Source organism: Actinomadura opuntiae, assembly GCF_030283205.1.
Lineage (GTDB): Bacteria > Actinomycetota > Actinomycetes > Streptosporangiales > Streptosporangiaceae > Spirillospora.
Genome location: NZ_JASNWF010000023.1, coordinates 1 through 55,294 on the forward strand (window position 1 = coordinate 1; position 55,294 = coordinate 55,294).

Below are 55,294 nucleotides of genomic sequence, written 5' to 3' on the forward strand. Positions count from 1 at the left end.
GCTGTTGTCGCTGGCCCGTCGCCGCGTCAACGTGCTGTGGGCCATGATCCGCAACGGTGAGTGCTACCACCACTCACCGCCCGTCACGGTCGCGGCTTGACAACCTCATTGGGAAGTCTCCTTAGTGTCGTGGGGTGGTCAGGGGGTGCGGCGGCGGGCGACGTCGCCGGCCGCCAGGTAGGCGAGCCCGAAGGCGGGCAGCAGGCCGTTGCCGGGCAGGTAGCCGTCGGCGCCGTGGCCGGAGATCCCGGCCGCCGCGCCGCCCGCCGCGTACAGGCCGGGGATGGGGCGGTCGTCGCGGTCGACGACGGCGGCGTCCTCGTTGACGATCAGCCCGCCCTGGGTGTGGAACAGGGCCGGGACGACCCGGACGGCCGCGTACGGCGCGGCGAGCGGGCGCTCCCAGTTGGTGCGGCCGTGCTCGTCGGCGCGCCCGCCGCGCGCGACGGCGGCGGCGGTCTCCAGCTCGGCGGCGAGGGCGCCGGCGGGCAGGCCGGTGGCCTCGGCGAGGCCGTCGGCGTCGTCGGCCCACACCAGCACGCCCGACTCGACGGTGTCGCGGAAGTCCTTGAACGGCTCGCACTGGTGGAAGATCGTCTCGTCCAGGACTATCCAGCCGGTGGCGCCGGGACGGGCGGCCAGCTCGGCGGCGTACTCGGAGTAGCCGCGGGTCTCGTTGCCGAACCGGCGGCCGTCGAGATCGACCATGATCGCGCCGTGGATGATCGTCGCCCAGCCGACCAGGGTGCCCGCGCCGGCGGCGACGGCGCCGTGGCCCTGGTAGGCGTCGAGGTAGCCGGTGGCGGCGCCGAGGCCGCCGCCGATCCGCAGCGCGTCGCCGAGGGACTGGTCGCTGCCCTGGTAGAGGGCGCCGGCGATCTCCGGGAGGTGGCGGCGGACGAGGCCGCGGTCGGCGCCGAACCCGTTGGTGGCCAGCAGGACGGCCCGGGTCGGGATCTCCTCCTCGGTCCCGTCGGGGTAGCGGACGACGGCCGCGCGGACGGCGCCGTCCCCGCCCGTCGCCACGTCGGTGAGCTTCGCCGGGACGAGCAGGTCGATGTCCGGGTGCGCGCGGGCGCGGCGGGCCAGGTGGTCGATCACGCTGGAGCCGTGCCGTCCGGGGACGGAATGGCAGCGGGTGACCGAGTGGCCCGGGTAGTTGAAGTCGGTGACCAGGTCGAGCGGCAGCTCGACGGAGTCGGCGAGCCACTCCACCAACGGCGCGCTGACCTGCGCGAGCGTGCGGGCGAGCCGGGCGTCGGCCTTGCCCTTGGTCTTGGCCATGATGTCGTCGACGAACCGGTCCGGCGAGTCGTCCACGCCCTGCTCGGCCTGCCACCGCGAGCCCGCGCCGGGGAACATCGCGGTGGACATCGAGGTGTTGTTGCCGCGCCGGAAATGCTCGCTGGCCTCCACGACGACGACGCTCAGGCCCAGTTCGGCGGCGCGCAGCGCCCCGGCGAGGCCGCCGCCGGCACCCGCCACGACGAGATCGATCTCGGTCACGCGCACCTCCTGCGGGGGAACGACCCCCCGGTGAGAACGGCGATCATGCCCTCGCTTCGCTCGGTCATGAGGCCCTCCCGGCGACAAGGACCTCCAGCGCGAGGGCGGTCGGGTCGACGACCTGCGCCTTGAAGCGCCCTTCCTCCACGTCCACGGCGGAGCAGCCGTTGATCACGGCGGCGGCGCCCTGCGCGGCGAGCGCGTCCACGGCCGCGCCGAGCGCGGCGTTCCATGTCTCCCCCTCGGCCACGGCGTCGAACGGCAGTTCCAGCACGGCGATGCCGGCGACGTGGGCTTCCAGCCCGTAGGCCTTGAGGCGGCGGCCGAGCTCCGCGCCGATCGCCTCGTTCCGCACCACGGCACCGAAACGGACATTCTTCGCAGCAAGCGCCATGCTACTCAGCCTCAACAGCCCGTTGACCGGAACGCGCTGGTCAGCGGGCCCGTCCGGGACGGCCGGGTCGAGCACGCAGTCGGGGACCAGGACGTCCCAGCCGTCGCCGGCGGCGGCCAGCGCGGCGGCGACCTCGCGTTCGGAGGCCCGGATCGCGTCCTCGTCGTCCAGCGAGCCGGGCGCACCGGGGCCGACGTCGCGCAGCTCGACCGTCAGGCCGTCCGGGGCGAGCCGGTCGTAGCGGGCCTGCCGCCGGGCGATCTCCTCCGGCGGCAGATGGATCGGGGTCACGGCCAAAGCGCGCATCAACTCAGCTCCTTCTCAACGGTTCCGCCGGCCAGCCCGCGCAGCGCGTCGCCGGCGCGGGCCAGGTCCGGCAGGTCGCGGGCGACCTCGGCGGCGCGGTCCACCAGGGCGCCGCGTCCGGGCAGCCACGCCTTGAGCATCCGGACGACGTCCTGCTCGTCCAGCGGTTCGTGGTCGGCGTCGCCGACCGGGTTCGGCTGCTCGCGGGTCAGGGACGTCCCGTCGTCCAGCTCGACCGTGACGCGGGCGGCGCGCTCGGCGGGCAGCCGCGCGGACAGGTCGTCGGCGGCGACGAGACGGACGCGGCGGGCGAGGGCGCGCAGCACCGGGTCGGCGAGCCGGGCGGCGTCGGAGGCGCGCGGCCCGACCTCGCCGTCCAGCAGCGCGGTCGCGACGACGAACGGCGTGGAGAACATCGCCGACAGCCGATTGTCCCACTCCGGAGACCCGAGCCCGGCGCCGAGCGCGTGGGTCTCGACGAGGATCCCGGTGATGCGGGACGGGTCGATGTCCTCGCGCAGCGGCAGCACCGCGTCGGCGGCCGGGTGCGTGAACGAGCAGGACGCGTGCCGCTTGAAGTAGCCGCGGGTGATGTCCCAGCGCTCGCCGAGGCCGCCGGTCAGCTCACGCGGGTCGAACTCGCCGAGCAGGTCGCCGAGCGAGCCGGCGGCCGTGCCGGTGTCGCGGGCGAGGCCGGCGGCGGCCATCCGCGCCGCGACCAGCCCGGACATATTGGACGCGCCCATCCACGCGTCCCGTACAGGATTCCCGTCCGTGGCGGACGAGAAGTGCCCCGCGATCGGCAGTCCCGCACCGGTGTCGATCGCGGCGGCGGTCGCCTCGGGGCCGAGGCCCAGCAGCCGGGCGCACCCGGCGGCAGCGCCCGCAACGCCCCAGCTTCCGTGCGGGTGGGCGCCCGGCCGCAGCGACGTCGCCCGCCCGAACCGGGACGCGACCTCGTAGGCGGCCAGCAGCGCGGCGGCCGTGTCCGGGCCGGTGGCGTCGAGTTCGGACGCCAGCGCCAGCACGGCCGGGAACCCGTGCGCGGCCGGATGGCCCTTGGCGTACTTGTTGCCCTCGTCCAGCTCCAGCGAGACCAGCGCCATCGCGTTCAGCCAGGCGGCGGCGTCCACAGTGACGGTCCGGCCCGCGCCGATCAGCGGGGCCGGGCCGTCGGGAGCGTTACAAACCGACCGCAGCGCAGCCTGCTCGTCCAGCGCGGCGCCGAGCGCGGTGACGCCGAAGACGTCCAGCAGGACGAGCGAGAGCCGGTCGAGCACGGGGCGCGGCACGTCCGCCGCGTCCAGCCCCGAGACCCACTCCCCCAGCCGCGCCGTCGCTTCCTTCGCTTCCTCGTTCACAGTCCCAGGTAGGCCTTCCTGACCTCGGCGGATCCGGCCAGTTCGGCGCCGGTTCCGTGCAGGACGGTCGAGCCGCTCTCCAGCACGTAGGCGCGGTCGGCGATCCCGAGCGCCTGTTTGGCGTTCTGCTCGACCAGCAGCACCGAGACGCCGGTGTCGCGGATCGCCTTGACGGCGTCGAGCACCGCCCAGGTGAGCTTGGGCGACAGGCCGGTGGACGGCTCGTCCAGCATCAGCAGTTTCGGGCGGGCCATGAGCGCGCGGCCGATCGCGAGCATCTGCTGCTGCCCGCCGCTGAACGTCTGCGCGATCGTGGAGCGGCGCTCGGCGAGGACGGGGAACAGCGCGAACACCTCGCACATGTCCTTGTCGATCTCGGCGGCGGGGCGCGTCCAGGCGCCCATCCGCAGGTTCTCCTCGACGGTGAGCGTGCCGAACAGCGCGCGCTCTTCGGGGACGTGGACGAGGCCGTCGCGGACGAGCTGGTCGGGGCGGCGTCCGGCGGTGGCCGCGCCGCCGAAGGTGATCGTTCCGGACGTCGCGCGCAGCTGCCCGCAGATGGTCCGCAGCGTGGTCGTTTTGCCCGCGCCGTTCGCGCCGACCAGCGCGACGATCTCGCCCTCGCCGACCTCCAGGTCGATCTCGTGCAGGATTTGCATCCGGCCGTAGCCGGCGCAGAGCTTGTCAAGCTTCAACATCGCCGGGCTCCTCTCCGAGATACGCCTCGATGACCCGGGGGTCGGAGGTGACCTGCTCGGCGGAGCCGGTGGCCAGCACCCGGCCCTGGTCCAGGACGAGCACCCGGTCCGACAGCCGCATGACGGCGGCCATGATGTGCTCGATGAACAGCAGCGTCGTGCCGTCCTCCTCGCGCAGCGCGGCGAGCAGGTCGAGGACGGGTTCGCGCTCGGCGGGGACGAGCCCGGCGAGCACCTCGTCCAGCAGCAGCACCTTCGGCCGCATCGCCAGGGCGCGGGCCAGTTCGAGACGCTTGAGCCCGGCGGTCGGCAGCTCGGTCGCGGGACGGTGCGCCCACGAGCCGAGGCCGACGCGCTCCACCACGTCCATCGCCTCACCGCGCAGCTTGCGCAGCGGCTGGCGGCGGTGCTGGGCGGCCAGGCCGACGTTCTCCAGGACGGTCATGCTCCCGAACGGCCGCATCAGCTGGAACGTGCGGACCATGCCGGCGCGGGCGATCCGGTGCGGCGCCGCGCCGGTGACGTCCTTGCGGCCGAACACGACCCGGCCGGTGTCGGGCGCGATGGCGCCGCTGATGACGTTGAACAGGGTGGTCTTCCCGGCGCCGTTCGGGCCGATGATGCCGAGGATCTCCCCCGGCTCCACCTCGAACCCGACCTCCGACAGGGCGCGCAGGCCCCGGAAGTCCTTGCCGACGCCGTCGATGTCCAGCAGTTTCACCGCCGCCACCTCGCTTGGATCGTGCCGACGATGCCCTTCGGCAGCACCCGGACGATCAGGATGAGCAGGACCGCGTAGAGCGCGACGTCCAGCCCGCTTCGGCCCTGCAGGAAGTTCAGGAAGTCGGGCGGCGTGCGCAGCAGCGTCGCCGTCAGGTCCGACAGCGATCCGAGGATGATCGCGCCGACGACCGGCCCCCAGATGGTGCCGATGCCGCCGATCACCACGGTCGCGATCGCCTGGATCGACACCGACGAGCCGAACGCCAGGTCCGGGTTCACGAACAGGTAGTACTGCGTGTAGAAGGCGCCGGCGACCGCGGTGATCGCCGCCGACAGTGCGACGGTGATCAGCTTGTGGCGCATCACCGGGGTGCCGAGCGCGGCGGCCGCGACCTCGTCGTCGCGGATCGCGGTGACGTAGCGGCCCGTCCGCGAGTGCAGGAACAGGATGCTGACCAGCGCGGCGATCCCGGCGAGCGCGAGCGCGACCCAGAAGTAGGCGGGCGAGTCCGCGGCGAACTGGAGCTTCCAGAGCGAGGAGCCCTGGATGAGCGGGACGCTGAACCCGACGGCCTTGTTGGTGAAGTCGGTGGTGGTCGCGATCAGCCGCAGCATCTCGGCGAACGCGAACGTCGCGAGCGCGAAGTAGGCGCCGCGCAGCTTGTAGCGGAACGCGAAGTAGCCGATGACCACGGCCACGACGGCGGCGACCGCCATCCCGGCCAGCATCCCGATCCACGGCGACACGTCGTGCTTCACCAGCAGGTACGCGCTGGTGTAGGCGCCGAGGCCGAAGAACGCGGCGTGCCCGAAGCTGAACATCCCGCCGAACCCGCTCATCACGTTCCAGCCGACGGCCATCAGCAGGAAGATCAGGATGCGGACCGCGACCGCGCCCATCGCGGGCGGCAGCACCACCGGCAGCGGGATCGCGGCGACCAGCAGCACCGCGAGGACGATCAGCTGCCGGTTCTGCGGGCGCAGCGGCGGCGCCTTGACGGGGCCGGCCGCGCCGCCCGCCTCCCGCCCTCCGGCGATGGTGAGATCGGTCATACCTGCTCCTTGCGGGGGGACGACCCCCCGCACCCCCCGGTTCGCTCCGCTCATGACTTCCTCCCGAAGAGGCCCTCGGGCCGCAGGAACAGCACGACCAGGAAGACGACGAACACTCCGAGCAGCGAGCTCTGCCCGCCCATGTAGATGGTGGTGAGCTGCTCGACCAGCCCGATCAGCAGCCCGCCGACCAGCGCGCCCGCGACGTTGCCCATGCCGCCGAGCACCACCACCACGAAAGCGGTGATGTTGAACTGGTCGCCGAGCGTGGGCGTGACGGTGACCAGCGGTGCGGCCAGCACGGCGGCGGCGCCGGCGCAGGCCGTCCCGATCGCGAACGTGAGGGTGTGGACGCGGCGGACGTTCACGCCGACCAGCTCGGCGCCCTGCCCGTTCGCGGCGACCGCGCGGATCGCGGTGCCGAACCGGGTGCGGCGCAGCAGGTAGAACAGCACGGCGCCGATCAGGATCGCGCCGACGAACGCGTACAGCCGGCCGCCGGTCACCACCGCGCCGAACAGGGAGAACTGGAAGTCGCCGGGCAGCGGGACGCTCTTCGGCTCGGCGCCGAAGAACATCAGCAGCCCGTTCTCCAGCAGCAGCGACAGCCCGAGGGTGATCAGCAGCTGGTTCTCCAGCGTCGCGCCGCCGCTGCCGCCGAGCAGGCCGCGGTGCACGACCGCGCCGATCAGGAACAGCGCCGGCACCGCGATGACGAGGGTGAGGTAGGGGTGCAGGCCCGTGCCCTGCACCACCCCGAAGGCGATGAACATCGCGACGGCCAGCAGGGCGCCGTGCGCGAAGTTGACGATGTCCAGCACGCCGAAGATCAGCGTGAGGCCCATCGCGATGAGCCCGTACAGCCCGCCGGTCAGCAGGCCGGTCACCACCGACTGCCAGACGACCAGGCCGCTGCCGGACCGGATCAGCGCGACCGCGATGGCGATCGCGACCAGGCCGCCGGTGAGGGCGGCGCGCTTGAGGACGGGGCCGCTCAGGGCCGCCGCGCGGAGGTTCGCAGTTGTGTCGCTCATGGCCGCCACGTCACCGAGTAGTTGGGCCGGGATTCGGCCTTGTCCTGGGGATGGACCTGCTTGATCTGCCCGTTCTGCACCTGCATGAGGACGGGCAGCGCGTTCTCGTTGTCGCCGTTGGGCGCGAAGGCGATCGGCCCGGTGCCGACGGTCAGCGGCTGCACCTGCGACGAGGCGATCGCGGCGCGGACCTTCTTCGGGTCGGTGCTCGCCGCGCGCTCCACGCCCTGCGCGATCACCTGGACGGCGTCGTAGGCGAGGACGGCGCCGGTCCGCATCGGCGCGCCGTAGCGCTTCTGGTACTCGGCGCGCAGCTTGGCCGTCGCGGGGTTCTTCGCGTCGTAGTGGTAGTTGGTGCTGAAGTAGCGCTCGCCGAGCGCGCCGACGTCGCTGACGAACTTCGGCTGGTCGAACGCGCCGTCCGACACGCCCCACACCGCGTTCAGGTCCGGCTTGACGGAGTTGATCGCCTTGGCGGCGAGCAGGCCGTCGCGGTAGTAGCCGGCGACGGCGAGCACGTCCGCGCCGGACGCCTTGACCTGCGTGATCTGGGCGGTGAGGTCCGAGGCGGTGACCGCGTCGTAACTGATGTTCGGGCCGACCTGGATGCCGAGCCTCTTCGCCGCCTTCGCGAACGCCTCGGCGGCGCCGCTGCCGAAGTCGGTCTGCTCGTGCAGGAAGGCGACCTTCCTGACGGGCTTGCCCGCCTTCTCCGACACCTCCTTGAGGTACCGGGCCGCCGCGCCCGCGATCGCCGCGCTGCCCGGCTGCACCCGGAACGAGTACTTGTAGCCGTGCGCGAAGATCGCGTCCGAGGCGGTCACGTCCATGACGAACGGAACGCGGTTGCGTTCGGCGACCACGGCCACGTTCGTGCTGACCGCGCTCTGGTAGGTGCCGACGAGGCCGACCGCGCCCTCGGAGATGAGGCGCTGCGCCTCGCTCTGGCCGACCTCCGCCTTGCCCTGGGTGTCGCCGGTCTCCAGCTCCACCTTGCGGCCGCCGAGGGACCTGATGCCGCCGGCGGCGTTGAGGGCCTCGACCGCCAGCTGCGCGCCGCGCCGCATCTGCTGGCCGTCGACCGCGTTCGCGCCGCTGACGGGGTGCAGGGCGCCGATCCTGACCGGGCCGGTGTCCCGGCCGGCCGCGGCCCCGGCGGCGCCGGACGGCGCCGAGCCGCCGCAGCCGGCGGTCGCGGCCAGCAGGGCCGCGCACGCGCCGAGCCCGGCGACGAGCTTTCGAGCCGACATTCATCTCTCCTGCCCGCCCGGCGCACGCTCTCGATGATCGTTCCGCTAAGAGGAACACCGGGCCACTGATGCGCCATCGTGGCACCCATCACGTGATCCGGTCAATATCCAGGGGCAACTTGACGGAACTCGACAGCCGGTGCCAACGTGATGAGGGCGGGCGCTCGCGAGGCGCCGCACCACGAACGTCATGACGTTCCGCTTAGCGAAACATTCAGACCCGAAGGCGGTACCGCCCATGCCCGACGCCCTGTCCGGAGTCCGCGTGCTCGACGCGGCCACGCTGTTCGCCGGGCCGCTGGCGGCGACGCTGCTCGCCGACTTCGGGGCCGAGGTGATCAAGATCGAGCACCCGAGGGGCGACCCGGTGCGCAGCCACGGCGCCCGCCGCGACGGCGTCGGGCTGTGGTGGAAGATGCTCGGCCGCAACAAGAAGGCGATCACCCTCTACCTCGGCTCCCCCGAGGGCCAGGAGCTCTTCCGCCGACTCGCCGCCGACGCCGACGTGGTGATCGAGAACTTCCGGCCCGGCACGCTGGAACGCTGGGGCCTCGGCCACGACGAGCTGAAGAAGATCAACCCGCGGCTGGTGCTGGCCCGGGTCACCGGGTTCGGGCAGACCGGCCCGTACGCGCGGCGCCCCGGCTTCGGCACGCTCGCCGAGGCGATGAGCGGATTCGCCGCGATCACCGGCGAGCCGGACGGGCCGCCGACCCTGCCGCCGTTCGGCCTCGCCGACGGGATCGCCGCGCTGACCACCGCGTTCGCGGTGATGACCGCGCTGCGCGCGCGGGAGGCGACCGGCGAGGGCCAGGTCGTCGACCTGGCGATCATCGAGCCGATCCTGACGCTGCTCGGCCCGCAGATCATCACCTACGACCAGCTCGGCGAGCTGCAGGCCCGCACCGGCAACAGGTCGCACAACAACGCGCCGCGCAACACCTACCGGACCCGCGACGGCGGCTGGGTCGCGATCTCCACCAGCGCGCAGTCGATCGCCGAGCGGGTGATGCGGCTGGTCGGCCGGCCCGAGTTCATCGACGAGCCGTGGTTCGCCACCGGCTCCGAACGGGCCGAGCACGCCGACGAGCTGGACGAGGCCGTCGGCTCCTGGATCGCGCAGCGCGACCGCGACGACGTCGTGAAGGCGTTCGAGGACGCCGAGGCCGCCGTAGCCCCGATCTACACCGCCGCCGACGTCATGACCGACCCGCAGTTCGAGGCGCTCGGCACCATCGCCACCGTCCCCGACGACGAGCTCGGCCCGGTGAAGATGCAGAACGTGCTGTTCCGGCTGTCGCAGACCCCCGGGCGCATCGACTCGGCCGGGCCGCCGCTCGGCGCGCACACCGCCGAGATCCTCGGCCGCTACGGGGTAGGCGAAGCGGAACTGGACGAACTGCGCGCCAAGGGGGTGGTCAAGTGACCGGGCCGGAGCACCCGCACCGGACCTGGCTGTACGTCCCCGGCGACCGTCCCGACCGGATCGGCAAGGCGCTCGACTCGGGCGCGGACGCGGTCATCCTCGATCTCGAGGACGCCGTCGCGCCCGACGCCAAGGAGCGGGCCCGCCGCACGGTCACCGGCGTCCTCGCCGAGGGCCGCCCCGCCTACGTCCGGATCAACGCGCCCGGCACCCCGGACGGCGACGCCGACATCGGGCTGCTGGCGTCCGCGCCCGGCGCGCTCGCCGGAGTGCGCATCCCCAAGTGCGAGGACCCGGCCGGGCTGCGCCGCGTCGCCGACGCGCTCGGCGTGCCGGTTCTCCCCGTCCTGGAGTCGGCGCTCGGCGTGGAGAACGCCCTCGCCCTCGCCACCGCGCACCCGCTGGTCACCGGGATCTCGCTCGGCGAGGCGGACCTGTCGGCCGACCTGCGGGTCACCGGCGGCGACGCGCTGGCCTGGCCGCGCTCGCGGGTGGTCGTCGCCGCCCGCGCCGCCGGACTGCCGTCCCCGCCGCAGAGCGTGTGGACCGCCGTCCGCGACCTGGACGGCCTGCGCGCCGACACCGCGGCCGGGCACCGGGCCGGGTTCTTCGGCCGCTCGGTGATCCACCCCGCGCAGATCCCCGTCGTCCACGAGGCGTGCGCGCCCGACCCCGCCGACGTCGCCTGGGCGCGCGACCTCATGGACCAGCTCACCCGCCGCGACGGGACGGCCGCGTGGATCGACTCCGCCGGCCGGTTCGTGGACAAGGCGGTCGTCGAGCGCGCCTCCTGGATCCTCGCCGTCGCCGCGTCCGCCCACCGTCCCGAGAAGGAAGGCTCCCCGTCATGACCACCCAGGATCCGCTGCTCGCGGCGGTCGCCCGCGGCGTCCGGCTGATCGAGCTGGGCCAGCCGTTCTTCACCGGCATGCCCTGCTCCCCCAACCACCCCGGGTTCCGGATGACGCTGATCCGCCGGCACGGCGACATGGAGCGCCCGGACGGCGGGTCGGCCGCCAACGAGATCATCGTGACCGGCGGGCACGTCGGCACCCACATCGACGCGCTCTCGCACGTCAGCCACGACGGCGAGCTGCACGGCGGGATCGACGCCGCCGAGGCGCAGCGCGGCGGGGCGTTCACCAGCCACGGCGCCGAGAACCTGCCGGGCCTGCTGCGCCGCGGCGTGCTGCTGGACGTCGCCGCCGTGCACGACGTCGCCACGCTGCCGCCCGGCTACGGGGTGACCGCCGAGGACCTGGAGCTGGCCGCGAAGCGGGCCGGGGCCGAGCCCGGCGAGGGCGACGTCGCCCTGGTCCGCACCGGGTGGTCGCGCAACTTCGGCGACACCACCGCCTACCTGGGCAAGGAGACGGGCGTGCCGGGCGCGACGCCGGACGCGGCCCGCTGGCTCGCCGACCGGGGGATCGTCGCGACCGGCGCCGACACCACCGCCTACGAGCAGATCCCGGCGGGCGCGGGGCACGCGGTGCTGCCCGTCCACCGGATCCTGCTGGTCGAGTCGGGGATCTTCATCATGGAGCACCTGAACCTGGAGGCGCTCGCCGAGTCCGGGCTGCACGAGTTCGCGTTCCTGCTCGCCCCGCTGCGGATCACGGGCGGCACCGGCTCGCCCGTCCGGCCGCTCGCGGCGGTGTCGGCATGACCGCGCCCACTCCCGTACAGCGGCTCGCCGCGCTCGCCGAATCGGTCCGCGCGGACGGGCTGCCGGCCGACCTGCGCGCGGACGCCGCCCGCCGCGTCCTGGACGCCCTCGGCAACAGCCTCGGCGCGACCGGCGAGGCACCGGCCCGCGCGGTCGGGGACCTGGTCGCCGAATGGGGCGGCGCGGGGCGCGCCACCGCGATCGGCACCGGCACCCGGCTCCCCGAACCCAGCGCCGCCCTGCTCAACGGCACCCTCGCCCACTCGCTGGACTTCGACGACACCCACCTGCCGTCGGTGCTGCACCCGTCGGCGTCGGTCGTGCCCGCCGCGCTCGCCGTCGCCGAAGCGCGCGGTGCGACCGGAGCGGCCCTGCTGGACGCGGTGGGCGTCGGCGTGGAGATCACCGTTCGGCTCGGCATGGCCGGCTACGACAGCGCGCTCGGCAACTCGGTGTTCTTCGAGCGCGGCCAGCACGCCACCGCGATCTGCGGCGCCGTCGGTGCGGCGGCGGCCGCCGCGATGCTGTCCGGCCTGGACGCGGGCGGGATCGCGCACGCGATGGGCATCGCCGCCAGCATGGGCTCCGGCATCCTGGAGGCCAACCGGACCGGCGGCACCGTCAAGCGGATCCACTGCGGCTGGGCCGCGCACGCCGCCGTCACCGCCGCCGGCCTCGCCCGCACCGGCATCACCGGCCCGCCGACCGTGTTCGAGGGACGGTTCGGCTTCCTCCAGGCGTGGTGCGGCGACCAGGTCGACCTCGACGCGCTCACCGACCGGCTCGGCGAGCACTGGGAGCTCCCCGGGATCTTCTTCAAGCCGTACCCGTGCAACCACTTCACGCACGCGGGCATCGACGCCGCGCTGCGGCTCCGCGCGCGCGGGCTCGACCCGTCCGACATCGAAAGCATCGAGCTGGGTGCACCCACGGCCGTCCTGCGGACGATCGGCGAGCCCCGCGAGGACAAGGTCCGGCCCAAGTCGGGGTACCACGCCGCGTTCTCCGGGCCGTACACGGTCGCGGCGGCGCTGCTGGGCGGCGGCGGGCTCGGCGTCTTCCACGAGGACTTCACCGACGAGGCCGCCGCGAATCCGGAACGGCTCGCGCTGGCGGCCAAGGTCCGGTGCGTGCCGGACGCCCGCTGCGACGAGATCTTCCCGCACCAGTTCCCGGCCGTCCTGCGCGTGACGACCCGCGACGGGTCCGTCCTGGAGGAGCGCGTGGACGCCAATCGCGGCGGACCCGGCAACCCCCTGTCGGCGGAGGAGCTGGCGACCAAGTTCCGCCTCAACGCCGCCCGCCGCGTCACCCCGGCCCAGGCCGACCAGATCACCGACCTGACCTACGCCCTCGCCGACGCCGACGACCTGAGTCCCCTCACCGCCCTCCTCGCCTGACCGAACGACGTTCACTTGCGGCGAGTCGTCGTTACGGCGGGCCTCATCACGACGACTCGCCGCAACTCAACGGTCAGGTGTGCTCCATGACGAAGATCGCGGTGGTGCCGGGGGCCAGGGCGCGGAAGACGTGGGGGGCGTCGCCGGGGTAGGCGACGTAGTCGCCCGGGGCCAGTTCGACGGGGTCGTCCTGCGGACCGGCCAGGGCGCGGCCGGTGCTCAGGATCACGTGCTCGGTGGTGCCGGGCATGTGCGGGTCGGACAGGTGCGGCTCGCCGGGCTCGGCCGCGACGCGGTAGACGTCGCGGCGGGCGTTGGGCGGGCAGGACGCGAGCAGCGTCGCGGTGTAGTCCGCCTGCTCCGAACGGGTCGCGGGCCCCTCACCGGCGCGGACGACCCGCACGCCCGCCCGCGGCGGGTCGACCAGCCGGCTGAACGGCACGTCGAGCGCCGCGCCGAGCGACCACAGCGTCTCCACGCTCGGGTTCCCGGTGCCCGCCTCCAGCTGGGACAGCGTCGACTTGGCGAGGCCCGCGCGCCGGGCCAGCTCGGTCTGGGACAGCCCGGCGCGCGCCCGCTCCCGCCGGATCGACGCGGCGATCTGCGCGATCAGGTCGGCGTTGCCCATGTGTTCGCTCCAGACGTCCGGATGTTCTGTTTGACGAACGCGACTGCCCTGGCGTTCACTGTACTGGACGGTCGTTCGCTACACCGGACAGGAGTGAGCATGGAGCATCTCGGCATCCTCGCCCACAGCGCGGAGGGCGCCGCGCTGTGCTTCCGCGCCTTCTGCCAGGAGGGCTTCCGCGAGCTGGGCCCCGACGACCATCCCGACGTCACGCTCGACCTGATCGCGCTGGCCCGCAGCATGCCGGCGTGGGACGCGGGCGACCACGACGCGGTCCGCGCGATCCTCGCCGAGAGCGTCCGGCGGCTCGCCGCCGCCGGGGCGACGTTCTTCGCCTGCCCGGACAACACCGCGCACATGGCGCTGGAGCGTCCCGGCGACGACCTGGCGCTGCCCGGCCTGCACATCGCCCAGGTCGTCGCCGGACGGGCCGCCCGCGACGGACGGCGCCGCGTCGGCGTCCTCGGCACCCGCTACACCATGGACGGCCCCGTCTACCCTCGCGAACTCGCCGCGCGCGGCATCGAGGCGGTGGTCCCGGACGCCGCCGACCGCGCCCGCGTCCACGAGATCATCTTCGCGGAGCTGGTGAACGGCGTCGTCACCGAGGAGTCGCGCCGCGAGTACGTGCGGATCATCGAGCGGCTCGCCGGGCGCGGCTGCGACGCCGTCGCCCTGGTCTGCACGGAGATCCCGCTGCTGGTCACGCCGGAGGTCTCGCCGCTGCCGACGCTGGACTCGACGCGGCTGCTCGCCCGCGCCGCGTTCGAGGCGGCCGCCGGGCGCGCTCCCCTGCCGTCCTGGCGCGGCGGGCCGGCCGTCACCGCCTGAGGCGGCGGGCCAGCGCCGGGAACAGCCGCAGGGCGTTCTCGCGGTTCACGGCGGCGCGCGCCCGCCGGTCCAGGGACGGGTCGCGGTCGAGCAGCGCCGTCGTCCGGTCCACCTCGGGACGGGCGACCTGCGGCCAGTCGGTGCCGAAGAGCAGGCGCCCGGCGCCCGCGGCGGCCAGCAGGGACGGCGTCGCGTACGGCGACATCGGCATGGCGGTGTCGTAGTAGAAGCGCCGCACCGCCCGCCGGAACGCCGCCGGGCTCGGCCCCTCGCCCTGCCGGCCCGCGTGCTCGACGCGTCCGCCCAGGTAGGGCAGGAAACCGCCCGCGTGGGAGAGGATCACCGACAGGTGCCGGTACCGGTCGAGCGTCCCCGCGCCGACGAGGCTGAGGGCGGTGCGGGTCGTGTCGAGCATGAAGTCGGCGATCCACTCCTCGACGCCCGGGACAGGACGCGCGTCCGCGAGCCCGGCGGGATGGACGAACGCGACCGCGCGGCGCCGGTCCAGCTCGGCGAACAGCGGGTCGAACGCGGGCTCGCCCAGGTAGCGACCGCCCGCGTTGGCCATCAGCAGGACCCCGTCGGCGCCCAGCTCGTCCAGCGCGTACGCCGCCTCCGCGATCGCCACGTCGACGTGCAGGAGCGGCAAGTAGGCGAAGAACCCGAACCGGGACGGGTGGTCGCGCACGAGGCCGGTCAGCGACTCGTTGAACACGCGCGTCCCCGAGGCGGCGAGCCTCCGGTCGCGGAAGAGCTCGGGCGGCGCGGGCGCCGACGCGACGCCGGCGGCGATGCCCAGGTCGTCCATGGTGTCGAGGGTCCGGTTCAGGTCCCACCGGCCCCAGTTGGGGCCGCCTTCGCGCGGCAGCAGGCCGTGGTCGACGGCCCACTTCCTCATGTCGGGCGGGAGCGCGTGGTGGTGGGTGTCGATCCGTCCCGTCCGCGGGCCGCCGCCTTCGGGACGGGCCGCGGCCGCGCCCGTCCCCAGCCCGGTGGCGGCGGCCGCCGTCGCCACCGCCGCGGCCGTCATCACCCGCCGCCGGCTCGGGCCGCCGGCCGTTCTCTCGTCGTCCTCGGCGCGCATGCGCGTCTCCTCACTCTCGCCGAAGCCGCCCGAATAGGAGTATATGAGAATGTCTCGACTGAGACTATATCGACAGAGCCTAAAATCGGGGCGTGGAGACCGAACCCGCGAACCCGGCCGTGCTCGGCGACCCCCGGACCGACGACGCCGCGCTGGGCTTCCTGCTCGCCTCGGCGCACCGGGCCGCCCGCTCCGCCCTGGGCGGCGAGCTGCGGCCGCTCGGGATCGAGACCAGGCACCAGGCCGTGCTGGCCGCGCTCGACCGGCTCGGGCCGACCAGCCAGCGGCGCCTCGGCGCGCTGCTCGGCCTGGACAAGTCCGCCGTCGTCCGGATCATGGACGAGCTGGAGCGCCTGGGCCTGGCGGTGCGCAACCGCGACGCCCGCGACCGCCGCGCCTACGCGATCGAGCTGACCGCCGAGGGGCGGCGCCGCGCCCGGGCGTCCGCGGAGACGACCGCGGCCGTGGGCGCCCGCCTCTTCGGCGGGATCGCCCCCGGCGACCGCGCCCGGCTGGTCGGGCTCCTCGCCGGCATCGTCGACCGCGCGGCCGACATTTCGACCGGCGGCGAAACGAACCCCGCCTAGATTCGGGGGCATGGCGAACACAGACCTGACCATCACCCGGCACGCCGAGGCCGGCGCCGTCCTCGCCGACGAGCGCTTCGTCGTCCCCGTGGTGGAAGGCGGGACGCCGCCGGGCTCGCTGGCCTGGCTGCGCGGCGCCGTCTGCCGGTTCAGTGAGGGCGCCGAGCACGAGCGGCGGCTGGGCGTCGTGGCGAAGGCACTGGACGAGCTCGACGCGGCCGACCTGCGGCGGCGCGCCCGCGAGCGCGTGCTGGCCGGAGCGGACCCCGAGTCGGCACCGATCGCGGCCCTGGGCGAGGCGCTCGGCGTCAGCGACCTGGACGCGCTGGTCGACACGGTGCCGCTCGCCTCGTCCGGTTACCTGACCGGCGCCGGCCGGGACGGCGCGGACGCGGCCGTGGCGACCCTGGCCCGGCTGCTCGGGCCCGGGACGGACGAGGAGGTCGCCAACCGGATCGCCGTCTTCACCCAGGCGTGCGACGCGACCGCCGCGCTGATCCGCAACGTGCTGCCGCTGTCACGGCGGCCCGAGGCGCGCGGATGCTCGATCGAGGCCGTCATCGCCGAGACGCTGCGCTACGACCCGCCCATCCCGGCCATGCGCCGCGTCGCCCGCGAGGAGGTCGACTTCCAGGGGCGGCGGATCGCCGAGGGGACGACCGTGACGCTCGACCTGCGGGCGGCCAACCGGGACCCGGCGGTGTTCAGCGAGCCGGACCGTTTCGACCCCGCGCGCAGGGAACCTCCCCATCTGACCTTCGGGGCCGGGCGGCGGCCCTGCCCCGGCGCGGACCACGCCGTGCAGCTGACGTCCGGCGTGGTCGAGGCCCTCAACGAACTGGAGGCGGCCCGATGACCCTTGCGGCGACGTTCCACGAGTTGCACCGCGGCGACCGGCCGCTGCTCCTGCCGAACGCCTGGGACTTCGGGACCGGCGCGGCGCTGGCGAAGGCCGGCTTCCCGGCGGTCGGGACGACCAGCCTCGGCGTCGCGGCCGCCGCCGGGAAGACCGACGCCACCGGCGACGCGCGCGACGAGACGCTCGCGCTGGCGCGCGGCCTGTCGCGGCTGCCCGTCCCGGTCACGGTCGACATCGAGGGCGGCTTCTCCACCAGGGTCGCCGACGTCGCCGAACTCGCCACCGAGCTGGCCTCGTTCGGCATCGCGGGCGTCAACCTGGAGGACGGCCGCGCGGACGGCACGCTCGCGCCGCTCGACCATCAGACGACGACCATCGCGGCGGTGAAGCGGGCCGCGCCGCAGGTGTTCCTGAACGCCCGAACCGACACGTTCTGGCTGGCGGACGGCGAACCCGACCTGAAGGAGACGCTGCGGCGAGTGCGGGTGTTCGCCGACGCGGGCGCGGACGGGGTCTTCGTCCCCGGCATCGCCGCCGACGACGACATCCGGGCCGTCGTCGAGGCCGCAGGCGTGCCGCTGAACGTGCTGTTCATGCCGGGGAAGACCGACGTCGGGCGGCTCGCCGAGCTGGGCGTCCGGCGGGTGAGCACCGGGTCGCTGCTGTTCCGCAAGGCGCTCCAGGCCGCGGTCGCCGCCGCCCTGGACGTCACCGGCGGCGGCGCGGACGTCCCCGCGTTCTCCTACGGCGACATCCAGGACCTCGTCGCGCGCTAGGCGTCAGTGGCCCGTGATCGCGTCGGCGAACCGGGCGAGCGGGGACGTCCGCGCCGACGACGTCGCGGACTCGCGGGCGTCCGCCGCCCGGTAGAGCGCGTACATCGCGTGGACGCCGAGCCAGCGCAGCGGCTCGGGCTCCCAGCGGCGGACGCGCCGGTCCACCCACGGCAGCGCGGTCAGCTCGGTGTCCTCGCGCAGGACGAGGTCGCGCAGCGTGCGGCCCGCAAGGTTCGAGGTGGCGACGCCGTGGCCGGTGTAGCCGCCCGCGTACCCGAGCCCGGCGGCGTGGTCGACCACGACCGTCGAGCACCAGTCGCGGGGCACGCCGAGGACGCCCGACCAGGCGTGCGCGACGCGGCCGTGCTCGGCGGCGGCCGGGAACATCGCGGCCAGCATGGACCACAGCGCGGCGACGGTCGCGGGCTGGGTGCGTCCGCCGTCGTCCACCCGGGACGCGTAGCGGTACGGCCGGCCCCGGCCGCCGAAAGCGATGCGGTCGTCGGCGGTCCGCTGCGCGTACATGTAGTAGTGGGCGAGGTCGCCGAGCAGTTCGCGGCGGTCCCAGCCGATCGCGTCCCACACCGCGGACGGCAGCGGCGTCGTGACGATCATGGAGCTGTTCATCGGCAGCCAGTCGCGGTGGTGGCCGCCGACCCCGGCGGTGAACCCCTCGGTGGCGCGCAGCACGTAGTCGGCGGTGACCGTCCCGTACGGGGTGACGGCGGCGGCCGGGAGGGCGCCGCGCCGCGGGTTGATCCGCACCACCGGCGTCCGCTCGAAGACGTCGACGCCCAGCGCGCGGACGGCCGCCGCCAGGCCCCGGACGAGCTTGGCCGGCTGCACGCGGGCGCAGTGCGGGCTCCACGCGGCGCCGGTCGCGCCCGCGACGCGCAGCCGCCCGTCGCGTTCGGCGGCGGGCAGCGGGACGAGGTCCTCCTCCGTCCAGCCCCACTCGCGCGACCCGGCGACCATCGCGGCGAGCCGGGCGCGCTGGGCGGGGTTGCGCGCGACGTGCAGCACCCCGCTCTTGACCAGGTCGGCGTCGATGCCCTCCTCAGCCGCCACCCGGACGACCTCGTCGACCGCGTCGAACATCGCGTGCTGCAGCGCGACCGCCGCGAACCGGCCGTGCCGGGCGGCGTAGCGCTCCCGCGACCCGGCGATCTCGCCGAGCACCCAGCCGCCGTTGCGGCCGGATGCGCCGAACCCGGCGAACTCGCGCTCCAGCACGACGACGCGCAGGTCGGGGCGGGCGCGCTTGAGGTAGTAGGCCGTCCAGAGGCCGGTGTAGCCGGCGCCGACGACGCAGACGTCGGCGGTGCGCGGGCCGGGCAGCCGGGGGCCCGGCTCGGGGCGGCCCGTCTCGCGGTACCAGTGGGAGACGCCGCCGTTGGCGAAACCGGGCGCCAGCGGCACCCGCCCGGACGAGGAACTCATCCGCCCATACTGCTGTATCCGACAGTCAATCCGATAGTGGGCGACGGATTCTAGGGGACGGCGTCGATTCCACGACGGGATCCGAGCCAACCGGAGCGGTCGGCGGCATAGTAGGACACGCCGTCGGGGCCGTGCGCGCCGCGGTGCCAGGGCCGCATCCCCAGGCTCGCGGCGACCTCGGCGGACACCGCGCTGGCGGGGTCGATCTCGGCGGTGACCCGGCGCAGCCCGACCACCCCGAACGCGTAGTCCAGCACGGCGCGGGACGCCTCGGCGGCCAGCCCCTGCCCCCACCGGTCCGGCTCCAGGCTGTAGAGGATCTCCACGTCCACCCCCCGGTCGAACGGACCCTCGTGGCCGCGCAGCCCGGCCACCCCGATCAGCGGCGCGCCCGGCCGCGGCTCGGCCGCCGGCAGGCCGCGCGGCACCGGCCGCAGCGCCCACAGCCCGTAGCCCTCGGTGGCGAAGTCCCGCTCGCTGGTCTCGATGATCTCGGTGACCTGCACGGGCGAGATGGACGCGCCGTCGAACAGGTGCCGGCGGACGAGCGGGCCCGTCCAGTGCCGCAGCAGCGCGTGGTGGTCGCGCATCCCGATCGGGCGCAGGGCGAGCCGCCTCGTCCGCAGCGTGTCACTCATCGGGGGCCCGTTTCTGCAGGGCCGGCTCGGACGAGCCGGGCGAGGGCAGGGGCGGGCGGGCCGCGCGCGGCCCGGCCCGGCGTTGGTCGTTGACGCGCTCACCGGTCACGGGGTCGATCACTCACCGCACGCTAGGCGGTCGCGTCGGGCGCCTCAAGCCCCGGTCCGGAATGTGAAACCACGCGCTCACGATGACGTAGCGCCCGCGTAACAGCGCTGGGCGAGCCTGGGCGCGTCCGCACCGGGCAGGACCGGACACGGTGCGCAGACGACCGGGCCCCCGAGCCCGGGAAGGGAACGTTCCATGCCGCTGCTCCGCATCCGCACCGAGATCGAGGACCGGCCCGGCCGGCTGGCCCTGCTGACCGCCGCCCTCGCCGGCCGCGGCGCCAACATCCTCGCCCTGTCCGTCCAGATGGACGCCGGCGGCGTGGTCGACGAGTTCCTCGTCGACGTCCCGGGCGGCGGCGCCGGCGCCCGGGAGCTCGCCGAGACGCTCGGCGCGGCGGGCGGCGCCCGGACCGCCGTCCGCCCGGCACGGCCGCGCGAACTGGTGGACGAGCCGACGCGGGCGCTGGTCCTGGCGGCCCGGCTGCGCGCCGAACCGCAGGCGGTGCCGGAGGTGCTCGCCGAACTGCTGCGCGCCGACGAGGCCGCGTGGGCGCCGCCCGCCGAGGACGCCGACGACGACGCGTGCGTGCTGACCGTCCCGATGGGGCACGGCCGCGCCGTCCGGCTGCGGCGGTACGGCCTGCCGTTCACCACGACCGAGGCGGCGCGCGCCGACGCGCTCGTCCGCGCCGCGCTGCCCGCCGGGCCGCCGCGCCCGCCGTCCCGCCGCGTGCCGCTGCGCGACGGCACGCACGTGACCGTCCGGCCCATCGAGCCGCGCGACGCCGACGCGGTCCGCGCCCTGCACGAGCGGTGCTCCCTCGACAGCCGCCGGATGCGCTACTTCAGCCCGAAGCCGTACCCGCCGCCGCGCGCGATCGAGCGGTTCTGGGACCCGGCGCGCGGCCTCACGCTCGTCGCCGAGGGCCCGGACGGGTCGCTGCTCGCGCTCGCGCACCTGATCCACGTGCTCGACCCGGGCGTCGCGGAGCTGGCGTTCCTGGTCGAGGACGCCTGGCAGGGCCGCGGCCTCGGCCGGGCGCTCGCCGAGCTGCTGGTGGCCCTGGCCCGCGAGCGCGGCCTGGTCGAGCTGCGCGCGACCGCGCTGAGCGAGAACGCGCGGATGCGGCGGCTGCTGACCTCGCTCGGCGGCCGGACGCGGCGCACCGACGAGCCGCACATCGTGGAGATCAGGCTGCGCGCGGACGGCCGCCACGATCCGGGGGCGCTGGCAGGATGGCGGGGTGACCGGCATCTATGACGACCCCTGGGCCTACGAGCTGGCCTGCTCGTTCCGCGACGTGGCCGCCGAGACCGGCGTGCTGCTCGACTGGTGCGCCGAGCACCGGCCGGACGCGGCGGGCCCGGCCCGGACGGTGCTGGAGCTGGCCGCCGGGCCCGCCGAGCACGCCCGCGAGCTGGCCCGGCGCGGCCTGGCCGCGACCGCGCTGGACCTGAACCCGGCGATGTGCGCGTACGCGGCGCGCGAGGCCGGGCGCGCCGGTGTGGCGGTCGAGGTCGTCCGGGACGACATGACGACATTCGACCTTGGCCGCCGGTTCGACCTCGTGCTGACCATGCTGGACTCCACGTCCCACCTGATGACGCTGGACGCGTTCGTCGCGCACCTGCGCCGGGTCGCCGCGCACCTGGCGCCCGGCGGCCTGTACATGGTCGAGATGTCGCATCCGCGCGACCGGCTGTCGGACGACCCGACGGTCAGCACCGGCTGGACGGTCGAACGCGAGGGGGTGCGCGCGACCGTCCGGTGGGGCGAGCCCACCGACCTGCTCGACCCCGTCACCCAGATCTCGGACGACCACGTGACGATGACGATCGAGGCGGACGGCGCGACCCGCGTCATCGAGGACGTCGTCCCCTACCGGTTCTGGACCGCGACCGAGCTGGACGCCGCGGTCCGGCTCGCGGGCGGGCTGGAGGTCGCGGCACGGTACGGCGACTTCGGGCCCGGCGCGGACGCGGTGGCCCTCACCGATCCCGAAGCCTGGCGCATGATCACGATCCTGCGGCCGTCCTGATCACGGGGTGGGCGCCCAGCCCGGCATCGGGTAGGCCGCCAGCATCTCCCGGACCTCGGCCGCGACCCGCTCCACGACCGTCTCGTCCTGCCGGGCGGCGGCCTGCACGACCTCGTCGATCCACGCGGCGACCTGCGGCATCCGCGCCTCGTCCAGCCCGCGGGTGGTGATCGCGCCGGTGCCGAGCCGCAGGCCGGACGGGTCGAACGGCTTGCGCGGGTCGAACGGGACCGCGTTGTAGTTCAGCTCGATGCCGGCGCGGTCGAGGGCCTGCGCGGCGGGCTTGCCGGCGACGCCCTTGTTCGTAAGGTCGATCAGGATGAGGTGGTTGTCGGTGCCGCCGGAGATCAGGTCGTAGCCGCGTTCGAGCAGCGCCGCGGCGAGGGCCTTGGCGTTCGCGACGACCTGGTGGGCGTACCGGGAGAAGTCCGGCGCCGCGGCCTCCTTCAGCGCGACGGCGATCGCGGCGGTGGTGTGGTTGTGCGGGCCGCCCTGCAGGCCGGGGAACACGGCCTTGTCGATCGCCTTGGCGTGCTCTGCCGTCGACATGACCATTGCGCCGCGCGGGCCGCGCAGCGTCTTGTGCGTGGTCGTGGTGATCACGTCGGCGTGGCCCACCGGGGACGGGTGCGCGCCGCCCGCGACCAGGCCGGCGATGTGCGCGATGTCGGCGGCGAGGACCGCGCCGGCCTCGCGGGCGATCTCGGCGAACGCCGGGAAGTCGATGGTGCGGGGCACCGCCGTCCCGCCGCACCAGATCAGCTTCGGCCGCTCCTTGAGCGCCAGGTCGCGGACCTGGTCCATGTCGACGCGCCCGGTGTCGGCGCGCACCTCGTAGCGGACGGGCGAGAACCACTTGCCGGTCGCCGACACCGACCAGCCGTGCGTCAGGTGGCCGCCCATCGGCAGCGACAGGCCCATCACCGGGTCGCCGGGGTCCAGGAACGCCATGTAGACGGCGAGGTTGGCGGGCGAGCCGGAGTACGGCTGGACGTTGGCGTGCTCGACGCCGAACACCTCCTTGGCCCGCTCGATGGCCGCCAGCTCGATCGGATCGATGTTCTGCTGGCCCTCGTAGTACCGCTTTCCGGCGTAGCCCTCGGAGTACTTGTTGGTCAGGACGGTGCCGGCGGCCTCCAGCACCGCCGCCGACACGTAGTTCTCCGATGCGATCAGCCGGATCTTCTCGTACTGGCGGCGGGCCTCCGCCTCGACCAGTCCGGCGATCTCGGGGTCCGCGGCCTGCAGATGGGGAACGGCGGGCTCGTGCACGACTACCTCCGCGCTGCTCGCGCCGGAACGCGCTCCGGGCGCCCCGGCAAGGGGACCCGTACACCCAGGCGCGCGGTGTGCGGACTAGTTTCGCTCCCCGGTGGTCGACTCCACCTTGACTGCGCCAGTCGCGTTCGCGCCATCATAGCGAGCCGCACCCGGCGCCCGCCGGATCCGCGGCCGGCGGGCCCGCGCCGGCACCGACACCACCGCCAGCCCGCCGAGCAGCAGCACCGACCCGGCCGCGGCCTCCGCCGACAGCCGTTCCCCGAGCACGGCGATGGCGAGCACCGCCGCCACCAGCGGCTCGGCGAGGCTGAGCGTCCCGGCCGTCGCGGCGCTGACCCGGTTCAGGCCGGTGACGAAGAACATGTACGCGGCGGCGGTCGCCGCGAGCCCGAGCCAGGCCACCAGGGCCGCCGACCGGGGCGCCGCGAGCGCCGGCAGGTCCGCGAGCGTCCAGGGCAGCAGCACCGACCCGCCGACCAGCAAGGTCACCGACACCGCCGCGGCCATCCCGACATCGAGTCCGGTCAGCACCTTCGCCGACACCGTGTAGACGCCGAAGCACGTCCCTGCGACCAGGCTGAGCGCCACGCCGAGCGGGTCGACGTGCACGTCCTGGCCCGGCGCCATCAGCAGCGCGACGCCGCCGATCGCGCAGGCGGTGCCGCACCACCACCGCCGGCTCAGCCGCGCCCGGAGCACCAGCCGATCGCACAGCCCGGTCGAGACGGGCGCGAGCCCGAACACGACGGCGGTCGCGACCGCGGCGCCCGTCCGGTCGACCGCGCTGAAGAACGACGCCTGGAAGACCCCGGTGGCGACGGACGCGGCGGCCAGCGGCGGCCAGCTACGCCGCGACAGCGCGCGGAACGCCTTCCGATCCGTGAGGAGCACCAGCACGGCGAGGACGAGCCCGCCGGAGAAGATCCGTGCGCCGCCGATCGCCACCGGGCTCGCCGCGGAACCGGCCAGCACCTGCGCCGGCCCCACCGTCCCCCACAGGACGCCGGCGGCCAGCACCAGCAGCGCGCCGGACGGAATGTTTCGTCGGTCCATGGAGCCGAAGCTAGGCAGGAATGCGGGAGTTCGCTTTGTCAGCCGTCATTCGTTCGGCTCGGTGGCGCACGCCCGGCAATCGTTCGGTTCCAGCCTCACAGACTCCGGTTCAGGCGTACGGCGTTCGCCCGTCGCGCCGCTCGGCCGACGGAAGTTCGCCCTGCTCCCTCGGCTGGACGTAGTCGTACACCACCGTCGTGCGGACGTCCACGTACTCCTTGCGGCGGGCCAGCCGATCGAGCACGAAGTCCCGCAGGTACGTGGTGCTGGGCACTGCCACATGGACGAGGAGATCCTCGTTGCCCGTCACGACGAAGACCGCCACGGCCTCGGGCATCGCGGCCATGCTGTCGCGCGCCGACTCGATCGCCTCCCGCGACTGCGGCCGGATCCGGATCGAGATCAGGGCCTGCACGCCGCGGCCGAGCCGCTCGAAGTCGACCGCCGCGTGGAAGCCGGTGACGATCCCGCGCGAGCGCAGCGCCCGCGTCCGCTCCAGGGCCGTGGACGGGGCGATCCCTACCGCCTCGGCCAGCTCCCGGTTGGTCTGCCGCCCGTCCCGCTGCAACCGCCGCAGGATCGCCTGGTCGACCGCGTCCATGGTGCCCTCCCGACTTCGCCGCCGCGCCCCGAACTCCCGCACCCGAAGATGCGCCAGAAGGCGTCGCTCTCCGAAGATTATTCGGCCTCGTGGCGAGAAGCCAAAGTGAGTCTGCGGAGGCTGGTGATTTCACCGATGCCCGGGAGGCGGGCGAGCGCCGACAATTGGCGGCCCACGCGAGCCGGCGGCACGGGGCCGCCGAACGGGGATGAGGGGTCAACGTGAGCGGGGCGCATCGGGAGACGGGACGCCGCGCGCGGCGGCGGACACGGCGCGCGCAGCGAATGACACGGCGCGCGCGCCGGACCGTGGCGGTCGTCTGCATGGCGATCGCGGCGGTGTTCGGCACGTCGGTGTACGCCCTGTCGGCGATCACGTCGTGCTCCGGCGGTGAGACGACGCTCGACGCCGCCGTCGCCCCCGAACTGGCGCCCGCCCTGTCGGCGGTAGCCGGCGACTTCAACGGCGCCGACCACCGCGCGGGCGGCAAATGCGTGCGGGTCACCGTGCGCGCGGCCGGTCCGGCGGGGGTCACGGCGCTGCTGTCCGGGCAGATCCCCCGGGACTCGGGCGTCCGGCGCCCGGACGTGTGGGTGCCGGACTCCTCGCTGTGGCTGCGGCTGCTGACCACGCCGCCGCGCGTGACGGGCGGGCCGCTGGCCCGCACGCCCCTCGTCGCCGCGGTCCCGGCGGCACAGGCGGCGCGGACGCCCGCCTCCTGGAAGGACCTGCTGGACGCGGCGGAACCCGGCGAGCGGCGCTCGCAGGCGGTGCGGCCCGTCCTGGCCGATCCGGCCCGGACCGGCGCCGGGCTCGCCGCGCTGCTGATCGCGCGGGAACGCGAGGGCGACGCGGCGTTCGCGGCGTTCGCGCGGTCGGTGCGGGAGAGCACGGCACCGGACGCGGCGCACGCGTTCGCCGCGCTGACCGGGGCTTCCGAGCGACCTGAGCCCGTCCTGGTCCTCCCGGAGCAGGCCGTGTGGGAGCACGAGCGGCGCAAGCCGTCCGTTCCCGTGCAGGCCGTCTACCCGCGCGACGGGACCCTGTCGCTGGACTATCCGGTCGCGGTCCTGGACGACCGTCCCGGCGCGCGGCTGTTCGAGCGCGCGCTGCACAGCGGACCGGCCCGCGAGCGCCTCCGCTCGGCCGGCTTCCGCGACCCCGGCGGACGGGCACCGGCCGGTCTCCCCGCCGCCAGGCCCGCCGTCCTCGCCGACCCCGATCCCGCCCTGGTCCGGCGGACGGCGCAGGAGTGGGCGCGGCTGACCCTCGGCTCCCGGATGCTGTCGGTGATCGACGTGTCGGGCTCGATGGCGCAGCCGGTGCCCGGTTCCCGGCTGACCCGCATGCAGGCGATCGCGCAAGCGTCCCAGCAGGGCCTGGCGCTGCAGCCCGACGACACCGAACTCGGCCAGTGGATCTTCTCCACCCGGCTGGACGGCGACCGGGACTGGCGGCAGACCGTCCCCATGGGCCCGCTCGGCGGCCGGATCGGGTCAGTCACCCGGCGGCAGCGCATCCTCAGCACGCTGGCGGCGCTGCACCCGAAGCCCGACGGCGCGACCGGCCTGTACGACACCGTGCTCGCCGCCGTCCGGTACATGCGCCGCACCTACCGGCCGGAGATGGTCAACACGGTGCTGCTGTTCACCGACGGCCGCAACGACGACCCCGGCGGCCCCTCCCTGGACCGCACGGTCGCCGCGCTGCGCGCCGAGCGGCGGGCGACCCGCCCCGTGCAGATCATCGTCATCGGGTTCGGCCCGGACGTCGACACCGCCGAACTGCGCCGGCTCGCCGGCGCCACCGGCGGCAGCGTCTACACCGCCCGCGCCCCGCAGGACATCCTGCGGATCTTCGGCGAGGCCACCGCCCGCCGCCTCTGCGCCCCGTCCTGCTGACCTCTCCCGGAGACGGCGACGGCCCGGCCCCCGTGCGGGGACCGGGCCAGGACGCCGGTGCGCGGACGTCGCCGCGCGGTCGGAGGGTCAGCTCCGGCCGGCGGCCTCCAGGGCCTTCTTGACGGCGGCGCGCTTCTCGCGCAGCTTGGCGAGCGCCTCCTCGAGGATGGCCTCGCCGTCCTCGTCGCTGCGCCGCTCCTTCACGTACGCCAGATGCGTCTTGTAGGGCTCGGTCTTCGGCGGCGCCGGCGGGTTCTCCGCGTCCTGGCCGGCCGGGAACCCGCAGCGCGGGCAGTCCCACGTCTCGGGGACCGCGACGTCGGTCGCGAAGCTGGGGCGGGTCTCGTGCCGGTTGGCGCAGTAGAAGGTCACCCAGACGCGGGGGGCGGCGTCGCCGCGCTCCGCCTCCCCCATCGGACCGGCACCGACGCGGCTGCCCCGAATCGCGTTGCCACTACCCACGGACTACTCCTCGCTTTGTGCGCCGCCGCCGCCAGGGACCTCCGAGGACGGCGCGGCATTCGAACGTGTTGGACGGGCGGTTCAGCCGACGCCCTTGTGCTTGAACAGCAGCCCCAGGACGATGATCGAGGCGAACCAGACCACCCCGACGCCGATCGTCAGCCGGTCCAGGTTGCGCTCCACCACCGAGGAGCCGCCGAGCGACGACGAGATGCCGCCGCCGAACATGTCGGACAGTCCCCCGCCCTTGCCCTTGTGCATCAGGACGAGGACCACCATCAGCAGGCTCGTGACGATGAGCACGATGGACGATGCGATGATCACAGTTCTTCAGCGCCTTCTCTGGCCGGCCCCGCGGGAGCGGGGCCTCGTCGGTCGGACAGGGGATCGGGCCGGGCGGTTTACCCCCGCAGTACGAAGGGTACGACGAACTACCGCCTGGTTCGGCAAGAACCCCCATGTCACGCGGAATTGATCAGTTTTGATCAGGCCGGCAGATCCCGGTACCGGCAGATCTTGACGAATTCGCCCGGGTCGAGGCTGGCACCACCGACCAACGCGCCGTCCACGTCGTCCTGCGCCATCAGCCTGGCGACGTTGTCGCCCTTCACCGAGCCGCCGTACAGGATGCGCACCTGGTCGGCGAGGCCGCCGTCGTACAGCTCGGCGAGCCGGGTGCGGATCGCCGCGCAGACCTCCTGCGCGTCCTGCGGGGTGGCGACCTCGCCGGTGCCGATCGCCCAGACCGGCTCGTAGGCGATCACGGTCCGCCGCATCTGGTCGGCGGGGATCTTCTCCAGCGAGCCGTCGAGCTGCGCCAGGCAGTGCGCGACGTGCCCGCCGGACCTGCGCACCTCCAGGCCCTCGCCGATGCAGACGATCGGACTCATCTCGGCGGCCAGGACCGCCTTGGCCTTGGCGTTGACGAGCGCGTCGTCCTCGCCGTGGTACTCGCGCCGCTCCGAGTGCCCGACGATCACGTAGGAGCAGCCCAGCTTGGCCAGCATGGACGCGGCGATCTCACCGGTGTAGGCGCCGGAGGCGTGCTGCGAGACGTCCTGCGCGCCGTACTGGATGGCGTACCGGTCGGCCTCGATCACCGTCTGCACCGAGCGCAGGTCGGTGAACGGCGGGCACACCACGACGTCGACGGCCTCGAAGTCGGGCTCCTTCAGCGCGAACGCCATCTTCTGGACGAGCAGGATCGCGTCCAGGTGGTTCTTGTTCATCTTCCAGTTGCCGGCCATCAGCGGCTTGCGGCCGCTCTGCCGTCCGGAAGGGGTCGCGGGGGCCATCGGTCAGTCCTCCAGTGCCTGCAGGCCGGGCAGCGTCTTGCCCTCGAGGTACTCGAGGCTCGCGCCGCCGCCGGTCGAGATGTGCGAGAAGGCGCCCTCGTCGAAGCCGAGCTGCCGGACGGCCGCGGCCGAGTCGCCGCCGCCGACCACGGTGAACGCGCCGGAGTCGATCAGGCCCTGCGCGACGGCGCGGGTGCCGTGCGAGTACGGCTCCATCTCGAACACGCCCATCGGGCCGTTCCAGAACACCGTCCTCGCGCCGGCCAGGCGCGCGGCGAACAGCTTGCCGGACTCGGGGCCGATGTCCAGGCCGAGCCGGTCGGCGGGGATCGCGTCGGCCGCGACGACCTCGTGGTCGGCGTCCGCGGCGAACGCGGTCGCGGCGACGACGTCCACCGGCAGCACGAACTCCACGCCGCTCTCCTCGGCCCGCCGCAGGTACTCGCGGACGGTGCCGAGCTGGTCCTCCTCCAGCAGGCTCCTGCCGACCTCGTGGCCCTGGGCCTTGAGGAAGGTGAACACCATGCCGCCGCCGATCAGGATGCGGTCGGCCTTGCCGAGCAGGTTGTCGATCACGCCGAGCTTGTCGGAGACCTTCGAGCCGCCGAGGACGACCGCGTAGGGCCGCTCGACCTGCTCGGTGAGCTTCTCCAGCACCGACACCTCGGTGGCGATCAGGTCGCCGGCCGCGTGCGGGAGCCGCTGCGGCACGTCGTAGACGGAGGCGTGCTTGCGGTGCACGGCGCCGAACCCGTCGCCGACGTACACCTCGGCGAGGGCGGCGAGCCGGTCGGCGAACGCGCCGCGCTCGGCGTCGTCCTTGCTGGTCTCGCCCGGCTCGAAGCGCAGGTTCTCCAGCAGCGCGACGTCGCCGTCGCCGAGCCCGGAGACGGCCGCGTGGGCGGACGCGCCGGCGACGTCGTCGGCGAACACCACCCGGACGCCCAGCAGCTCGCCGAGCCGGATCGCCACCGGGCCGAGCGAGAACTCGGGCTTGACCTCGCCCTTCGGGCGGCCGAGATGGGCGCAGACGACGACCTTGGCGCCCTTGGCGCGCAGCGTCTCGATCGTGGGCAGGCTGGCCCGGATCCGGCCGTCGTCGGTGATGCGGCCGTCCTGCAGCGGGACGTTCAGGTCCGCGCGGACCAGCACCTTCCGCCCGGCGACGTCCAGATCGTCAATGGTGCGCATCGGAATGCGGATTCCTTCCGGATACGGCCCCGCCGTGGCCGCGCGCTGGGCGCGGCCACGGCGGGGACGGGCTTGTCGGATCGCGGGGCGGTATCACCCGAGGGGGGACGACCCCCCACACCCCCCGAGCCGACTTCGTCGGGGCTCAGAGCTGCGAGCCGACCAGCTTGACGAGGTCGACGAGGCGGTTGGAGTAGCCCCACTCGTTGTCGTACCAGCCGACGACCTTGACCTGGTCGCCGATGACCTTGGTGAGCCCGGAGTCGAAGATGCACGACGACGGGTCGGTGACGATGTCGCTGGAGACGATCGGGTCGTCGGTGTAGGTGAGGTAGCCCTTGAGCGGGCCCTCCTCGGCGGCCTTCTTGAACGCGGCGTTGACCTCGTCCACGCCGACCTCGCGCGACAGGGTCGCGGTCAGGTCGGTGGCCGAGCCCGTCGGCACCGGGACGCGCAGCGCGTAGCCGTCCAGCTTGCCGTTCAGGTCCGGCAGCACCAGGCCGATGGCCTTGGCGGCGCCGGTGGAGGTCGGCACGACGTTCAGCGCGGCGGCGCGGGCGCGGCGCAGGTCCTTGTGCGGGGCGTCCTGGAGGTTCTGGTCCTGGGTGTAGGCGTGGATCGTCGTCATCAGGCCCTTCTCGATGACGAAGTTGTCGTGCAGCACCTTCGCCAAGGGGGCCAGGCAGTTGGTGGTGCAGGACGCGTTGGAGATCACCGTGTGCTGCGCCGGGTCGTACTTGTCCTCGTTGACGCCCAGCACGACGGTGAGGTCCTCGTTCTTGGCCGGGGCCGAGATGATGACCTTCTTGGCGCCGTTGTCGGCGTGCACCTTGGCCTTGGTGGCGTCGGTGAAGAAGCCGGTGGACTCGACGACGATGTCGGCGCCGACGTCGCTCCACTTGAGGTTCGCGGGGTCGCGCTCCTCGAACGCCTTGATCGACGTGCCGCCGACGACGATCTCGTCGGCGGTGGCGCGCACGTCCTCGGGGAAGCGGCCGAGGATGCTGTCGTACTTGAGCAGCTGGGCGAGCGTGGCGTTGTCGGTCAGGTCGTTGACCGCCACGATCTCGATGTCGGCCCCGCTGGCCTTCACGGCGCGGTAGAAGTTACGGCCGATCCGGCCGAACCCGTTGATGCCTACTCGGATGGTCACGGAACGGCTCTCCTCGTACGTCGTGTCGCCCGGTGTCACCAGGCCGTCAACTGCGGTCTACCGGGGTCTCCCCCGCTGCCGACCCTATCCAATGACCCGCGGGTAGCCCGACACCGGCGGCGGTGGATTCGCGGGTGACGCGCCCTCCCCCGTCCGGGTGAGCCGCCGCCCGGCCGCCGCCGGCCGCCCCGACTTGACGATCATCACTAGACTCCCGCCATGCGGCGCGGGTGGTTCGTCCTAGTCATCGGGGGTTTGCTCGCCTGCTGCGCGGCCGTCCCGGCGTCCGCCGCGCCCGTCCGGCCGGTGAAGCCGCCGGCGGTGCAGACGCGGATCGGCTACATCACTTCCCAGCTGAAGCGCGACCCCGTGTACGTCACCGACCAGGTGCCCCGGGTGCTGCCGCCCGGCACCGCCGGGAAGATCAAGGCGCTGGTCGGCCGGCTCGGGGTGCCCGTGTACGTCGTGGTGACGCTGCCCTCTCGTCTCCGCAATGACGACACCGAGGCCCCGTCCGACCTGGAGTCTCTGGTGCCCGTGCTCCACGACCGGCTCGGCAAGGACGGCGTCTACCTCGTCGTCGATCCCAGCGGTGCCCTCGGCGAGGTGCAGCAGTTCGGCGGGACGCGGCGGATCGACGTCGAGGACGCCTACCAGGCCGCGACGGCGGAACTGCCCTACGAGGCCGGCCTGCTGAGCGTCCTCGGCCGGTTCGTGGAGATCGCCCTGTCCGGCCACGCCAAGGAGCGCGCCCGCCACCCGTCGCCCCGGCCCGAGTCCGCGACCCGGCGGGAGCTGGACGCCTACGACCGCGGCAACCACCGGGCCGCCGTCAGGAACAACACCGCGTTCGGCGTCGGCGCCGGGCTCGGCGGGCTGATCGTCCTGGGCCTGCTGGTGGGGCGCCGGATCCGTCGCGGCAGGCGGCGGCCCGCACCCGCCGGGACAGCGGTCCGCAGCAAGCGGAAGCGGCCCGCCGGGCAGGGAGGGAAGCGATGAGGCGCGTCGTGCGCGGCGTCCTCGGCGTCGCGGCGGCGGCCATCGCGATGTGGCCGGCCACCGCCTCGGCGGCGCCCGACCCGCGCTACGCCGGCCACCGCCTCGACCGCGTCGCCGCCGCGCTCGCCAAGGACCCGCTCTTCGTCGACCCGGACGTGGACGTCGCGCTCGGCGCCGCCGACCGCGTCCGCGTCGACACCGCGATCCGGGCCGCCGCCAAGCGGGTCACGGTCCCGATCCTGGTCGTGGTGGCCCCCAACCCGACCGACTCGGAGTCACAGGGCAAGGACGAGGCCTTCCTGTCCGCCCTGCACGGCGTCACCCGTCGCGACGGGCTCTACCTGATGGTCGACGACGGCGGCTACATGCTCGGCCAGGGATGGAACGTCCCACGCGACATCGACCTCGACCTGGTGGCGCAGGACGACCTCCCCGACTACGAGCCGCCCGACATCCACCGCCCGTTCAGCGGCCTCGCCGACCGGCTGATCAAGCGGGTGGACTCCTGGGCCGCGGCGCCCGCCGGGCCGCCCACCTCGTCCTCCCCGCTCCTCAGCCCGCCGGTCCCGTTCGGGCAGGAGGACGATCATCCGCTGAAGCCCGACGAGCCCGCGGTCAAGAGCCACTTCCTTCGCGGGTTCCTTCTCGTCGGCCCGCTGTCGGCGATCGCGCTGTACTGGGCCGGGATCGGTTCGGCCGCCGCCGGGCGCCGATGGTTCCGCCGCGGCGGGGCCGGGGGCGCCGTCGCGGGCCTGGCGGCGCAGGCCGAGGCGCACCCCGGCGCGCCGTCCAAGCCCTCGGACCGGTGGCTGCGGCGCACCGCGTCCGCCGAGCTGGACCGGCTGCGCGACCGGCTGCCCGACGCGTCCGGCAACCGCGGCCGCGCCTTCGCCGTCACCGCTTACGACGCCGCCCAGATCCTCTACGACGACGTGCACGATGACCCCGGCCACGCGCTGGACCTCGTCGGCGTGATCGTCCTGGCCCGGCAGGGACGGCGCGCCCTCGCCGGGCAGATGACCGCCCCTCCGCCGCCGTGCTTCGTGAACCCGCTGCACGGCGACTCCACGCGCCGCAAGGCCGTCTCGCTGCCCGGCGACGACGACCGCGGCAAGCCCCGCAGGCAACCGGTGTGCGCGGCCTGCTTCGGCGCGTCCGGCAAGGAGATCGCGGATCGCGTCCTGCGCGTCCAGGGCCCGGACGGCCTCGCGCCGCACTACGCGGTCCCAGGCGTGTGGCGGGACGCGGCGTGGGGGTCCCGCGGAAACGACCTCGTCAAACGCGTGATGGAGTACCTCGGTGTCGAGTAAGCCCTCCCCCGGCGCGCGGATCGCCGCCGCGCTGCGCCGCTCCCCGATCTACGTCGACCCGTCGTACGCGTCGGCGCTGCCCGCCGCGGACCGGCGGCGGCTGGCCGCCCGGCTGAAGAGGATGCCGGTGCCGACCTTCGTCGTGCTGGTGCCGCTGGTCCAGGGCGGCACCTGGAACGACGACAAGCAGCTCGCGACCGTCGTGCACAGCCGCCTCGGCCGGGACGGGATCTACGTCACCTTCCACGAGTCCACCGACGAGCTGATGGGACACGAGTGGGGCGGCGACCACGCCGCCGACGACGCCGCGTGGGCCGTGAACTGGGACGACTCGCTGGACGGCGCGTCCCTCGCGGCGCGGCTCACCCGCTTCACCGACCTGGTCGTCTCGGGCACCGCGACGAAGGTCTACAAGCAGGAGTCCGCGGAGATCGACCGCAAGTACCAGGCGCACCTGAAGTCGTCCGCCCCCAAGCCGAAGAAGAGCGACGGCGGTACCGACCTCGCGCTGCCACTCGCCGCGGGCGGCGCCGGCGTCGCGGTCGCCGCCGTCGCCGGCGTCCTGCTGTGGCGGCGCCGCCGCATGGCCGCCGTCAGCCGCGAGGCCGGCGACGGCCTGCTCCTGCCGCGCACCGTGTTCGCCACCGCCGGCAAGGCGAGCGAGGACCAGCTGCGCGAGCAGGCGTCCCGCGAGGTCATCGCCTTCGGCGAACTGCTGGACGGCTCGTCGGCCCCCGGCGGCGAGCGCGCCGGGGCCCTCATGACCCGGGCCCTGGACGCCTACCAGGCCGCGGCGAAGACCCTCGACGGCGCGAAGGGCGTCCCCGACCTGGCAGGCGTGCTCGTCCTGCTCGACCAGGGCCGCGACGCCCTGGCCTCGGCCCGCGCCCTCGCCGAGGGGAAGCCGGAGGTGCCGCCGAGCCCGCTGTGCTTCTTCAACCCGCTGCACGGCGACGGCCCCGCCGAGATCGACTGGCGGCCGCTCGGCTCCCGCCGCCGCCTGCACGTCCACGCCTGCCGCGCCTGCGCGCGCGCCGCCCGCGCCCGCGAGACCCCCGACATGCTGATGGACCGCCGCGAGGGCCGGGACGTCCCCTACTTCGAGGCCGACCCGGCCCGCAGTGTCTGGGCCGAGACCGGCTACGGCCAGCTCCGCGACGACCTGATCCACCGCGTCCTCAGAGGCGACCTGCGCAGGAGCTGAACGCCGGCGCCCATGTCAGGTGCCGTACAGCCGCCCCCTCAGCACCCGGCCGTCGGGGACTGGGGCCGTCGCAGCCGCGGGACGGCTCTGCGTCCATTTCCTGCGGATCCCGTTACCGGGCACGGCGGTGCAGTCCGCGCGGATCGTCCGGGGCTCCCTGAACCCGCCGCAGGGCTGGCGACGATCTCCCGCCGCACCCTCGTCTTCGAGGCGGCCCCCGACGGCGCGCTCCGCCGCCTGCGCTGACCGCCGCCGGCTACGGCGCCAGCATGTCGGCCGTGAGGTTCGCCTCGGTGCCGGGGACACCCTGATCGCTGGCGCGCTTGTCGGCCATGGCGAGCAGACGCCTTATACGGCCGGCGATGGCGTCCTTGGTGAGGGGCGGGTCGGCGAGTTGGCCGAGCTCCTCCAGGGAAGCCTGCTTGTGCTCCAGGCGAAGGCGGCCGGCGTTCACCAGGTGCTCGGGGGCGTCGTCGCCGAGGATCTCCAGCGCGCGGGCGACGCGGGCGCCGGCGGCGACGGCGGCGCGGGCCGAGCGGCGCAGGTTGGCGTCGTCGAAGTTGGCGAGGCGGTTGGCGGTGGCGCGGACCTCGCGGCGCATCCGGCGCTCCTCCCAGGCCATCACGGCACCGTGCGCGCCGAGCCGGGTGAGCAGCGCGCTGATCGCGTCGCCGTCGCGGACGACGACGCGGTCGACGCCGCGGACCTCGCGGGCCTTGGCGTGGATCTTCAGCCGGCGGGCGGCGCCGACCAGGGCGAGCGCGGCCTCGGGGCCGGGGCAGGTCACCTCCAGCGACATCGACCGGCCGGGCTCGGTGAGCGAGCCGTGCGCGAGGAACGCGCCGCGCCAGGCGGACTCGGCGTCGCAGGCGGCGCCGGCGACGACGTGCCGGGGCAGCCCGCGGACGGGACGGCCGTTGTTGTCGATGAGGCCGGTCTGCCGGGCCAGCGACTCGCCGTCCCGGAACACGCGCACGACGTAGCGGTTGCCCTTGCGCAGCCCGCTGGGCGCGAGCACGACGACCTCCGAGGTGTGCCCGAACACCTCCGAGATGTCCTTGATGAGGCGCCGCGCCGCCACGTTGGTGTCGATCTCCGCCTCGATCACGATCCGCCCGCCGACCAGGTGCAGCCCCCCCGCGAAGCGCAGCAGCGTCGAGACCTCCGCCTTGCGGCAGCACGGCTTCATGACCGTGAGCCTGCTCAGCTCGTCCTTGACCAGACCGGTCATCGCCATAGATGAACCCTCCCCCTATCGGACTTCCAGCAGTCTGGCCGATCGCGGCCCGCCGGGACGTCAGTCACTGAATATCTGTACGAAGGCTTGGGCCAGGCGGGCGGGTTCATGACGCGCCGAGCCGTCGTCCGCGGCGACCCGGGCGAGGACGAGGCGCCCGCCGAGCCGCTGGACGGCCTTGTCGAGCGCGTCCGGGTCGTCGACCACGCCGGCGTCGGCGAGGACCACGTCGACGCGCAGGTCGGGGGCGTGCGCCTGGAGGACCTCCAGGTGCGTCTGGGGGGAGAAGTCGTCGGTCTCGCCGGGCTGCGGCGCGAGGTTCAGCGCGACGGCGCGGCGGGCGCGGGTGGAGGTGAGCGCGCGGGCGAGCGCGGGCACCTTCAGGTGCGGCAGGACGCTGGTGAACCAGGACCCGGGGCCGAACACGACCCAGTCGGCGTCCTCGACGGCGGCGAGCGCCTCGGGGCAGGCGGGCGGGTCGGCGGGGACGAGCGAGACGCCGAGCACGGACCCGGGCGTGCTGGCGCACGCCACCTGCCCCTTGACGTGCGTGATCTCGTCGGGCCGGGTCGGGTCGGCGCCGCGCACCTCGGCCACGATGTCCATCGGGACGGCGGCCATCGGCAGCACCCGGCCGTGCGCGCCGAGCAGCCGGCCGACCCAGTCGAGCCCGGCGACGGTGGAGCCGGGGCCGGCCCCGCCGGGCGCACCGTCGGGGGGGCCGCCGGACGCACCGCCGGGGGCGGAGTCGCCGCCGAACAGCTCCCACAGCGCGACGATCAGCAGGTTGCCGACCGCGTGCCCCTGCAGGTCGCCCTCGCTGCGGAACCGGTGCTGGACGACGTCGCGCCAGGTCTGGCCCCACTCGTCGTCGCCGCACAGCGCGGCGAGCGCCATCCGCAGGTCGCCGGGCGGCAGGACGCCGAGCTCGCGGCGCAGCCGGCCGCTGGAGCCGCCGTCGTCGGCGACGGTGACGACGGCGGTGAGCCGGTCGGTGACGCGCCGCAGCGCCGACAGCGAGGCGTACAGGCCGTGGCCGCCGCCGAGCGCGACGACCTTCGGGCCGAGAGGCTTCAACGCGTTCGTTTCTCTCTGCGTCCGGGACCCGGCAGCGCCGCGGGTCTCACTCGCGGCCGAGGTCACGATGGGCGACCTGCACCTCGATGCCCTCGTCCCGCAGCCGGGCGGCGATCTGTTCCGCCATGGCCACACTACGGTGTTTGCCGCCGGTACATCCCACGGCCAGCGTGACGTAGTGCTTGCCCTCCCGCTCGTAGCCCTCGGCGAGCAGGCGCAGCACCTCGGCGTAGGCGTCGAGGAACTCCTTGGCGCCGCGCTGGCCGAGCACGTAGTCGCGGACGGCGGCGTCGCGGCCGGTCTTCGGGCGCAGCTCGGGCACCCAGTGCGGGTTCGGCAGGAAGCGGCAGTCGACGACGAGGTCGGCGTCGACGGGCAGGCCGTACTTGTAGCCGAACGACACGACGGTGGCGCGCAGGCTGGACTCGCCGGTGTCGTTGCCGAAGAACCCGATGATCTTGTTGCGCAGCTCGTGCACGTTCAGCCCGCTGGTGTCGATCACCAGGTCGGCCTCGGCGCGCACCTCGCGGACCAGGTCCCGCTCGCGGGCGATGCCGTCGACGAGGCGGCCGTCGCCCTGCAGCGGGTGCGGGCGGCGGACGCTCTCGAACCGGCGCACCAGGTCGGCGTCGCCGGCCTCCAGGAACACCACCCGCGGGTGGACGCCGCGCGCCTCCAGCTCGGCGATCGAGGAGTGCAGGTCGTCGGTGAACGCGCGGCTGCGCACGTCGACCACGACGGCGATGCGCGGCACCGCGTCCTTCACCCGGCCGCCGAGGTCGGCCATGGTGGCCAGCAGCCCGGGCGGCAGGTTGTCGACCACGTACCAGTCGAGGTCCTCCAGGGACTTGGCCGCGGTGCTGCGGCCCGCCCCCGACATCCCGGTGACGATGACGATGTCCGGAATCTTCGACTCGTTGGTCATGTCCGCTTCCCCCTGTGCTCCCCGCCGACCGTGTGCTCCCCGTCGGCCCCGTCTTCCCCGCCGGTTCCGTTCCCGCCGGACCCGTTCCTGCCGGTTCCGTTCCCGCCGGTTCCGCTCCCGTGGGCCGCGCTCTCGCCGTGCTCCCCGGCAGCGGCGTCCCCCGCGCCGCGCGCCGGGACGGGCCCGCCCCGCAGCGCCGCGACGATGCCCTCCGCGCTGCGCCGCCCGATGCCCGGGACCTCGGCGACCTGCTCGGGCGTCGCCTCCTTCAGCCGCTTCACCGAGCCGAAGTGCTTCAGCAGCGCCGCCCGCCGCGCCGGGCCCAGACCCGGAACACTATCGAGTTCGCTCACCGTCATGGCCTTGGAACGCCGCTGCCGGTGGAAGGTGATGGCGAAGCGGTGCGCCTCGTCGCGGACCCGCTGGACCAGGAACATGCCCTCGCTGTTGCGCGGCAGGATCACCGGGTCGTCCTCGCCCGGCAGCCACAGCTCCTCCAGCCGCTTGGCGATGCCGCAGACGGCGATGTCGTCGACGCCCAGCTCGTCCAGCGCCCGCTGCGCCGCCGCGACCTGCGGCGGGCCGCCGTCGACGATCACCAGCTGCGGCGGGTAGGCGAACTTGCGCGGCCGGCCGGTCTCCGGGTCGATCGGCTGGTGAGCACCCTCTTCCTCAGGGTCTCCGAGGGTGTCCAGCTCGCCCAGCTTCTCGCTCTCGGCCAGGTAGCGCCGGAACCGGCGGGCGATCACCTCGTGGATGGAGCGGACGTCGTCCTGCCCCTCGACGGCCTTGATCGTGAAGCGGCGGTACTCGCTCTTGCGGGCGAGCCCGTCCTCGAACACGACCATGGACGCCACCACGTTGGTGCCCTGCAGGTTCGACACGTCGTAGCACTCGATCCGCAGCGGCGCCTCGTCCAGCTCCAGCGCCTCCTGGATCTCCTGCAGCGCGCGGCTGCGGGTGGTGAGGTCGGACGCGCGGCGCGTCTTGTGCTGCTTGAGCGCCTCGTGGGCGTTGCGGGCGACGGTCTCCAGCAGCGCCTTCTTGTCGCCGCGCTGCGGGACGCGCAGGTGGACGGGCCCGCCGCGCTGCTCGGCGAGCAGCTCGGTCATCGCGTCGGCGTCGGGCGGCAGCGCCGGGACGAGGACCTCGCGGGGCACCGACTCGCTCTCGCCGTAGATCTGGATCAGGAAGTTCTCCACCAGGTCGGCGGTGGTGACCTCCTCGACCTTGTCGACCACCCAGCCGCGCTGCCCGCGGATCCGGCCGCCGCGCACGTAGAACACCTGGACGGCGGCCTCCAGCTCGTCCTCGGCGAAGGCGATCATGTCGCAGTCGGTGGTGTCGGCGAGCACGACCGCCTGCTTCTCCAGCGCCCGCTCCAGCGCGCGGATGTCGTCGCGGAGCCGCGCGGCGCGCTCGTACTCCTGGGACGCGGCGGCCTCGCGCATGTCGCGTTCGAGGCGCTTGATGAACCGGCCGGTGGTGCCGGCCATGAAGTCGCAGAAGTCCTCGGCGAGCAGCCGGTGCTCGTCCGGCGAGACGCGCCCGACGCACGGCGCCGAGCACTTGCCGATGTAGCCGAGCAGGCAGGGCCGGTCGAGCTGGTGCTGGCGTCTGAACACGCCGGCGCTGCAGGTGCGGACGGGGAACACGCGCAGCAGCTGGTCGACCGTCTCCCGGATCGCCCACGCGTGGGAGTACGGCCCGAAGTAGCGCACGCCCTTGCGCTTCGCGCCCCGCATCACCATCACCCTCGGGAACTCCTCGTTGAGGGTGACCGCCAGGTAGGGATAGGACTTGTCGTCGCGGTAACGGACGTTGAACCGGGGGTCGAACTCCTTGATCCAGGAGTACTCGAGCTGGAGGGCCTCGACCTCGGTGCCGACGACCGTCCAGTCGACGCGGGCCGCCGTCTGCACCATCGTCTGGGTGCGCGGGTGCAGCGCGGAGAAGTCGGCGAAGTAGGAGTTCAGCCTCGACCGCAGGCTCTTGGCCTTGCCCACGTAGATGACCCGGCCGTGCTCGTCGCGGAATCGGTAGACCCCGGGGGATTCCGGAATGGAGCCCGGTGCGGGTCGGTAGGTCGCCGGATCTGCCACGCCACGAAGCCTAGTGGGCGCCACCGACACCCGGCGCGGCCGAGCCCGCCGACCTGGGGTGATGGAGATCTCCCTGTTTTGGGTGGATGTTCGTAATGCGAGTGGAAAGGGAGGTTCGGGTCAGTTTTCGCACGCTCGGAGGGGGTCGTACCGCAGGTGTCCGCGCTGTGGGCCTGGATCACGTTCGCCGTCGTCGTCGGGGTGGCCGTCGTCATCGTGGAAGGGGGCCGGCGGCTGCTCGCCGGCCGGCTGGCGCGGCACTGGCCCAGCGTCGGGCGGGTCGCCCGGCGGTGCGCCGCGCCGGCGTTCGCGTTCGCCGCGGTGGTGAGCGCGAGCGCCGCCGTGCCGTACCCGCACATGAGCGACCACGCCGAGGGCATCGTCCGGCACCTCATGCGCATCGCGGTGATCGGCGTCACGACCTGGCTGGTGCTGCGCATCACCTACGCGCTCACCGACCCGCCGCTCGCCCGGCTGATGCGGATCGAGGGCGAGCGCAACCGGCGGGCCAGGCGCGCCCGCACCCAGATGATGCTGCTGCGCCGCATCGCCGCCATGGTGGTCGTCATCCTCGCGGTCGGTGCCGCGCTGTTCACCTTCCCGGCCGTCCGGGCGGTCGGCGCGGGCGTGCTGGCCTCCGCCGGGGTCGCCGGGCTGGTCGTCGGGATCGCGGCCCGGCCGACGCTGGGCAACCTGCTCGCCGGCCTGCAGATCGCCTTCAGCGACGCGCTGCGGCTGGACGACGTGGTGGTCGTGCAGGGCCAGTGGGGGCGCGTCGAGGAGCTGACGCTGTCCTACGTGGTCGTCCGGCTCTGGGACGACCGGCGGCTCATCCTGCCCGTCTCCTACTTCACCGAGCAGCCGTTCGAGAACTGGACCCGGCACTCCAGCCGGGTGGTCGGCTCGGTGGAACTGCACGTCGACTGGACCGTTCCGATCGAGGAGCTGCGCACCGAGCTGTACGCGATGCTGCAGGACAACCCGCTGTGGGACCGGCGCGAATGGGTGCTGCAGGCCGTGGACGTCCAGCCGAACGGCCTGGTCACGATGCGCGCGCTGATGAGCGCCGCCGACTCGGCGAGCGCCTGGGACCTGCGCTGCGACGTGCGCGAGCACCTCATCTCCTACATCCGCGAGCACCATCCCGAGGCGCTCCCCCGCTTCCGCACCGATCCCGACGTTCCGGAGGACGACCCGACGGGCACCGGCTCCGGCGCCGGCCCGGACGACGGCGCCGCCGACATCACCGCGACCGACCCGCGCGCGCGGCAGCGCGAGATGCGGGGCGGCGAGGTGGACGACCACGTCCGGGCCGCCGCCGAGAACGGCGGCGGCCCGGGGCGGACCAGGTCCGGCGCCGTGTCGCTCAGACGAGGCTGATCTTCCCGCCCTGCACGCTGATCTTCTTCTCCGCCAGCGGCTTGTCGGCGGGCGGCTTCGCCACCGACCCGTCCGAGATCTTGAACTTGCTGCCGTGGCAGGGGCAGTTGATCGTCCCGCCGGACACCGACCCGACGGTGCAGCCGCGATGGGTGCAGGTCGCCGAGAACGCCTTGAACTCGCCCTGCGCCGGCTGGGTCACCACGACCTTCTCCGACTCGAAGACCTTGCCGCCGCCGACCGGGATGTCGCCGGCGGAGGCGAGCACCGCGCCGGCGCCCCCTCCCCCGCCGCCGTCTCCACCGCTGCCGCCGCCGTCGTCGCCGCTGTCGTCGGACGACCCGCCGCACGCCGCCGCCAGCCCGGCGACGCCCGCGAGCCCGGCCCCGATGAGCAGGCCGCGGCGGGTCCCGCCCGTCCCGCCGGCCCCGTTCCGGGGCGCCGCGCCGCCACCGGGCGCGCCGGCCGGCGGCTCCCCGGCCGGGTGCTCGGTCGCGTCCGCCCGCGTCTCGGACTCCTGTGGCATCGTCTCCGCCCTCCGCTGAACTCGGTTCCCGATCTCCCTGCGTCACCGGGGAGTACGGAGCGGAGGCGGCATCGGTTCAAATCAGAACCAATCCGGCCGGCAGCGGTCAGCTGATCACGATCCCGCCGTTCTTCACCTGCGCCGGGTACTCCTTGAGCGGCCTGGACGCCGGCCCGTGCGCGACCGAGCCGTCGGTGATCTTGAATTCGCTGCCGTGGCAGGGGCACTTGACGACCCCGTTGGACACCTTGTTCACCAGGCAGCCCTGGTGCGTGCAGATCGCGGTGAACACCTTGAACGCGCCCTGCCGCGGCTGCGTCACGACCACCTTGGCGTCGGCGAAGGTCTTGCCGCCGCCCACCGGGATGTCCGCGGCCTTCGCGACCTCCTTGCCACCGAGGTCCTTCGGCTCCTTGTTCTGGTTCGTCGCGCACCCCGCCGCGAGCAGCGCCGCGCCCGCCGCGCCCGCGCCGCACAGCACCGTCCGGCGGGCGAGCGGCCCCCCTGCCCCGGCGGACCCCGCGTCGTCGCGCGGGGCTCCGGGCGTCACTTCGTTGGTCATGCCCCCCATGATCCTGGACGGGCCCCCGCGCCCCGCACCGACCCGCCCGGGCCGTGTTACGTTCCGGGCGCAGGCGTGTCCGCAGTCCGGAACGGCCCCCCGGGAGACGGTATGACCGCGTCCATCGGCGACGAGCAATGGCAGGCTCTCCGCCGCTCGCTGGAAGAGATCACCGAACGCTTCACCGACCTGGCGACCTCGGCCCGCTCCCCCGGAGCGACGGCCGTCGGGCGCTGGTCGGCCGCCGACGTCCTCGCGCACGCCGCCGGGATCGCGTGGATGGACGCGGCGCTGCTCGGCGCGGACGCGCCCCCGCTCCCGGTGCCCGATCTGCTCGACCGGGTGCGGGCGGCCAACGTGGACGGCATCAACGACCTCAACGACCTCGTCCTCGCCGCCGTCCCGGAGCGCGATCCGAAGGCGCTCGCGGGGATGCTGCGCGAGCACGTCGCGGCGATGACGGCCGCCACCGCGCACAGCGCCGCGGAGGACCTCGTGACGTGGGTGGGCGGTTCGCGGCTGCCCGTCGCCGGGCTGTTCGCTCACATGCAGAACGAGCTGCTGCTCCACGGCCACGACCTGAGCGCGGCCACGGGGCGGCAATGGCGGGCGGACGCGGCGGAGGCGGCGCCGTTCTTCGGGATGTTCATCTTCGGGCTGGCCCGGCACGGGACGGGGCGGCTGCTGGACGGCGGCGGACGGCCGCGCGCGCGGCGGATCGCCGTGGAGTTCCGTCCCGAGCACACGGCGCCGGCGACGCTGGTGCTGCGGGAGGGGCGGGTCGGCCTCGAACCGGCGGGCGGCGTTCCCGACGTCCGGCTGACCTTCGATCCGCTGGCCATGTCGATGATGATGTTCGGCCGCGTGGGGCGGCTGCGGACGGTGGCGAGCGGGCGGCTGAAGGTGGGCGGACGCCGGCCCTGGCTGCTGCCGGTCTTCCTGCGGACGTTCCGTGTGCCCGGCTGAGCACACCGGAAGAAGACACCGCGGGACGGGCTCTTCGAGGATCGGTCGCATGAACCGAACCCCCGCAGCACGGCCGGCCGCCCGCTTCGAGGCGCCATGAGGGAGCCGTTCGTCCTGGTCCTCGCTCCCCCGCTGCGCCGCGGCGACATCCCCCGCCTGTGCGCCTCGCTCGCCGCCGCGCTGGACCCGCGCGAGCCGCGTCCCGCCTACTGCGACGTCGGCACGGTCGCGGAGCCGGACATGGTGACGGTCGACGCGCTGCTCCGGCTGCATCTGACGGCGCGGCGCAAGGGGCACCGGCTCCGGTTCCGCAACGCGGGCCCGGCGCTGCGGGCGCTGCTGTCCCTGACCGGCTTCAGCACCATGCTGGCCGTGGACGGCGCGGACGACGGCTGAGCGTCCCCCGCTCACACGCGAACGGCGGCCGGGAAGAATCCCGGCCGCCGTCGCACGTGATCCGCGCCCTAGGGGTTGCAACCCTCAAGGGACGGGTCGGTGGAGGTGGCGCCGGACCCGAAGAACAGGGTTGCGCACTGAATGAGGAACGCGGGGTTCTCTTCGGGGATCCAGTGGCCGGAATCGGGCGCGACCACCTGCCGGACGTCGGTCGCGACGGCGCCGAACGACTGGGCGACCGCCGGGCCGAAGGTGTACTGCGCGCCCATCGCCAGGACGGGGAGCGTCACCTTGACCGAGGACAGCGCCTTGTTGTCGGCGGCGTTGGTGGGGAACGCGCGGTAGTAGTTGAAGCCCGCGCTGCGGTGCGAGGCGTCGCTGTAGGCGCGGATGAAGGCGGACTGGGCGATGGCGTCCGGGTGGCGGGCCGAGCTGAACAGCCACCCGAGGTAGGTCTTCACGTGCGCGGCGTCGTTGATGAGGTTCTCGGGCACCGGCGCGGCCGTCTGGTTGAACAGCAGATGCCAGCTCAGGCCGTAGGCGTTCTCCAGCCCGAACCCGTTCAGCGGGGTCTCCAGCACGGCCATGCGCGCGACGTCGTCCGGGAAGTCGCGGGCGTAGGGGTAGGCGACGAGCGCGCCGAGGTCGTGGGCGAGGAGCGAGACCCGGTCGTAGCCGAGCTTCGCGACGCCCTGGTGGATCCTGGCGGCGGTGTGGACGGCGTCGAAGCCGCCGTCCGGGACGCCGGAGGAGCCGAGGCCGGGCAGGTCGAAGGCGACGACGGTGTGCGTGCGGGCCAGGTCCGGCATGACCTTGCGCCACTCGTACCACGTCTCCGGCCAGCCGTGCAGCAGGACCAGGGCGGGCCCGGACCCGCCCTTGACGTAGTGCAGGGACCCGCCGTCGACGCTGACGGTGCCCTCGCGGAACCGCGTCAGGCCGCCGGGCGAGGAGGCGGTGTCCGCGCCGGCCTGGGCGGCGGCCCCGGTCCCCAGCGCCATCACCAGCGCGGTCGCGGCGGCGCCGAGGCACCTGCGCCACCAGCGGGTCCGCCGTGCGCTCTGCTGTCCGAGGTACGGCATGCGTTCCCCTTCGCATTCGTGCGGATCGCGATTCCGGCGGGGGCCGGCATTCGCGGGATGGACCGATGCCGTTGCCATTTTCCGATCACCGGCATCTCGCGTGATCGTACGTTCCGGCCGTCCCTCCAGAAAGACCTGAAAGAGGGCCGAGCAAGCTGGAAGAAGGACGCCCGGGTTTTTCCGTCAATTGACCGGCGAATACGGCGGAGCCCGGCCGATTGCGGCCGGGCTCCGCGCTGTGGTCGGTCGGACGGGTCCTCAGGTCGCCGCCGGCGCGGGTTCGCCGGCGGGCGCGGCGGCCGCCTGCCGCTCCCGGCGCCTGCGCAGCAGGTGCGCGCCCCACCAGCCGAGCCCGCGCAGCGCGCACAGGATCGTGGTGGCGTAGAACAGCGTGTAGACGACGTTGGCGAGCATCAGCACCGCGTAGATGACCGCCAGGGATGCGCCGAAGATGAACTGCGCGCGGCCTCTTGACGGCGTGGTCCCCGGGTCGCTGATCATGTAGTTGGTGAACAGGATGAACGCCACACCGGTCATGACGCCGAGGGCGCTGTAGAGCGGGGCGTCCCAGATCCAGTGCCGGACCAGCGCCTGGATCGCGAAGCCGCCCATCCAGCCCATGATGAGCATGACCCGCTTGGTGAGCACCGCGTTGATGACGGTGCCCGCCGTCGCGATGATCACCGGGATCATCACCCGGAACACGCTGTTGGCGTACTCGGTGAACTGGTAGGGCGGGGCGATGCTGACCCAGCTGCCGAACAGCAGCAGAGTCACCGTGATGCCGGTGTTCGAGGGGTTCAGGAAATGCCGCATGCGGCCGTACACGGGCGCCTTGAACACGTGCTTCTGCGCGACCGCGAGGACCACGGCGAACATGATCGGCCACCACTGGTCGTTGGCGAACAGCAGCATGTTGCAGGCGATGCTGGTGATGTGCGCGGGCAGCAGGAACTCGTACAGGCCGCGCGCGCCGCGGCCGAGGAAGCGCGGCGGGCGCCGCTCCGCCCACGCGCTGATCACCTCGAAGACCAGCTCGGTGGTGTAACCCGTGACGATGGCCAGCGGGAACCAGGCCCACGGCTGCTCGAAGCCGAGCACGGTGTAGCCGAGGATGTTGAAGACGCTGATCGAGATGGCGAAGTTGCGCAGCGCGAGGTAGCGCGGGTCGGGTTGCGGGCGCGCGGCGGCCGCGACGGCCGCGGGACGGGCGGCGGCGGGGGTGCCGTCGGCCGGCTGGGTGATGGCGGTCATGAGCTCGCAGCCTCCTCAACCTTGTCGCCGAGCAGGAGGGTGTGGTCGCCGGGGGTGAGCCGGACGGTCTGGTCGTGCAGGGTGCCCGCCTGGTCCGCCCAGCGGATGCGGGCGTTGACGGGCCCGGAGTGGGCGCCCAGGCCGAACCGCACCTCGAAGCTGCGGCGGCCGCTGTGCCCGCCGCCGCCGTCGAGCTGGGAGATCTGCGCGCCGGCCGGGGTCTGGACCTGCACCGTCGCGCCGTAGGCCGGGGTGCCGGGGCCCTGCAGGCCCTGGCCCGCCTTGGCGCCCTTGACGGGCCGGTAGAGGTGCAGGCCGAGGTGGCCGCCGAGGTTCGGGGAGTTGTTGGCGTAGAAGGCGGGCGGCCCCCACTGCCGGGCCACGGCGAAGTCCAGGGCGCCGTTCGCGCGGGTGTCGGCGGTGGCGATGCCGCGGGTGGGCGTCGGCACGTCCAGGCCGAGCCGCTCGCCGACGTCGACGAAGTCCCCGCCGGGCTTCTGGGCGAAGAAGGCGAGGGTGTCGGAGCCGGCGATGTCGTCGCCGGGCTGCACGTCCGGCCACATCGAGGGGTTGGTGTACTGCTGGTCGTTGTTCATGGCCATCTCCTGCAGCCACGGCCACCGGTTGATCTTTCCCTTGACGAACCCGTCGGCCTGGACGATGTCCAGCCGCCCGCTGTTGAGGAAGTCGCCGGTCTTGACGTCCCAGCCCCAGCCGGTCCACGCCAGCCCGCGGTTCTGCGCGCGCTGCTCGAACGGCGCGTCCCCGCGGGCGAGGTCGCGCCGCATCGCGGCCTCGGACCCGGCGCGGTTGACGAAGGCGAGGTTGCTCTCCTCCAGGCCCCACGCCGCGGTGATGTTGCTGACCATGATGTCGAACCGGCCGCGGTGCCCGAGGTCGCCGAAGTCGACGCCCATGCCCTTGAACGAGTCGTGGCCGAGCACGAAGGACTTCGCGGCGCCGGGCGTCCGGTCGCCGGTCGCCTCGGTGAAGGCGACGCGGCCGCGGGCGGAGGCGTTGTAGAGCAGGTGGTCCTTGCCGAAGTCGTTGGCGACGTAGACCTCGGGCCTGCCGTCGCCGGTGAGGTCGGCGCTGGAGATGGCGAGCGTCCAGCCGGTCGAGGCGCCGAAGGGCACGGCGCCCGGCTGCTCGGCGTAGACGGCGGTGGGGTCCTTGCCCGCGGTGGCGCCCGTCCAGCGCAGGACGTGGGTGCCGCCGCCGTTCTTGGCGTTGGACATCGAGGAGTTCATGACGACGTTGGCCTGGCCGTGCGGGTCCAGGACGTCGGAGTCGGGGAAGTAGTTGGCGAGGTAGATGTCGGGCCGCCCGTCGCCCTCCAGGTCGGTGACGTTGACGGCGTTGGTGTTCCAGCGCGGGCCGTGGTAGCGGCCGTCGGGCGAGGCGGCGGGCACCAGCTCCACCGGACGGTAGGACGCGGCGGAAAGCCCCCCGGCATCGGACCTGGCGAGGAACAGGACCGGCGTCCGGCCCCAGTAGTAGACCATCAGGTCCATCCGGCCGTCCTGGTTGTAGTCGCCGGGCGTGCAGCCCATCGGCGCCATGGCGGCGTCCGTGGGCAGCGGCGCCGGGTTCAGGGCGAACGGGGTGAACCGGTCGGCGGCCGGCGCGGTCGGCGCGTAGGTCACCACGGCCTGGTCGGTGCGCGGGTCGACCAGGCACAGGCCGTCGTCGCGGCCGTGCCCGGTGAGGTCGTTCAGGGCGATCGCGGCGCCGACCGAGGAGATCCACGAGCGGATGTGCCGGTACTGGGGGTTCACGTTGCGGACCGTCCGGACCGGGCGGTAGCCCGGCGGCATCGCGATCGGCATCGCGGTGAACCGGTACCTCCCGGCGGCCGAGTCCTCGCCGCCGGCGGCGGCGCCCGGCGTCCGGGCGACGAGGTAGAGCACCAGGAACAGCACGAGGGCCGCGGCGGCGGGAACGGATCTTCGCATGCGCACGCTCGAAAAGAACATCGCTTCCTTTCTCGGGTTCTTTCCCGGCACGGTCCCCGTGCGGGGCCGCGGAGCTGGCGTTCTGCGGGGCTCGGCGGTTCGGCGTTTCCCGTGCACCGGCCGGCCATGACCCATCCAGCGTCACTTTCCCGAAGAAGGCCCGCATCTTCCTAATTGCGGTCAGACCACCATAAAACCGGCGTCTTTTCGGGGCGCCGGCGCCGATTACCCGGGCGCCGGAAAGGGCTGCGCACGGCGGAAGATGCGGCCCGCCCGCCGGTCCGCCGACGCTCGTTGCCATGACCGAGCTTCTGCACAGCGCCGAGTTCCTGCTGGCCGGCGCGGCACGGCGGCACGCCGGGTACGCGCTGCTGCGCGGGCGCGGCGCGGTGAGCCCGATCACGCTGCGCTCCGGCGAGACCGGCTACCTGGTGGTCGGCTTCGAGGCCGCCCGCCGAGCGCTCACCGACCCGCGGCTGCACGGCCGGACCGCGACGCTCGGCAACCGCCGCGGCATGTCCGCCGACCTGCGCCGCGCCATGAACAGCCACATGCTCAACGCCGGGCCGGACGACCACGCCCGGCTCCGCCGGCTGGTGTCGGCCGCGTTCACCCGCCGGCGCATGGAGGGGATGCGCCCGCGCGTGCAGGCCATCACCGACGGCCTGCTGGACGCGGTCGCCGCCGGCGGCTCCGGCCGCGCCGACCTGATCGCCGCGCTCGCGCTGCCGCTGCCCGTCCGGGTGCTGATCGACATGTTCGGCATCCCCGAGGAGGACGCCGGCGACTTCCACCGCTGGACCGACGCCCTCACCACCAGCGCGCTCCCCCTCGACCGGCTGGACGCCACCGCGGCCGAGATGCTCGGCTACATCCGCGGGCTGCTGGACCGCAAGCGCCGCGCCCCGCGCCCGGACCTGCTGTCGGCGCTGGTCGCGGTGCGCGACGGCGGGGACCGGCTCAGCGAGGACGAGCTGACCTCGATGGTGTTCCTGCTGCTCACCGCGGGCCACGAGACCACCGTCAACCTGATCGGCAACGGGCTGCTGGCGCTGCTGTCGCACCCCGGCCGGTTGCAGGCCGTCCGCGCCGACCCGGGGCTGCTGCCCGCCGCCGTGGAGGAGACGCTGCGGTTCGAGAGCCCCGTCCAGGTCGCGCTGCGGTACTGCGTGGAGCCGATGGACCTCGACGGGACGCCGATCCCGGCCGGGGCCACGGTGCTGGTCTCGCTGCTCGGCGCCAACCGCGACCCCGCCCGCTTCCCCGATCCCGACACCCTGGACCCGGAACGCGCCGACAACCCGCAGCTCGCCTTCGGGTACGGCGTGCACCACTGCATCGGCGCGCCGCTCGCGCGCATCGAGGGCGTGGTGGCGATCGGGTCCGTCCTCGCCCGCTTCCCCGAGCTGCGGCTGGCCGAGCCCGCCGACGGCCTGGAGTGGCGGCCCAGCGTCATCATGCACGGGCTCACCGCCCTGCCGGTCGTGCTCGGCCCCGCACGGGACGCCGCGGCCGACCGTCCCGCCGGAACCGCGACGAAAGCAGGGCAGCGCCGATGACCTCAGCCCCGATGTCCGTCGACGAGGGCTTCGTTCCCTGGCCCGCCGACGTCGCGGCCCGCTACACCGAGGCGGGGCTGTGGCACGGCGTCCCGCTCGGCACCCGGCTGCGGGCCGCCGCGGACGCGCAGCCCGAGGAGACCGCGCTCGTCGAGGGCGCCGTCCGGCTCACCTACGGCGACCTGTGGGAGCGCGCCGACGGCGCCGCCCGCCGGCTCGACGGCCTCGGCCTGCGCCGCGGCGACAAGATCCTCGTGCAGCTGCCGAACCGGTGGGAGTTCGTCGTGCTCACCCTGGCCTGCCTGCGGCTCGGCGTCGTCCCGGTGATGGCGCTGCCCTCGCACCGCCGGCACGAGCTGGGCCAGATCGCCGAGCAGGCCGAGGCGGCCGCGATCGCCGTCCCCCGCACCCTCAGGGGCTTCGACCACGAGGGCATGGCGCACGAGATCGCCGCGGCCTGCGGGACCGTCCGGCACGTCCTGGTCGCGGGCGGCCCGACCCGCCCGGGCAGCGCCGACCTCGGCGACCTGTGCGCGCCCGCCTCCGCCCCGGACGCGGCGCGCGCCGCCCTGGACGCCGACCCGCCCGACCCCCGCGCACCGGCGCTGTTCCTGCTGTCGGGCGGGACGACCGGGACGCCGAAGCTGATCCCGCGCACGCACGACGACTACGGCTGCGGGATGGACCACGCGATCGCGGCCTGCCGGTTCGGTCCCGGCACCGTGTTCCTGGCCGCGATGCCGGTGGCGCACAACTTCACCCTCGGCGGGCCGGGCGTGCTCGGCGCGCTGCTGGCCGGGGGCCGCGCGGTGCTCGCGGCCTCCCCCGACCCGGCCGTAGTGTTCCCGGTCATCGAGCGGGAGCGTGTCACCGACACCGGTGTCGTCCCTGCAGTCGCGCTTCGCTGGGTCGAGCATCGAGAGGCCGGGGATCGGCGCGACCTGTCCAGCCTGCGCGCGCTGCAGATCGGCGGGGCGCGGCCGCCCGGCGACCTCGTCCGGCGGATCCGCCCGGTCCTCGGCTGCACCCCGCAGCAGGGATACGGGATGGCGGAGGGGCTGATCTGCTTCACCCGCCAGGGCGACCCCGACGAGGTGGTGTCCGGCACGCAGGGCCGCCCCATCTGCCCCGCCGACGAGCTGCTGGTCGTCGGCGAGGACGGCCGGCCGGTGCCGCCCGGCGAGCCGGGGATCCTGCTGACCCGCGGCCCCAGCACGCCGCGCGGCTACTACCGCGCGCCCGAGCACAACGCGCGCGCCTTCACCCCGGACGGCTGGTACATCACCGGCGACATCGTCCGGCTGCGCCCCGACGGCTACCTCGTGGTGGCGGGCCGCGACAAGGACATGATCAACCGGGGCGGGGAGAAGGTGTCCGCCGAGGAGGTCGAGGACCTCGCGCACCGCGTCGCAGGCGTCGCGCAGGCGGCCGCCGTCGCGATGCCCGACGCGGTGCTGGGCGAGCGGGTCTGCCTGTACGCGGTGCCCCGCCCCGGCGCCCGTGTGCGGCTCGAGGACGTCGTGGCGGAGATGGAGCGCGCCGGGGCGGCCCGGTACAAGCTGCCCGAGCGGCTCGTCCTGGTCGACGCGCTGCCCCTCACCCCCGTCGGGAAGATCGACAAGAAGGCGCTGCGCGACGACGTCCGCCGCAGGGTCAGCCTGGACGGGACGTCTCGGCCAGCCGGCGCGTGAGGTAGCGGCGCTCGGTGTCCGTCCGGGCCAGCGCGAGCGCCTCCCGGTAGGCGTCGGCCGCCGCGCCGCCGTCCCCCAGCCGGCGCAGCAGGTCGGCGCGGGTCGCGGGCAGCAGGTGGTACCCGGCCAGGTCGCCGCCGTCCTCCAGCCGCCGGACGAGCGCGAGCCCGGCCGCCGGCCCCTCGGCCATCCCCACCGCCACCGCGCGGTTCAGCTGCACCACCGACGAGGGCACCAGCTCGGCGAGCCGGTCGTACAGCGCGGCGATACGGGCCCAGTCGGTGTCGGCGGCGTCGCGGGCGGTGGCGTGGCAGGCGGCGATCCGCGCCTGCAGCAGGTACGGGCCAGTGCCGCCCGCGCGCGCCGCCGCGTCCAGCACGGCCACCCCCTCGGCGATCTCGTCGCGGTCCCAGCGGCTGCGGTCCTGCTCCTCCAGCGTCACCAGATCGCCGGCGTCGTCCACCCGGGTGCCGCGGCGCGCGTCGTGCAGCAGCATCAGCGCCAGCAGCCCGCCCGCCTCCGGCTCCTCCGGCATCAGCCGGGCCAGCACGCGGGCCAGCCGGATCGCCTCGGCGCACAGCTCCCGCCGGACCAGCTCCGACCCCTCGGTGGCCGCGTAGCCCTCGGTGAACAGCAGGTAGAGCACCCCGAGCACGGCCGTGGTCCGCTCGGGAAGCTCGGCCGCCTCCGGCACCCGGTACGGGATGCCCGCGTCGCGGATGCGCCGCTTGGCGCGCTGCAGCCGCTTGGCCATCGTCGCCTCCGGGACGAGGAAGGCCCGGGCGATCTCCGGGACGGTCAGCCCGGCCAGCGTGCGCAGGGTCAGCGCGACCCGCGCCTCCAGGGGCAGCGCCGGATGGCAGCAGGTGAACATCAGCCGGAGCCGGTCGTCGCGGACCCCGCTGACCAGCGCCCCCTCGTCGGGGCCGGCGCCGTCCTCCGCACGCTCGGCCAGCACGGCGAGCTGGCGCAGCTTGGCGGCGCCCGTCGCCTCGCGGCGCAGCCGGTCGGTCGCGCGGTTGCGGGCGGCGGTGGTGAGCCACGCCCCGGGGCGCCGCGGCACGCCGTCGCGCGGCCAGCTCTCCAGGGCCCGGGCGAACGCGTCCTGGGCGCACTCCTCCGCCAGGTCCCAGTCGCCGGTCAGCCCGATGAGGTAGGCCACGATCTGGCCCCACTCGTCGCGGAAGGCGCCGTCGAGGGCCGACTCCACCCCCGGCGTCATGCGGCCTCGAACGGGTGTCTCACGAGCCCTCCCTGCACGGTCCGTGCGGCACGCCCATCGTAGCCGCCGCCGGCTCCCGCGGCGGCGGGGCGTCGCGGGCCGTCACTCCCCGTCACCGGCGCCCCGGCCGGCGTCGGCCACCGCACGATCGAATATTCGCACGGCCGCCGGCTTGGCTAGTCTCAGGACAGATGATCAAGAGGTGACGGCCGCGGGGCCGGCCACGGGGTGTGACAGGGGGCCGCGAACGTGAAACCGCCCAGTCCGACCGGCGCGGGCGCGGCGCCCGCGCGGGCGCGCCGATGAGCCCCCGCCGGCACGACCCGCGGATGCGGCCGGCGCTCGTCGACATCGCGGCGCGGCTGCTGCGCGAGGAGGGGCCGCAGGCGCTCACGGCCCGCCGGCTCGCCGCCGAGGCGGGCTGCTCCACGATGGTCGTCTACACCTACTTCGGCGCGATGAGCGGGCTGATCCGGGAGGTCGTCCACGAGGGCTTCGCCCGGCTGCAGTCGCACTTCAACCGGGTCGCGATCACCGAGGACCCGGTCGCCGACATGGCGCTGCTCGGCCGCGCGTACCGGCTGAACGCGCACGCCAACCCGCACCTGTACGCGGTGATGTTCGGCGCGGCGTCCCTCGGCGGGTTCTCGCTGTCGGAGGCCGACCGGCAGCACGGCCGCTACACCCTCGTCGACGTGGTGCACTGCGCGCACCGCTGCGTGCGCGCGGGACGGTTCGCCGCGGGCGACGCCGAGCTCGTCGCGCACCAGATGTGGAGCGCCATCCACGGGCTCGTCACGCTGGAGCTCGGCGAGTACCTGGTCGCCCCCTACGACGCCGACGTGTGCTTCGAGGCGCAGCTCGTCGCGCTGATGGTGAGCGTCGGCGACACCCGCGAGGCCGCGGCCCGGTCGGTCGCCACGTCGCTGGAGCGGCTGCGCGCCGAGCTGCGGCCGGCGGTCGGCCAGACCGTCCGCTGAGCCGTCCCTCCCCGCCCCGGACGCCTGCGGACGGGGGCCCGCGGCGGCCCGCCTTGGATAGCATGCGGGCGTGAAGTACATGCTCATCTTCTGCAGCGACGCGTCGACCGGCATGAGCGCCGACGAGGTCGGGAATGCCGCCGCCGCGATGGAGGGCTGCGAGGAGTGGACGCGGGACATGGAGAGCCGCGGCTTCCTGCGCGGCGGTGCGGGCCTGCGGCCGAGCGACGAGGCGCGCACGCTGCGGGTCCGCGACGAGCAGGTGCTGCTGTCGGACGGCCCGTTCGCCGAGACCCGCGACCAGATCGGCGGGTTCAGCCTGCTGGAGTGCCCGGGGCCCGACGAGGCGCTGGAGGCGGCGGCCGGGCACCCGTGGGCCCGGGTCGGCCAGATCGAGGTCCGGCCGGTCTGGGAGCCCTGAGCCTCGGGGAACCCTGAGCTTCGGGGAACCCTGAGACGGGGAACCCTGAGACGGGGAGCCCTGAGACGGGGGCCCGGCCGCCGCGCGCCCTCGGGTGCGCGCCCGCCCTCAGCCGCTCGCGGGACGTCCGGACGCGGCCGCCGCGAACTGCCCGGGGGCGCGTCCCGGCCCGGCGGGCCCGCGGTAGGCCTGCGCGATGTCCAGCCAGCGGTCGGCCTCGGGACCGTCCGCGGTGACGGCGACGTCCGCGCGGTGCCGGCGCCGCGTCACCAGCAGGCAGAAGTCCTCCGCCGGGCCGCTGACCCGGTCCGGTGCGTCCTCCGGGCCGAACGTCCACTGCGCGCCGGACGGGGCGGTGATCTCGAAGCGGAACTCGTGCGCGGGCGGGGTGAGCCCGCGCGTCTGATAGCCGAAGTCGCGGGTGAGGATCGCGAACCCGACCAGGTGCAGCAGCCGGTCGGTGCGCTCCAGGCGCACGCCGAGCGCGTCGGCGATGTCCTGGCCGTGCGCGAACGTCTCCATGATGCCCGCGCAGGCCAGGATCGCCGGGGGCAGCGGGTTGACCAGCCACGGCACCGTCCGGTCCTCGGGGAAGGCGGCGAGCGCCGCGATGCCCTCCGCGCGCTCGCGCTCCCAGACGGCGAGCAGGTCCTGCGGTGATCCGGTGGGGTACTCGCGCAGCGCGGCGTTCACCGCGCCGTTGAAGTCGCCCTTGGCGCGCTCGGTGAGCGCCTGGAACGCCGCGGCGTCGGAGGCCGCGGTGCCGGCCAGCCGGAAGATGAACGCCAGGTGCGCCACCTGGTCGGCGACCGTCCAGCCGGGGGCGGGGGTGGGCCGCGCCCACCCCGCGCCGTCCAGGCCGTCGACCATCCGGCCGATCTGCGCGCTCTCGGCGTCCAGGTCGGCGATCACGGTTGTCAGGTCCGTCACGAGCCGGTCCTTTCCCGATGCGGAAGCCCGCGGGCAGCGGGCGGATCCAGCGTCCCCCCGCCGCCCCGCGGGCGTCTCGTTCGATCGTGCGGACCTGGACCCGCCGGTCAGTCCGCGACCGGTGCGGGCTGCTCCGCGCGCCCCGGTTCGCCGGTCCGCTCGCCGCGCCGGAAGATCTCGCCGGGCCACCACATCCACCGGCCGAGGTCGAGCGCGGCGGCCGACACCAGCACGGACCGGACGACGAACGTGTCCAGCAGCACGCCGAGCGCCACCGCGATGCCGATCTCGGCCATGAACGACAGCGGCAGCACGCCGAGGGCGCCGAACGTGCCGGCGACCACGACGCCCGCCGAGGTGATGACGCCGCCGGTCGCGGCGAGCGAGCGCAGCACGCCCTCCCGCGGCCCGCGGCGCAGCGCCTCCTCCCGCATCCGCGTGGCGAGGAAGATGTTGTAGTCGACGCCGAGCGCCACCATGAACACGAACGCCCAGAGCGGGAAGGACGGGTCGGCGGCGGGCAGGTCGGCGACGTGGTCGAACACCAGCGCGCTCAGCCCCAGCGCGGCGCCGAACGCGAGCAGCACCGTGGCGACCAGCACCAGCGGCGCGACGACCGCCCGCAGCACGAGCAGCAGCAGGACGAGCACGCCGAGCAGCACCAGCGGGATCACCACGGCCCGGTCGTGCCGGGACGCGCGCAGCACGTCCCGGCTGACCGCGTCGCCGCCGCCCACCTTGGCCTCCGCGCCGGGCACCGAGCGCACCG

The 55,294-nt window shown here is 74.2% G+C and carries 53 protein-coding genes, 1 pseudogene and 1 riboswitch (1 of these 55 cut by a window edge); of the genes and pseudogenes, 21 read left to right on the plus strand and 33 right to left on the minus strand.

Annotation, left to right across the window (positions count from 1 at the left end; all coding sequences use genetic code 11):
* Positions 1-138: 138 nt before the first annotated feature.
* The 8 genes from QP089_RS38540 to QP089_RS38575 form a co-directional block, all read right to left on the minus strand.
* Positions 139-1,506 carry an FAD-dependent oxidoreductase gene (locus tag QP089_RS38540; RefSeq protein ID WP_285918827.1) on the minus strand — a complete coding sequence of 456 codons (1,368 nt, stop codon included), beginning with the start codon at positions 1,504-1,506 and terminating at the stop codon, positions 139-141.
* A gap of 64 nt (positions 1,507-1,570) precedes the next feature.
* A complete protein-coding gene (locus tag QP089_RS38545; RefSeq protein WP_285918829.1) occupies positions 1,571-2,206 on the minus strand; it encodes an aspartate/glutamate racemase family protein in 636 nt (211 codons plus the stop codon).
* Positions 2,206-3,567 carry an MmgE/PrpD family protein gene (locus tag QP089_RS38550; protein ID WP_285918831.1) on the minus strand — a complete coding sequence of 454 codons (1,362 nt, stop codon included), beginning with the start codon at positions 3,565-3,567 and terminating at the stop codon, positions 2,206-2,208. The genes QP089_RS38545 and QP089_RS38550 overlap by 1 nt, the downstream gene beginning before the upstream one ends.
* Entirely contained in the window at positions 3,564-4,265 is a 702-nt protein-coding gene (locus QP089_RS38555; protein ID WP_285918833.1) for an ABC transporter ATP-binding protein, read from the minus strand. Before QP089_RS38555 ends, QP089_RS38550 begins: the two co-directional genes overlap by 4 nt.
* A complete protein-coding gene (locus QP089_RS38560) occupies positions 4,252-4,986 on the minus strand; it encodes an ABC transporter ATP-binding protein (RefSeq protein WP_285918835.1) in 735 nt (244 codons plus the stop codon). The genes QP089_RS38555 and QP089_RS38560 overlap by 14 nt, the downstream gene beginning before the upstream one ends.
* The gene (locus QP089_RS38565; protein ID WP_285918836.1) at positions 4,983-6,041 is read right to left on the minus strand and encodes a branched-chain amino acid ABC transporter permease; all 1,059 of its coding nucleotides are present in this window, start codon (positions 6,039-6,041) and stop codon (positions 4,983-4,985) included. Before QP089_RS38565 ends, QP089_RS38560 begins: the two co-directional genes overlap by 4 nt.
* A gap of 50 nt (positions 6,042-6,091) precedes the next feature.
* Positions 6,092-7,075 carry a branched-chain amino acid ABC transporter permease gene (locus QP089_RS38570; RefSeq protein ID WP_285918838.1) on the minus strand — a complete coding sequence of 328 codons (984 nt, stop codon included), beginning with the start codon at positions 7,073-7,075 and terminating at the stop codon, positions 6,092-6,094.
* Positions 7,072-8,325, minus strand: coding sequence for an ABC transporter substrate-binding protein (locus tag QP089_RS38575; protein WP_285918840.1), 1,254 nt, complete (start codon positions 8,323-8,325; stop codon positions 7,072-7,074). Before QP089_RS38575 ends, QP089_RS38570 begins: the two co-directional genes overlap by 4 nt.
* A gap of 238 nt (positions 8,326-8,563) precedes the next feature.
* Between QP089_RS38575 and QP089_RS38580 the strand changes: the two genes are divergently transcribed.
* From QP089_RS38580 to QP089_RS38595, 4 genes are read left to right on the plus strand one after another with little or no spacing between them, the layout of a single operon-like run.
* A complete protein-coding gene (locus QP089_RS38580) occupies positions 8,564-9,751 on the plus strand; it encodes a CaiB/BaiF CoA transferase family protein (RefSeq protein ID WP_285918842.1) in 1,188 nt (395 codons plus the stop codon).
* The gene (locus tag QP089_RS38585; protein WP_285918843.1) at positions 9,748-10,602 is read left to right on the plus strand and encodes an HpcH/HpaI aldolase/citrate lyase family protein; all 855 of its coding nucleotides are present in this window, start codon (positions 9,748-9,750) and stop codon (positions 10,600-10,602) included. The genes QP089_RS38580 and QP089_RS38585 overlap by 4 nt, the downstream gene beginning before the upstream one ends.
* A complete protein-coding gene (locus tag QP089_RS38590) occupies positions 10,599-11,417 on the plus strand; it encodes a cyclase family protein (protein ID WP_285918844.1) in 819 nt (272 codons plus the stop codon). Before QP089_RS38585 ends, QP089_RS38590 begins: the two co-directional genes overlap by 4 nt.
* Entirely contained in the window at positions 11,414-12,817 is a 1,404-nt protein-coding gene (locus QP089_RS38595; RefSeq protein ID WP_285918845.1) for an MmgE/PrpD family protein, read from the plus strand. Before QP089_RS38590 ends, QP089_RS38595 begins: the two co-directional genes overlap by 4 nt.
* 73 nt (positions 12,818-12,890) lie before the next feature.
* On the opposite strand, the gene QP089_RS38600 is transcribed toward QP089_RS38595, so the two are convergent.
* Complete coding sequence (locus QP089_RS38600) at positions 12,891-13,445, minus strand: helix-turn-helix domain-containing protein (RefSeq protein ID WP_285918847.1); 555 nt, start codon at positions 13,443-13,445, stop codon at positions 12,891-12,893.
* Positions 13,446-13,544: 99 nt separating this feature from the next.
* On the opposite strand from QP089_RS38600, the gene QP089_RS38605 reads away from it, so the two are divergent.
* Positions 13,545-14,276, plus strand: a complete 732-nt coding sequence (locus QP089_RS38605; protein WP_285918848.1) for an aspartate/glutamate racemase family protein — start codon at positions 13,545-13,547, stop codon at positions 14,274-14,276.
* Here QP089_RS38605 and QP089_RS38610 read toward each other — a convergent pair.
* Positions 14,266-15,360: an amidohydrolase family protein gene (locus QP089_RS38610; RefSeq protein WP_285918850.1), complete on the minus strand. Its 1,095-nt coding sequence runs from the start codon at positions 15,358-15,360 to the stop codon at positions 14,266-14,268. The two genes, QP089_RS38605 and QP089_RS38610, sit on opposite strands and share 11 nt — an antisense overlap.
* Positions 15,361-15,452: 92 nt before the next feature.
* On the opposite strand from QP089_RS38610, the gene QP089_RS38615 reads away from it, so the two are divergent.
* From QP089_RS38615 to QP089_RS38625, 3 genes are read left to right on the plus strand one after another with little or no spacing between them, the layout of a single operon-like run.
* A complete protein-coding gene (locus tag QP089_RS38615) occupies positions 15,453-15,947 on the plus strand; it encodes a MarR family winged helix-turn-helix transcriptional regulator (protein WP_285918852.1) in 495 nt (164 codons plus the stop codon).
* A 10-nt stretch (positions 15,948-15,957) separates the two neighbouring features.
* Complete coding sequence (locus QP089_RS38620; protein ID WP_285918854.1) at positions 15,958-16,803, plus strand: cytochrome P450; 846 nt, start codon at positions 15,958-15,960, stop codon at positions 16,801-16,803.
* Positions 16,800-17,582, plus strand: coding sequence for an isocitrate lyase/PEP mutase family protein (locus tag QP089_RS38625; RefSeq protein WP_285918855.1), 783 nt, complete (start codon positions 16,800-16,802; stop codon positions 17,580-17,582). Before QP089_RS38620 ends, QP089_RS38625 begins: the two co-directional genes overlap by 4 nt.
* 3 nt (positions 17,583-17,585) lie before the next feature.
* Here QP089_RS38625 and QP089_RS38630 read toward each other — a convergent pair whose 3' ends face one another.
* From QP089_RS38630 to QP089_RS38640, 3 genes are read right to left on the minus strand one after another with little or no spacing between them, the layout of a single operon-like run.
* On the minus strand, positions 17,586-19,022 hold the full coding sequence (locus QP089_RS38630; protein ID WP_285918857.1) for an NAD(P)/FAD-dependent oxidoreductase: 1,437 nt from the start codon (positions 19,020-19,022) through the stop codon (positions 17,586-17,588).
* Positions 19,023-19,072: 50 nt separating this feature from the next.
* Positions 19,073-19,660, minus strand: a complete 588-nt coding sequence (locus QP089_RS38635; protein WP_285918859.1) for a GNAT family N-acetyltransferase — start codon at positions 19,658-19,660, stop codon at positions 19,073-19,075.
* On the minus strand, positions 19,653-19,781 hold the full coding sequence (locus QP089_RS38640; protein WP_285918861.1) for a hypothetical protein: 129 nt from the start codon (positions 19,779-19,781) through the stop codon (positions 19,653-19,655). The genes QP089_RS38635 and QP089_RS38640 overlap by 8 nt, the downstream gene beginning before the upstream one ends.
* Before the next feature lie 183 nt (positions 19,782-19,964).
* Here QP089_RS38640 and QP089_RS38645 point away from each other — a divergent pair, with 183 nt between their 5' ends.
* Both QP089_RS38645 and QP089_RS38650 read left to right on the plus strand, forming a co-directional pair.
* Entirely contained in the window at positions 19,965-21,032 is a 1,068-nt protein-coding gene (locus QP089_RS38645) for a GNAT family N-acetyltransferase (RefSeq protein WP_285918863.1), read from the plus strand.
* The gene (locus QP089_RS38650) at positions 21,016-21,810 is read left to right on the plus strand and encodes a class I SAM-dependent methyltransferase (RefSeq protein WP_285918865.1); all 795 of its coding nucleotides are present in this window, start codon (positions 21,016-21,018) and stop codon (positions 21,808-21,810) included. Before QP089_RS38645 ends, QP089_RS38650 begins: the two co-directional genes overlap by 17 nt.
* Here the strand turns inward: QP089_RS38650 and glyA are convergent, their stop codons facing one another.
* The 3 genes and pseudogenes from glyA to QP089_RS38665 all read right to left on the minus strand — a co-directional run bounded on the left by glyA (position 21,811) and on the right by QP089_RS38665 (position 24,745).
* Entirely contained in the window at positions 21,811-23,082 is a 1,272-nt protein-coding gene (glyA, locus tag QP089_RS38655; RefSeq protein ID WP_285918867.1) for a serine hydroxymethyltransferase, read from the minus strand.
* A 55-nt stretch (positions 23,083-23,137) separates the two neighbouring features.
* A riboswitch (ZMP/ZTP riboswitch) is annotated at positions 23,138-23,224 on the minus strand.
* A gap of 119 nt (positions 23,225-23,343) precedes the next feature.
* A pseudogene (locus QP089_RS48940) lies at positions 23,344-24,144 on the minus strand (DMT family transporter); the annotation flags it as partial.
* 109 nt (positions 24,145-24,253) lie between these two features.
* Positions 24,254-24,745, minus strand: coding sequence for an Lrp/AsnC family transcriptional regulator (locus QP089_RS38665; RefSeq protein WP_285918871.1), 492 nt, complete (start codon positions 24,743-24,745; stop codon positions 24,254-24,256).
* A gap of 284 nt (positions 24,746-25,029) precedes the next feature.
* Here QP089_RS38665 and QP089_RS38670 point away from each other — a divergent pair, with 284 nt between their 5' ends.
* Positions 25,030-26,646, plus strand: a complete 1,617-nt coding sequence (locus tag QP089_RS38670) for a substrate-binding and VWA domain-containing protein (RefSeq protein ID WP_285918873.1) — start codon at positions 25,030-25,032, stop codon at positions 26,644-26,646.
* 87 nt (positions 26,647-26,733) lie between these two features.
* Here QP089_RS38670 and QP089_RS38675 read toward each other — a convergent pair whose 3' ends face one another.
* The 5 genes from QP089_RS38675 to gap form a co-directional block, all read right to left on the minus strand.
* Entirely contained in the window at positions 26,734-27,108 is a 375-nt protein-coding gene (locus QP089_RS38675; RefSeq protein WP_151542680.1) for an RNA polymerase-binding protein RbpA, read from the minus strand.
* Positions 27,109-27,189: 81 nt separating this feature from the next.
* Positions 27,190-27,432, minus strand: coding sequence for a preprotein translocase subunit SecG (gene secG / locus QP089_RS38680; protein WP_151542679.1), 243 nt, complete (start codon positions 27,430-27,432; stop codon positions 27,190-27,192).
* Positions 27,433-27,593: 161 nt separating this feature from the next.
* Positions 27,594-28,403 carry a triose-phosphate isomerase gene (tpiA, locus tag QP089_RS38685; protein WP_285918876.1) on the minus strand — a complete coding sequence of 270 codons (810 nt, stop codon included), beginning with the start codon at positions 28,401-28,403 and terminating at the stop codon, positions 27,594-27,596.
* A 3-nt stretch (positions 28,404-28,406) separates the two neighbouring features.
* The gene (locus QP089_RS38690) at positions 28,407-29,594 is read right to left on the minus strand and encodes a phosphoglycerate kinase (protein WP_285918878.1); all 1,188 of its coding nucleotides are present in this window, start codon (positions 29,592-29,594) and stop codon (positions 28,407-28,409) included.
* A 145-nt stretch (positions 29,595-29,739) separates the two neighbouring features.
* Complete coding sequence (gene gap / locus QP089_RS38695) at positions 29,740-30,747, minus strand: type I glyceraldehyde-3-phosphate dehydrogenase (protein WP_285918879.1); 1,008 nt, start codon at positions 30,745-30,747, stop codon at positions 29,740-29,742.
* Between the two features lie 219 nt (positions 30,748-30,966).
* On the opposite strand from gap, the gene QP089_RS38700 reads away from it, so the two are divergent.
* From QP089_RS38700 to QP089_RS38710, 3 genes are read left to right on the plus strand one after another with little or no spacing between them, the layout of a single operon-like run.
* Positions 30,967-31,746, plus strand: a complete 780-nt coding sequence (locus tag QP089_RS38700; protein ID WP_285918880.1) for a hypothetical protein — start codon at positions 30,967-30,969, stop codon at positions 31,744-31,746.
* Positions 31,743-33,056, plus strand: a complete 1,314-nt coding sequence (locus tag QP089_RS38705) for a hypothetical protein (protein ID WP_285918882.1) — start codon at positions 31,743-31,745, stop codon at positions 33,054-33,056. The genes QP089_RS38700 and QP089_RS38705 overlap by 4 nt, the downstream gene beginning before the upstream one ends.
* Complete coding sequence (locus QP089_RS38710; protein ID WP_285918884.1) at positions 33,046-34,260, plus strand: hypothetical protein; 1,215 nt, start codon at positions 33,046-33,048, stop codon at positions 34,258-34,260. The genes QP089_RS38705 and QP089_RS38710 overlap by 11 nt, the downstream gene beginning before the upstream one ends.
* Positions 34,261-34,516: 256 nt before the next feature.
* Here QP089_RS38710 and whiA read toward each other — a convergent pair whose 3' ends face one another.
* Genes whiA through uvrC form a run of 4 tightly spaced genes read right to left on the minus strand, consistent with a single transcriptional unit; the run spans position 34,517 to position 39,601 of the window.
* Positions 34,517-35,497, minus strand: coding sequence for a DNA-binding protein WhiA (whiA, locus tag QP089_RS38715; protein ID WP_285918886.1), 981 nt, complete (start codon positions 35,495-35,497; stop codon positions 34,517-34,519).
* A 60-nt stretch (positions 35,498-35,557) separates the two neighbouring features.
* Positions 35,558-36,574: a gluconeogenesis factor YvcK family protein gene (locus tag QP089_RS38720; RefSeq protein WP_285918888.1), complete on the minus strand. Its 1,017-nt coding sequence runs from the start codon at positions 36,572-36,574 to the stop codon at positions 35,558-35,560.
* A gap of 46 nt (positions 36,575-36,620) precedes the next feature.
* The gene (rapZ, locus tag QP089_RS38725; RefSeq protein WP_285918889.1) at positions 36,621-37,499 is read right to left on the minus strand and encodes an RNase adapter RapZ; all 879 of its coding nucleotides are present in this window, start codon (positions 37,497-37,499) and stop codon (positions 36,621-36,623) included.
* Complete coding sequence (gene uvrC / locus QP089_RS38730; RefSeq protein ID WP_285918890.1) at positions 37,496-39,601, minus strand: excinuclease ABC subunit UvrC; 2,106 nt, start codon at positions 39,599-39,601, stop codon at positions 37,496-37,498. The genes rapZ and uvrC overlap by 4 nt, the downstream gene beginning before the upstream one ends.
* A gap of 156 nt (positions 39,602-39,757) precedes the next feature.
* Between uvrC and QP089_RS38735 the strand changes: the two genes are divergently transcribed.
* A complete protein-coding gene (locus QP089_RS38735; RefSeq protein ID WP_285918892.1) occupies positions 39,758-40,981 on the plus strand; it encodes a mechanosensitive ion channel family protein in 1,224 nt (407 codons plus the stop codon).
* Here the strand turns inward: QP089_RS38735 and QP089_RS38740 are convergent.
* On the minus strand, positions 40,968-41,507 hold the full coding sequence (locus tag QP089_RS38740) for a Rieske (2Fe-2S) protein (protein ID WP_285918894.1): 540 nt from the start codon (positions 41,505-41,507) through the stop codon (positions 40,968-40,970). The two genes, QP089_RS38735 and QP089_RS38740, sit on opposite strands and share 14 nt — an antisense overlap.
* A gap of 106 nt (positions 41,508-41,613) precedes the next feature.
* Complete coding sequence (locus QP089_RS38745) at positions 41,614-42,069, minus strand: Rieske (2Fe-2S) protein (protein WP_285918896.1); 456 nt, start codon at positions 42,067-42,069, stop codon at positions 41,614-41,616.
* A 111-nt stretch (positions 42,070-42,180) separates the two neighbouring features.
* Between QP089_RS38745 and QP089_RS38750 the strand changes: the two genes are divergently transcribed.
* Both QP089_RS38750 and QP089_RS38755 read left to right on the plus strand, forming a co-directional pair.
* A complete protein-coding gene (locus QP089_RS38750) occupies positions 42,181-43,035 on the plus strand; it encodes a maleylpyruvate isomerase N-terminal domain-containing protein (protein WP_285918897.1) in 855 nt (284 codons plus the stop codon).
* A 96-nt stretch (positions 43,036-43,131) separates the two neighbouring features.
* Positions 43,132-43,431, plus strand: a complete 300-nt coding sequence (locus tag QP089_RS38755) for an STAS domain-containing protein (protein ID WP_285918898.1) — start codon at positions 43,132-43,134, stop codon at positions 43,429-43,431.
* Positions 43,432-43,499: 68 nt separating this feature from the next.
* Here the strand turns inward: QP089_RS38755 and QP089_RS38760 are convergent, their stop codons facing one another.
* The 3 genes from QP089_RS38760 to QP089_RS38770 form a co-directional block, all read right to left on the minus strand.
* A complete protein-coding gene (locus QP089_RS38760; RefSeq protein WP_285918899.1) occupies positions 43,500-44,513 on the minus strand; it encodes an alpha/beta fold hydrolase in 1,014 nt (337 codons plus the stop codon).
* Between the two features lie 258 nt (positions 44,514-44,771).
* On the minus strand, positions 44,772-45,767 hold the full coding sequence (locus QP089_RS38765; protein ID WP_285918901.1) for an enediyne biosynthesis protein: 996 nt from the start codon (positions 45,765-45,767) through the stop codon (positions 44,772-44,774).
* On the minus strand, positions 45,764-47,722 hold the full coding sequence (locus QP089_RS38770) for a CRTAC1 family protein (RefSeq protein ID WP_285918902.1): 1,959 nt from the start codon (positions 47,720-47,722) through the stop codon (positions 45,764-45,766). The genes QP089_RS38765 and QP089_RS38770 overlap by 4 nt, the downstream gene beginning before the upstream one ends.
* A 299-nt stretch (positions 47,723-48,021) precedes the next feature.
* Between QP089_RS38770 and QP089_RS38775 the strand changes: the two genes are divergently transcribed.
* Positions 48,022-49,281 carry a cytochrome P450 family protein gene (locus QP089_RS38775; RefSeq protein WP_285918904.1) on the plus strand — a complete coding sequence of 420 codons (1,260 nt, stop codon included), beginning with the start codon at positions 48,022-48,024 and terminating at the stop codon, positions 49,279-49,281.
* Complete coding sequence (locus QP089_RS38780; RefSeq protein WP_285918906.1) at positions 49,278-50,972, plus strand: (2,3-dihydroxybenzoyl)adenylate synthase; 1,695 nt, start codon at positions 49,278-49,280, stop codon at positions 50,970-50,972. The genes QP089_RS38775 and QP089_RS38780 overlap by 4 nt, the downstream gene beginning before the upstream one ends.
* Here the strand turns inward: QP089_RS38780 and QP089_RS38785 are convergent.
* Complete coding sequence (locus QP089_RS38785; RefSeq protein WP_285918908.1) at positions 50,935-52,194, minus strand: RNA polymerase sigma factor; 1,260 nt, start codon at positions 52,192-52,194, stop codon at positions 50,935-50,937. The two genes, QP089_RS38780 and QP089_RS38785, sit on opposite strands and share 38 nt — an antisense overlap.
* Before the next feature lie 302 nt (positions 52,195-52,496).
* Here QP089_RS38785 and QP089_RS38790 point away from each other — a divergent pair, with 302 nt between their 5' ends.
* Both QP089_RS38790 and QP089_RS38795 read left to right on the plus strand, forming a co-directional pair.
* Positions 52,497-53,174, plus strand: coding sequence for a TetR/AcrR family transcriptional regulator (locus QP089_RS38790; protein WP_285918910.1), 678 nt, complete (start codon positions 52,497-52,499; stop codon positions 53,172-53,174).
* 79 nt (positions 53,175-53,253) lie between these two features.
* Positions 53,254-53,595 carry a YciI family protein gene (locus QP089_RS38795; protein WP_285919064.1) on the plus strand — a complete coding sequence of 114 codons (342 nt, stop codon included), beginning with the start codon at positions 53,254-53,256 and terminating at the stop codon, positions 53,593-53,595.
* A gap of 108 nt (positions 53,596-53,703) precedes the next feature.
* Here the strand turns inward: QP089_RS38795 and QP089_RS38800 are convergent, their stop codons facing one another.
* Both QP089_RS38800 and QP089_RS38805 read right to left on the minus strand, forming a co-directional pair.
* On the minus strand, positions 53,704-54,525 hold the full coding sequence (locus QP089_RS38800) for a TIGR03084 family metal-binding protein (protein WP_285918912.1): 822 nt from the start codon (positions 54,523-54,525) through the stop codon (positions 53,704-53,706).
* A 107-nt stretch (positions 54,526-54,632) separates the two neighbouring features.
* Positions 54,633-55,294, minus strand: partial view of an MMPL family transporter gene (locus QP089_RS38805; RefSeq protein WP_285918913.1) — the final stretch only. It continues 1,480 nt past the right edge of the window; only the last 662 of its 2,142 coding nucleotides appear in the window; its start codon lies beyond the right edge, outside the window — the gene reads right to left on this strand; it ends in the stop codon at positions 54,633-54,635.

What these genes read in the sequence shown, in the direction of transcription:
- QP089_RS38545 (WP_285918829.1), bottom strand. Translation starts at nt 2,206, where the DNA reads ATGCGCGCTTTGGCCGTGACCCCGATCCATCTGCCGCCGGAGGAGATC.
- QP089_RS38555 (WP_285918833.1), bottom strand. Translation starts at nt 4,265, where the DNA reads ATGTTGAAGCTTGACAAGCTCTGCGCCGGCTACGGCCGGATGCAAATC.
- QP089_RS38565 (WP_285918836.1), bottom strand. Translation starts at nt 6,041, where the DNA reads ATGACCGATCTCACCATCGCCGGAGGGCGGGAGGCGGGCGGCGCGGCC.
- QP089_RS38570 (WP_285918838.1), bottom strand. Translation starts at nt 7,075, where the DNA reads ATGAGCGACACAACTGCGAACCTCCGCGCGGCGGCCCTGAGCGGCCCC.
- QP089_RS38575 (WP_285918840.1), bottom strand. Translation starts at nt 8,325, where the DNA reads ATGTCGGCTCGAAAGCTCGTCGCCGGGCTCGGCGCGTGCGCGGCCCTG.
- QP089_RS38580 (WP_285918842.1), top strand. Translation starts at nt 8,564, where the DNA reads ATGCCCGACGCCCTGTCCGGAGTCCGCGTGCTCGACGCGGCCACGCTG.
- QP089_RS38590 (WP_285918844.1), top strand. Translation starts at nt 10,599, where the DNA reads ATGACCACCCAGGATCCGCTGCTCGCGGCGGTCGCCCGCGGCGTCCGG.
- QP089_RS38595 (WP_285918845.1), top strand. Translation starts at nt 11,414, where the DNA reads ATGACCGCGCCCACTCCCGTACAGCGGCTCGCCGCGCTCGCCGAATCG.
- QP089_RS38600 (WP_285918847.1), bottom strand. Translation starts at nt 13,445, where the DNA reads ATGGGCAACGCCGACCTGATCGCGCAGATCGCCGCGTCGATCCGGCGG.
- QP089_RS38605 (WP_285918848.1), top strand. Translation starts at nt 13,545, where the DNA reads ATGGAGCATCTCGGCATCCTCGCCCACAGCGCGGAGGGCGCCGCGCTG.
- QP089_RS38610 (WP_285918850.1), bottom strand. Translation starts at nt 15,360, where the DNA reads ATGCGCGCCGAGGACGACGAGAGAACGGCCGGCGGCCCGAGCCGGCGG.
- QP089_RS38620 (WP_285918854.1), top strand. Translation starts at nt 15,958, where the DNA reads ATGGCGAACACAGACCTGACCATCACCCGGCACGCCGAGGCCGGCGCC.
- QP089_RS38625 (WP_285918855.1), top strand. Translation starts at nt 16,800, where the DNA reads ATGACCCTTGCGGCGACGTTCCACGAGTTGCACCGCGGCGACCGGCCG.
- QP089_RS38630 (WP_285918857.1), bottom strand. Translation starts at nt 19,022, where the DNA reads ATGAGTTCCTCGTCCGGGCGGGTGCCGCTGGCGCCCGGTTTCGCCAAC.
- QP089_RS38635 (WP_285918859.1), bottom strand. Translation starts at nt 19,660, where the DNA reads ATGAGTGACACGCTGCGGACGAGGCGGCTCGCCCTGCGCCCGATCGGG.
- QP089_RS38645 (WP_285918863.1), top strand. Translation starts at nt 19,965, where the DNA reads ATGCCGCTGCTCCGCATCCGCACCGAGATCGAGGACCGGCCCGGCCGG.
- QP089_RS38665 (WP_285918871.1), bottom strand. Translation starts at nt 24,745, where the DNA reads ATGGACGCGGTCGACCAGGCGATCCTGCGGCGGTTGCAGCGGGACGGG.
- QP089_RS38670 (WP_285918873.1), top strand. Translation starts at nt 25,030, where the DNA reads ATGACACGGCGCGCGCGCCGGACCGTGGCGGTCGTCTGCATGGCGATC.
- tpiA (WP_285918876.1), bottom strand. Translation starts at nt 28,403, where the DNA reads ATGGCCCCCGCGACCCCTTCCGGACGGCAGAGCGGCCGCAAGCCGCTG.
- QP089_RS38690 (WP_285918878.1), bottom strand. Translation starts at nt 29,594, where the DNA reads ATGCGCACCATTGACGATCTGGACGTCGCCGGGCGGAAGGTGCTGGTC.
- QP089_RS38700 (WP_285918880.1), top strand. Translation starts at nt 30,967, where the DNA reads ATGCGGCGCGGGTGGTTCGTCCTAGTCATCGGGGGTTTGCTCGCCTGC.
- QP089_RS38705 (WP_285918882.1), top strand. Translation starts at nt 31,743, where the DNA reads ATGAGGCGCGTCGTGCGCGGCGTCCTCGGCGTCGCGGCGGCGGCCATC.
- whiA (WP_285918886.1), bottom strand. Translation starts at nt 35,497, where the DNA reads ATGGCGATGACCGGTCTGGTCAAGGACGAGCTGAGCAGGCTCACGGTC.
- rapZ (WP_285918889.1), bottom strand. Translation starts at nt 37,499, where the DNA reads ATGACCAACGAGTCGAAGATTCCGGACATCGTCATCGTCACCGGGATG.
- QP089_RS38740 (WP_285918894.1), bottom strand. Translation starts at nt 41,507, where the DNA reads ATGCCACAGGAGTCCGAGACGCGGGCGGACGCGACCGAGCACCCGGCC.
- QP089_RS38745 (WP_285918896.1), bottom strand. Translation starts at nt 42,069, where the DNA reads ATGACCAACGAAGTGACGCCCGGAGCCCCGCGCGACGACGCGGGGTCC.
- QP089_RS38750 (WP_285918897.1), top strand. Translation starts at nt 42,181, where the DNA reads ATGACCGCGTCCATCGGCGACGAGCAATGGCAGGCTCTCCGCCGCTCG.
- QP089_RS38755 (WP_285918898.1), top strand. Translation starts at nt 43,132, where the DNA reads ATGAGGGAGCCGTTCGTCCTGGTCCTCGCTCCCCCGCTGCGCCGCGGC.
- QP089_RS38760 (WP_285918899.1), bottom strand. Translation starts at nt 44,513, where the DNA reads ATGCCGTACCTCGGACAGCAGAGCGCACGGCGGACCCGCTGGTGGCGC.
- QP089_RS38765 (WP_285918901.1), bottom strand. Translation starts at nt 45,767, where the DNA reads ATGACCGCCATCACCCAGCCGGCCGACGGCACCCCCGCCGCCGCCCGT.
- QP089_RS38770 (WP_285918902.1), bottom strand. Translation starts at nt 47,722, where the DNA reads ATGCGAAGATCCGTTCCCGCCGCCGCGGCCCTCGTGCTGTTCCTGGTG.
- QP089_RS38775 (WP_285918904.1), top strand. Translation starts at nt 48,022, where the DNA reads ATGACCGAGCTTCTGCACAGCGCCGAGTTCCTGCTGGCCGGCGCGGCA.
- QP089_RS38780 (WP_285918906.1), top strand. Translation starts at nt 49,278, where the DNA reads ATGACCTCAGCCCCGATGTCCGTCGACGAGGGCTTCGTTCCCTGGCCC.
- QP089_RS38785 (WP_285918908.1), bottom strand. Translation starts at nt 52,194, where the DNA reads ATGACGCCGGGGGTGGAGTCGGCCCTCGACGGCGCCTTCCGCGACGAG.
- QP089_RS38790 (WP_285918910.1), top strand. Translation starts at nt 52,497, where the DNA reads ATGAGCCCCCGCCGGCACGACCCGCGGATGCGGCCGGCGCTCGTCGAC.
- QP089_RS38795 (WP_285919064.1), top strand. Translation starts at nt 53,254, where the DNA reads ATGCTCATCTTCTGCAGCGACGCGTCGACCGGCATGAGCGCCGACGAG.